Genomic DNA, 55,561 nt, shown 5'->3' with positions numbered 1-55,561 from the left:
GCACTGTAAACGGACCCGGGCGGGCATGGGATCCGTCACCGTAGACGTTGTACCCGGCGATGCAACCGATTCCCACCGGAATCGCGTCGCCACCGCGCGTCACGACGCGCACCAGCACCAACGGCGCACAGAGGAGGCCACACGATGGCGGATCGCAGTCTGCGCGGGATGCGACTCGGAGCTCAGAGCATGCAGAGCGAAGAGGGAGTCGAATTCTCGCCCCGCACGAGGGCGGTGTACCGCACCGACGACGGCTCGACCTTCGAGGTCGTGTTCGCCGCCGAGGCGGAGATCCCGGAGCTGTGGGAGTCCCCCCGCACCGGGCAGGAGGGCCGCCTGGTCGGCGACGACGGCGAGCTCGTGGAGTCGGAGGCCGTCGACGTGAAGGCGCCCCGCACCCACTGGGACATGCTGCTCGAGCGACGCACGCGCGCCGAGTTGGAGGAGTTGCTGCAGGAGCGGCTCGAGTTCCTCCGCGCCCGTCGCGGCGAGGCCGCGAAGAGCAGCAAGACCGCTTAGGAGGCTCGTCTCCGCCCGCCGATCGCGGCGCCGATGAGGGCGCCCAGCGCGATGGCGGCGACGCCCCACTCGACCCCCCGGCCGATCACGACCGCGGGGGTCGTCGTCGTGCTGAGCGGCACGTCCACGACCATCGCGCCCGCGGTGTAGCGCGGCAGCCGGTCGGCGATCGTGCCGTCGGGAAGGATCACGGCGCTCGTGCCGACGGTCGAGATGTTCACGACGGAACGTCCCAGCTCGACGGCGCGGATGCGGGCGATCGCGAGCTGCTGCAGGCTCTCGTCGGTCTGCCCGAAGTCGGCGTTGTTGGTCTGGGCGAGCACGAGCTGACCGCCCTCCTCGACGCCCTCCCGCATGAGCGCGTCGTCGACGATGTCGAAGCAGATCGCGAAGCTCGCGAGCACGCTGCGCCCGCCGGATCCGACGTCCATCACGGCGTCCGTCGTGCCCGGGGTGTACTCGCGCCCGATGAGGTCGATGAGGTCGGGGGCGAACTGCCGCCACACGGCGCGGTCGGGCACGTACTCGCCGAACGGGACGGGCCGGCGCTTGTCGTAGTGGTCGACGGCGCCCTCGCCCGCGCGCCAGAGCAGCGAGGTGTTGAAGTACCGGTCTCCCACCTGGGTGACCGCCCAGCCGACGAGCGGCGCATCGGCGGTGCGCGACACGTCGTCGAACACCCGGGCGGCGAACGGCACCCGCAGCGGGTCCATATCGGTGGCGCCCTCCGGCCACACCACGACATCGACGTCCTGGTCGTAGACCGGCTCGGTGGCCGCGTATTGCGCCAGGAGGTTGTCCTCCGGGTGATCCGCGTGGTCGAAGTACCCGGTCCTGCCGTTGCCCTGCACCGCACCGACGCGCAGCGTGCCGTCGGTGTGCACCGGGAAGGCGGGGAACGCCACCAGGATCGCGGCGAGGGCCGTGACGAGCATGGCCCGCATCAGCGGGGGCGTCGCGGTCTCGCGGACCGTCGCGACGGCGACCGCCACGAGGAAGACCATGACGAAACCGACGCCGCCGATGCCGAGCCAGGCGAACAGCGGGGTGAGCGGGCTGTCCGACTGCGACTCGGCGATCCGTCCCCACGCGAATCCGCCGTAGGGCCACACGCTCGCGATCGCCTCACGGGCGATCCACAGCCCGGCGATCACGAGCGGCACGAACAGCAGCCGTCCGAGCGCTCCCCCGACGGCGCGCGGCACCACCCGCGTCGCGATCGCGACGAGCATCGTGCCGAGCCCGCACCACAGCGCCATCACGAAGCTCAGGGCGAACCAGGGCACGGCGCGCACGATCCAGAGCTCGTCGGGTCCGAGGAACTCCGTCATCCAGGGGATGTGGATCAGGTAGAAGCCCAGCCCGAAGACGAAGCCGACCAGGAATCCCGAGCCCGCCCGGCGTCCCTGGGCGGCCACGAGCACCATCGCCACCCCGACGAACGCGAGCGGCCACCAGCCGATGTCGGGGAACGCGGCGTCGGTGATCGGACCGGCGGCGGCCGCGAGCAGCACCGCGCCCCACAGCGGCACGAAGGGTCGAGACGTCACCGTCACCCCACGCTCGAATAGGCGACGATCCCGCGGCGCACGGCGTCGATGGCGGTGCGGGCGGTGCGGCCGAGCTCGCCGTCGGCGACGAGCGAGAGCTGGTCGAGCAGATCGATCACCTGCTTCATCCAGCGCACGAAGTCGCCCGCGGCGAGGTCGGTGTCGCGCAGCACGTGGTCGAGACGCCCGCCCTGCGCCCACCGGGAGGTGGCCGATGCGAGCGCCGCCGAGAGCGGCTCGGTCTCGGGCAGACGGCGCTCCTCCTCGAGCACGCTGAGCTCCGCCCAGCGCTGTTCCGTCGCCTCGTATGCGGCGCGGAAGCGCCCCTTCGGGTACTCGCGCACGATTCCCGCGTCTTCGCGCCGGGGTTCGTACACGAGCGCGCTCGCGAGCGCGGCGAGGGTGGGCGCATCCACGCCGTTCCAGACCCCGGTGCGGAGGCACTCGGCGACGAGCAGGTCGCGTTCCCCGTAGATGCGCCGCAGACCGCGGCCGGAGGCGGCGACCACCAGACGCCCGTGCTCGTCGTGCTCGAGGTAGCGGAGCTCGAGCAGCAGCTCGGTGATGCGGTCGAACACCTGCGCGACGGCGCCCGTGCGCCCGCGCACCTGGCTCGCGAGACGATCGGTGTCGCGCTTCAGCCGGAACCAGCGCTCGGCCCAGCGGGCGTGGGCCTCGCGGTCGTTGCACGCGTGGCAGGGATGCTGCTTCATCCGGCGCCGCAGCTCGGCGATGCGGCGCTCGCGGCGGTCGCGCTCGGAACGGGAGCCCTCGTGCCCGCGCGACTGCTTGCGCTCGAGATCGCTCACCTCGCGCCGGATGCCGGCGTACTCGGCGAAGTCGCCCAGGTGGCAGCGCATCGCCTCGGCGTAGCCGGCGAGCGACTTCTCCTGCTCCCGGATCTTGCGCGCCAGGTCGACGACCGCCCGATCGGCCTGGAACTGCGCGAACGAGCTCTCGAGGATCTCGCGCGTGCGATCCCGCCCGAACTGCTCGATGAGGTTCACGGCCATGTTGTAGGTGGGCCGGAAGCTCGAGTTGAGCGGATAGCTGCGGCGGGATGCGAGCTGCGCCACCGCCTGCGGGTCGAGCCCGGCGGCCCACTGGATGACGGAATGCCCCTCGACGTCGATCCCCCGCCGCCCCGCGCGGCCGGTGAGCTGGGTGTACTCCCCCGGCGTGATCGGCACCCGCGCCTCGCCGTTGAACTTCTCGAGCTTCTCGAGCACGACGGTGCGGGCGGGCATGTTGACCCCGAGCGCGAGGGTCTCCGTCGCGAACACCACCTTCAGGAGCTTGCGCTGGAACAGCTCCTCGACGACCTCCTTGAAGGTCGGGATGAGGCCCGCGTGGTGGGCGGCGATACCGCGCTCGAGCCCCTCGAGCCACGAGAAGTAGCCCAGCACGCCGAGGTCCTCGTCGCGCAGGCCCGCGCAGCGCTCCTCGACGAGATGACGGATCTCGTCGCGCTCCCACCGCTCGGTGAGGCGCACGTCCGAGCGCAGCACCTGCTGCACCGCCTGATCGCAGCCGTTGCGGCTGAACACGAAGAAGATCGCCGGCAGCAGGTGCCGGTCGTCGAGCAGCCGCACGACGTCGGGGCGGTCGATCCGGTCGCGCAGCACCTCGCCCTTGCGCTGATGGCGCCCCGGATGCGGCCCCCGGTAGGTGCCCGCGCCGCGGCCGCCCGCGATCGCGAGGCGGGCGAGCTCGGGGTTGACCCGCGGGGGCGCGTCGGGCGACTGCGCGCCGTCGAACAGCTCGGTGAGCTTGCCGCGCACCAGCACGTGCTGTTCGAGCGGCACCGGCCGGCGCTCCGACACCACCACATCCGTGTCGCCGCGCACCGCCTGCAGCCAGTCGCCGAACTCCTCCGCGTTCGACACCGTTGCCGAGAGCGACACCATCCGCACCTCACGCGGGAGGTGGATGATGACCTCCTCCCAGACGGCGCCGCGGAAGCGGTCGGCGAGGTAGTGCACCTCGTCCATCACGACGTAGGCCAGGTCGCGCAGCAGCGGCGAGTCCGCGTACAGCATGTTGCGCAGCACCTCCGTCGTCATCACGACGACGCGGGCGCTCGAGTTGATGTTGGTGTCCCCCGTGAGCAGCCCCACGTTCTCGGAGCCGTGCTCGGCGGCGAGCTCGGAGTACTTCTGGTTGCTGAGCGCCTTCATGGGGGTCGTGTAGAACACCTTGTCGCGTGCCGTCGCGAGCGCGAGATGCACCGCGAACTCGGCCACGATCGTCTTGCCGGCACCCGTCGGGGCCGCGACGAGCACGCTGCGCCCCTCTTCGAGCACGCGGCACGACTCCACCTGGAAGTCGTCGAGGTCGACGGGCAGCCGCTCGCGGAATCGGGTGAGCTGCGGGGTGCGCGCGCGAGCGCGCGACGCCGCGTACCGCTCGGCCGGCGAGAGCTCGGTCTCGCTCATGCGCCGCTCAGGCCGGCCTCGAACGCCGCCTGGCGCCTCGCCACGGTGCGGTCGTGCCAGAGTGCGACCCCGACGGCGGCGAAGTACAGCGCGACCATCGGCAGGGCGAGCAGCAGCATGGAGATCGGGTCGGTCGCCGGGGTGGCGAGCGCCGTGAACACGACGATCACGAGCACCGCCCACCGCCATCCCTTCAGCACCGTCGCACCGGCGAGCACGCCGGCGAAGTTCAGCAGCACGAGGAAGACCGGCATGACGAACGCGACGCCCAGGGCGAGCAGCAGCTTCAGGATGAAGTCGACGTAGGTCTTGGTGTCGTACAGCTGCGACGCACCCGGCGGCACGAAGGTGAACATGAACTCGACGATGCGCGGCAGCACGAGCCACCCCGTGGCGCAGCCGAGCAGGAACAGCGGCACCGCCGAGAAGAAGAAGCCGAAGACGTAGCGGCGCTCCTTCTTCGTCAGCCCCGGCACGAAGAACGCGAAGATCTGGTAGAGCCAGATCGGGCTCGACAGGATGATGCCCACCACGAGCGAGACCTGGAACTGGATGTCGAGGGCGCCGGTGAGGCTCGAGAAGTTGAGGGTGATCTTCTCCGGATCCAGCCCCAGCTGGTCGGCGATGTGGAACACCGGACCCGAGATCGCCGACCAGGTGCCGCGGCCCTCGAGGGCGTCCGCCGCGCCCGGCACGACCGGGTCGAGCAGATCGCCGAGCCAGCTCAGGTCGTAGACCATCCAGCCGATGATCGTGCCCCCGACCACGGCGAACGCCGCACGGGTGAGCCGCTTGCGCAACTCGATGAGGTGCTCGCCGAGCGACATCCGCCGCTCGGGATTGTTCTTGCGGGGATTCGACCGGGCCGTGTCGCCGGCCACGACGCCTAGGACTTGTCGGTGGGCGCCGAGCTCGAGTCGGCCGGCGTCGTCGGCTCGGCGGACTCTGACTTCGCCTCGCCCGCCGGCTCGTCCGTCTTGACCTCGTTGCGGAAGATCTTCACCGACTGGCCGAGGCTCTTCGACAGCGCGGGGAGGCGGGTGGCTCCGAACAGCACGAGCACGACGAGCAGGATGACCACCCAGGCCCAGGGCTGGTTCCAGAAGAGGGGGTGGATGAACATGAGCACGTCCTCGCGTCGGCTACGGGTTTGACCCAGTCTACGCGTAGCGGGCGAGACCCGCCGTCGCCCACTCGGAGACCGCGCGGCGCGCCTGCTCGGGGGCCACCACCTGCACGGTGCCCGGCATCCCCGCGATGAGGCGCTTGAGCCCGTGGTAGTGCGAGACGCGCAGGGTCGTGCGGATGCGGTCGCCGACCTGCGTGGTGAGGGCGCCGTCCGGGATGTAGTCGGCGAGCAGGCCGATCACCTCCGGCGCCGCCTCGATCGTCACCTCGAGGTCCGAGGACGTCGGCTCGAAGAGCGTGTCGGGGAGCCTCACCTCGGAGGCGTCGTGCTCGATCGGCGCGTCGGTCACGACCATGTCGCTCATCCGGTCGAAACGGAAGGTGCGCAGCGCCTGGCGCAGGTGGCACCAGCCGCGCAGGTACCAGTCGGCGTCGATCGACTCGACGCGCAGCGGGTCGACCTCGCGCTCCTCGCGCTCGCCGCGCGAGTTGAGGTAGGCGAACCGCACCCGGCGGCCGTCCGCGACGGCGCGACGCACGAGGCCCAGCACCTCGCTCTCCGGCCCGCCCGCGACGGCGAGCTGGCTCGGAGCGGCCGAGGCGCCGCGGGAGAGCTTCTCGACGAGGGCGCGGATGGCGGTGCGGTCGGCGTTCTCGGGGAGAGCCTGCAGGTACTGGAGCCCCGCGATGAGCGCGGCCGCCTCGCGCGCGGAGAGACGCGGGGCGTCGTCGATCGCGACGTGCTGGGTGATCGCGATCTCGTCGTCGTCCTCGAAGGCCGTCCAGTCGATGTCGAACAGGTCCTCGTGCTGGTAGGTGGAGGTCGACCCCGGCACCCCGCTCATGGCGACGAGCGACACCGAGGCGCGGATCTCCTCCTCGGACACCCCGAAGTAGGCCGCCGCCTCCGCGACGCTCACCCGGTCGTGCTCGAGCAGCCACGGCACGAGGGCGAGCAGGAAGGCGAGCTTGTCGCGCGCCTGCGGCGGCGGCACGGAACGCGCGGGTGCGCGGTGGCGCTTGTCAGGCATGGTCGGCCACCGTCCTCTCGAGCCGTTCGCGCACCGCGTCCCGGAGCTCGGGCGGCGAGACGACGAGCACCTCGGGCCCGAAGCCGGCGAGCTCGTCGGCCAGGATCGCGAGGTCCACGTGGTGCACGCGCAGGATGCCGGGGGCGACCTCCTCGGTACCCCGCCGGTGCGCGAGACGCAGCGCGGCATCCGAGCCGGCGCGCACCTCGAGCTCGGCGACACCGCGTTCCCAGACCGCCTCGAGGCCGGCGAGGGCGCGCGCCGTGTGATCGCCGGCGCGGTCCGGTGCCGGTCGTCCCGATGTCACCTTGCCGACGATGCGCCGCAGCAGGAAGGTCTTGATCTCGCCGGTCGCGACCTCCTCGGCCGACAGATGCCAGCGGCCGTCGTACTGCACGAGCGCGAGCGGGATGACCTGGCGCTCGCGGGCGCGGGCCTCCCCCGGCTTCAAGTAGTCGAAGCGCACGAGCTGGCGGCGGTCGATGGCCTGGGTGAGCGGTTCGAACGCCGAGTCGCGCAGCCGCAGCCGCGGCGCGTACCCGAGCACCGGCTCGTCCGCCGAGATGCCGAGCGCGCGCAGCTTGACGAGGGCGCGGCGGGACTCCGCCGAGAGCGACCCCTCCCGCCAGGCCATCGCGGCGAGGCCGAGCAGCGCGACCTCCTCGGACGAGAACCGCACGTCCTCGGGAAGGTCGTAGGCGCCCTTCGGGATGCGGTAGCGCAGATTGTGGTTGTCGCCCGGCTCGCCGAGCGGCTCGATCGTCTCGAGCGGCACGCCGAGCTCGCGGATGTCGTCCTTGTCGCGTTCGAACTGGCGCTCCAGGTTGGCGTTGTCGCCGCCCGGCGCGTAACGCTGCGCGTACCCGCGGACGCTCGAGAGGATCTCGGCCTTGGTGAGCCCGGACTCGGTCGCCAGCAGCGCCAGGACGAGGCTGAAGAGCCGATCCTCGACGGGAACCGGCGCGGGGGCGGGGTTCGCGCTCGTGGGGGCCTACTTCGTGTCGTCTGCGGAGGACTGGATGCCGAGCACGTCGATCACGTAGATCGTGGCGTCGCCCGTCGACGAGTCGGCGGTGGGGGCGATCACGATCAGCACCTGCGATCCGACCGGGGTGCCCTCGAGCGCCTCGAAGAAGGTCGCGGGCAGGCCCTGTTCGGTGTCGCCCTCCTTCGTGAGGGTGATCGTCTGCGGGGTCTTGCCGACCTCCCAGGTCGAGGACTTGAGCGTGACCTCGCCGTCGGAGGGCCAGGTCCAGTTGGCGACCTGCAGCACTGCCGCGTCGCCCTCCGCGAGCTTCGGGCCGGAGCCGAGCTTCACGGTCTCGGTGCGGTCCTCGCTCGGAACGTCGATCCCGGAGGGGACGGTCACGCCGACGGTGCCGTCGGGGGCCGTCACGACGACGGGCATGCCGTCCTGCGGCAGCTGGTTCACGCCGTCGGACTTGCCCGGGTACACGCGCTGCACGTCGATCACGAGCACGACCGTGTGCTTCTCGTCGGTGATGCCGACGCTCGAGAAGTCGATGCCGGCGTCGCCCGCGGTGGTGACCAGCACGGTGCGCTGCCCGGCCTGCGCGCACACGAGCGACGCCGCGAGCGACGGCACCGTCTCCTGCGTGTCGGCGGTCTTCAGCCCGGCGCGGAACCGCGGGCCCTGCGAGCCGTCGAACTTGGTGGCCAGCACCTCGGAGCCCGTGGCGCCGTCGTAGATGGCCGCATCGAAGTCGACGATCGAACCGGCCCGGGCGACGAGGCCCGTGCCGTCCTCCAGCACCGTGCGCTCGGGGGCCGTCACCACCAGAGGCGCGGGGACCTCCACGGTCGGGGCGCTCCCCACCTCGCCGCTGGCCGTCACGATCGCCGCGGTGTCACCATCGGCGACCAGCGGCGTGCACGCGCTGACGTCGTCGGGCGATGCGGCGCATCCCGCGAGCGTGGCGGAGAGCACGGCCACGACGGCGACGGAGCTGAGCAGCGCGGAGGAACGGCGCACGATGCCTACTTTCCTGACGGGAGGCGGTGGGGATGCACGAAGCGGGTTCGAGTCTACTGTTCCGTCGCCGCCGGTCCGGACGGCGTGGCGTCGGCGGCACGGGTGGCGCGATCGGCGAGCTGCTGCGCGTCGCGGACCACCCGGCGGATGCGCTTGTCGGTCTTGTCGCGCACCCCGAGCGCCCCGGGGGTCCAGAGCTCGACGTCCTCGTCGCCGTAGTCGCTCTTCGACGCACGCCGCGCGGGTTTCGGCAGCACGGCGCCCGGGGCGAGCCGCCGCGCCGCGATCAGGAACGCTGTGTGCGCGACCATCCGATGGTCGGGGCGCACCGCGAGCCCCTCGACGTGCCAGCCGCGCACGAGGGTCTCGGTCGAGCTCGGCTCGGTGTAGGACCCGGTGTCGCGGATCGCCTCGGCGACCCGCGAGAGCTGGGTGGCGGTCGCGACGTAGCAGATCAGCACTCCCCCGGGCGCGAGGGCGTCGGACACGACGTCGAGGCACTCCCAGGGGGCGAGCATGTCGAGCACGACGCGGTCGACGGTGCCGGGCTCCGTGGCGCCGGGGAGCTCCTCGGCGAGGTCGCCGATCCCGATCGACCAGTTCTCGGGCACCCGGCCCTCGAACGCGGTGACGTTCGCCCGCGCAACCTCGGCGAACTCCTCGCGGCGTTCGAACGAGAGCAGTCGGCCCTCGGCGCCGATGGCCCGCAGCAGCCAGAGCGAGAGCGCGCCGGACCCGACGCCCGCCTCCACGACGGTCGCCCCCGGGAAGATGTCGGCGACGGCGAGGATCTGCGCGGCGTCCTTCGGGTACACGATCGCGGCGCCGCGCGGCATCGACATCACGAAGTCGGAGAGCAGGGGGCGAAGAGCCAGGTAGGCGTCGCCGTTGGAGGCCTCGACGACCGATCCGTCGGGCAGGCCGATGATCGCGTCGTGGGCGAGCATCCCGCGGTGGGTGTGGAAGACCTTGCCCGGCTCGAGCGTGATGGTGTGCAGCCGGTTCTTCGGACCCGTCAGCTGCACGCGGTCGCCCGCCGAGAAGGCGCTCATCGGACGGCCTCCGCCGCGCTGCGCGCGTGGGCCGCGACGAGCTGCGGGAGGTGCACGTCGGCGAGGCCGTCGGCGAGCAGCGTGTAGGCGGGGCTCGCCGGCAGCGGCACGTGGAAGGGCACCGCGAAGGTGGTCGCGCCGGAAGCGACCGCGGCGGCGACGCCCGGCTCGGAGTCCTCGATGGCGACGCAGTCCCGGATCGGGACCGCGAGCAGCTCCGCGGCGCGCAGGTAGGCATCCGGGTAGGGCTTCGGGTGCTCGACCTCGTCGCCCGCGACGACGACCTCGAAGGCCGCTCCCCCGAGCTCGTGCTCGAGCGCCGCGGCGATCCGGTCGGCCATCCGGCGGATCGACATCGTGACGAGCGCGGTGGGGATGCCCGCGTCGCGCACCTCGGCGAGCAGTTCGCGCGCGCCCGGCCGCCACGGCACGTGCACGGCGATCTGGGTGAGCACCCGGTCGGTGAGCTGGTCGATGATCTGCTGCGGCTCGAGGCCCACCCCGCGCGACTGGAAGACGAGCGCCGAGCTCCACAGGCCCTGGCCCACCAGCTGCAACCCGTCCTCGTGGGTCCAGGTGCCGCCCCACTCGGCGACGAGCTCGTGCTCGGCCACCATCCAGTAGGGCTCCGTGTCGACGAGGGTGCCGTCCATGTCCCACAGGACGGCGGCGGGAGCGGATGCGGGGGCGGGAGTGCTCACGACCGGCAAGTCTACGGGCGCGGGCCTATCCTGAGACGGACGCCCGAGCCGGGGCGGAGAGGCGGAGCGGTGCAGGCAGCGGACGACTGGGGGCAGGACGGCTCGACGCTCGTCGTGGCCTTCGAGGGCTGGAACGACGCGGGTGAGGCGGCGTCCACCGCCGTGCGCGCCCTGCGCGACCAGCTGGGACTGTCGTCGCTCGTCGAGGTCGAGCCCGAGGACTACTTCGATTACCAGTTCAACCGCCCCGTGACCACGTTCGACGACAAGGGCGATCGCGTGATCGCCTGGCCGAACGTCGTGCTGTCCGGCCCGATCGACGGCGGCGCCGGCGTGCACGTGCTGCTCGGAACCGAGCCGTCCCGCGGCTGGAAGACCTTCGCCGAGGAGGTGCTCGACGCGATCTCGGTCGCGGGCATCGAGCGGATCGTGTTCCTCGGCGCGATGCTCGCGGACGTGCCGCACACGCGGCCCATCGCGGTGTTCGCGTCGAGCGAGAACTCCTCGGTGCGCGAGCGCTTCGACCTCGAGCGATCGAGCTACGAGGGACCGGTGGGCATCGTCTCCGTGCTCGCGGATGCCGCCGAGAACGCCGGAATCCCCACCGTGTCGATCTGGGCGTCGGTGCCGCACTACGTGCACAACGCGCCCTCCCCGAAGGCGACGCTCGCGCTCATCGAGCGGCTCGAGGAATTCGTCGACGTCACGATCGACCGGGGCTCGCTCGCGGAGGACGCGGAGGCCTGGGAGCGCGGCATCGACGAGCTCGCGAGCGACGACGACGACATGACGGCCTACATCGAGCAGCTCGAGCAGGCCCGCGACACGGTGGACTCCCCCGAGGCCTCCGGCGACGCGATCGCCGAGGAGTTCGAGCGCTACCTGCGCAAGCGCGACGGCGACCAGCCTCCCGCGCCGTAGACGGCGGACCCTACGGCTGCAGGACGCCCGCCGAGAGCAGGGCGATGAGGGTTCCGCCGAGCAGCACGCGGTAGATCACGAACGGCAGGAACGAGCCCTTCTCGAGGTAGCGCATGAGGAAGGCGATCACCGCGAGGCCGACCGCGAACGCGACCACGGTCGCGGCGATCGTCGGCCCGAGCCCGTAGCCCTCGCCGCACGCCTCGTCGACGCCGGGCGTGCAGGTGAGGGCGGTGTAGGTCTCGTACAGGCCCGAGCCGAACACGGCCGGCACCGCGAGCAGGAACGAGAACCGCGCCGCCGCGGGACGCGTGTAGCCGAGGGCGAGGCCCGCGCTCGTCGACGCTCCCGAGCGGCTGACACCCGGGATCAGGGCGAGCATCTGGGCGAAGCCGATCAGGATGCCGTCCCGGTAGCCGAGGGACTCGATCGGCTTGGTGCGGCGCCCGAGCCGGTCGGCGAGGCCGAGCAGCAGGCCGAAGACGATGAGCACGATCGCCACGATCCAGAGCGAACGGAAGGCGGTGCGGATCGAGTCCTGGAGCAGGAACCCGACGATCACGATCGGGATCGTGCCGATGATGATCAGCCAGCCGAGACGCACATCCGGGTCGCCCTTCTGCACGCCGGTCGAGCGCTTGCCGCCCCCGCCGCCGAAGGAGCGGAACCACTTGCCGATGATCCGGGTGATGTCCTTCCAGAAGTAGATGAGCACGGCGGTCTCGGTGCCGAGCTGGGTGATGGCGGTGAAGGTCGCGCCCGGGTCGCCCCAGCCGGCCACGTCGCCGAAGATGCGCAGGTGCGCGCTCGACGAGATCGGCAGGAACTCGGTGAGGCCCTGGAGGATGCCGAGGATGATCGCCTGGAGGAAGTCCACCGGCTGATTCTGTCAGTCGGACGCCCGGATGCCGTCCACCGTCGGTATGAGAGAACTCTCAGGCCTCGAGCAGCAGGTCGGTCAGCACGGCGCGTCCGAAGGCGAGCGCGTCGAGCGGCACCCGCTCGTCGACGCCGTGGAACATCGCGGGGAAGTCGAGCCCCGGGCCGAGGCGCAGCGGTGCGAAGCCGTAGCCGGTGATGCCGAGCTCGCTGAGCGCCTTGTTGTCTGTGCCGCCCGACAGCAGGTAGGGCAGCACCTCCGCCTCGGGGTCGTGCCGGCGCAGCGCGCCGACCATCTTCTCGACGAGAGCGCCCTCGAACGGGTTCTCGAGCCCCACGTCGTGGTGCACGATCTCGACCTCGACCTCGGGCCCCGCGAGCTCCCGCAGTTCGGCGAGCACCGCCTCCTCCTGCCCCGCGAACGGGCGCACGTCGACGAGCGCCTCAGCCCGGTCGGGGATCACGTTGTGCTTGTAGCCCGCCTCGAGCACGGTCGGGTTCGAGGTGGTGCGCACGGTCGACCGCAGGAAGCCGGCGGCGACACCGGTGCGCTCGATGAGGGCCACCGGATCCTCGTCCGGTGCGGCGTCGAGCAGCCGTCGCACGCCGTCGAGCATGGCGCTCGTCGTGGCCCCCAGCTGCACGGGCCACTCGTGGCGGCCGATGCGGGCGATCGCCTCCGACAGCTTCGTGATGGCGTTGTCGCGGATGACGCGCGAGCCGTGGGCGGCGACGCCGCGCGCGACGAGGCGCACCCAGACGAGCGCCTTCTCCCCCGTCTGCAGCAGGTAGGCGCGACGCCCCGCCAGGTCGACCGAGTAGCCGCCCACCTCGCTGATCGCCTCGGTGGCGCCGGCGAAGACCTCCGGATGGTGGGTGACGAGGTGGTGGGAGCCGAAGACGCCGCCGTTCTCCTCGTCGCTGAAGAACACCACCACGAGATCGCGGGCGGGCCGCCTGCCCGAACGCAGGATGTCGCCGAGGCTCGTCAGGATCATGGCGTCCATGTCCTTCATGTCGACGGCACCCCGGCCCCACAGCAGCCCGTCGCGGATCTCGCCCGCGAACGGGTCGACGCTCCAGTTCGCGGGGTCGGCCGGCACCACGTCGAGGTGCCCGTGCACGACGAGGGCGGGGCGCGTCGGATCCGCCCCCTCGACGCGTGCGACCACGCTCGTGCGCCGCGGGGCCGCGTCGTAGAGCCGTGGCCCGAGCCCGAGCGAGAGGAGTTCGGCCTCGACGTACTCGGCCGCCTCCGTCTCGCCGTTCGCGCGGCCGCCGCCCCAGTTCGTGGTGTCGAAGCGGATGAGGTCGCGTGCGATCCGGGCGGTGTCCTCGAGTGGGCCGTCCATGACCCCACGCTACCCGGCTGCGGCGGCGGTCAGTCGCGCAGGTACGCGGGATGCCCCGCGACGTAGGTGGCGGCCGTCGCCCGGTCGTCGGCGAGGGTGCCGAGCACGAACAGCAGCTCCTCGAGCGAGGAGGTTCGCGCGCTGCGGTACGCGAGCAGCTCGGTGGCCTCGGGGTCGAGCACGGCGAGGTCGGCCTCCTTGCCGACCTCGAGCGAGCCGATGCGGTCGCCGAGCCCCAGGGCGCGCCCTCCGCCGAGGGTGGCGAGGTAGAGCAGCCGCGGGGCGTCGAGCGAGACGCCGTCGAGCTGTGCGATCTCGTAGGCGGCGCCCATGGTGCGCAGCATCGAGAAGCTGGTGCCGCCGCCGATGTCGGTGCCGAGCGCGACCCGCACCCCCGCATCCGCGGCGCGCCGCAGCGAGAACAGTCCGCTGCCGAGGAACAGGTTCGAGGTCGGGCAGTGGGCGATCGCGGCGCCGGCGTGCGACATCCGGGCGAGCTCCGCATCCGTCAGATGCACGCCGTGCGCGAAGACCGAGCGGTCGCCGACGAGGCCCGCGCGGTCGTACACGTCGAGGTAGCCGTCGGAGTCGGGGAACAGCTCGCGGACCCACGCGATCTCGGCGAGGTTCTCGGAGAGGTGGGTGTGCAGCAGCACCCCCGGATGCCGGGCGAGCAGCTCCCCCGCAACCGCGAGCTGCGCCGGGGTGCTCGTCGGGGCGAAACGGGGGGTGACGGCGTATCCGTTACGCCCGACGCCGTGCCAGCGCGCGATGAGCGCCTCGGTGTCGGCCGCCCCGCTCTCGGCCGTGTCGAGCAGCCCCGCCGGCGCGTGGCGGTCCATCAGCACCTTGCCCGCGATCATCCGCGTTCCGCGGCGCAGCGACTCGGCGAAGAACGCGTCGACGGAGCTCGCCGAGCTCGTTCCGAAGCTGAGGGCGGTCGTCGTGCCGGCGCGCAGGATCGTGTCGAAGAACACCCGCGCGACGGCGGCGGCGTGCTCGGCGTCGGTGAAGGCGAGTTCGGCGGGGAACGCGTAGGTGTCGAGCCAGTCGATCAGCTGCGTGCCGTGCGCTCCGACGATGCCCGTCTGCGGGTAGTGCGTGTGGGTGTCGACGAATCCCGCCGACACGATGCGCCCGCGGTGGTCGTCGACCGGCGTGCCGGGCGGGATGCGGTCGGCGAGGGCGCCGTGGTCGCCGACCGCCGAGATCCGCCCGTGCTCGATGAGGATGACGCCGTCCGGATGCTCGACGAGCGCGCCCTCCCCCGCCGTGTCGGGGTCGTCGACGACCGTGACGAGATGGCCGCGGACCGCGCGGGCGGGCGACGGTTCGTCGGGTGCCGCGCTGTAGCTCATGCCTCCCATCATGGAGGTCGTGCGGGTGTCACGGGGCCCGTGTCGGGCGTGCTAAGGTCTTTCTTCGGTCCTCCTGGTGAGGATCGGACTCGCGCGGGTGGCGGAATTGGCAGACGCGCTAGCTTGAGGTGCTAGTGCCCGTATAGGGCGTGGGGGTTCAAGTCCCCCCTCGCGCACGAGTCGCAAGGCCCCGGATCGACACGGTCCGGGGCCTTCGTCGCGTTCCGGAACGATCGGCTCGTCAGGCTGCGGGGAACGCTGACGCCAGCATGCGGGCGATCGGCTCGGGATCCAGGAGCGGCTCCTGGCGCTTGAGCAGCGTGCGCGCGAGTTTCTTGGGCCAGCAGACGTAGACATCCCGCACCGAGAAGTCGGCCAGCAGCAGGGGCCACTCGGCATCGACGAAGCACAGACAACCGTTCACGTCGATCCCGGCCCCGAGCGCTTCCTTGACCTTCGCGACCTGCCGCTCGACGCCATCGACCAGCGAGGTCTTGTCGCGCCGATTCACGAGAAGTCGCTTGCGCCCCCCGAACCCGAAGAGACTGTCGACGACGTCGAAGTCCACCTTGCCTCGATATCGCTTGGCGTCGACCACCCACACTCCCCAGGGCGTGACGACGAGATGGTCGATGTTCGCCTTGGTGCCTGGGATGCGACGATCATGCAGAGCGATGACGCCGACCTCGCCGAGCGCGTCGAGTCGCTCCGCAACCCGTTCCTCGCCGACGGCTCCCGTCTCCCACGCGCGGGTCGATTGACGCGGACGCGCGGGACCGTCATCGACAGCGAGGAAGGTCGCGACGCGCCCGACGAACCCCGTGCCGAAGACGGCCTGGACATTCGCCTTCGACTGGGCCACTCGGGCCTCGTGCCGAGCGGTGTCTCTGGCTTCGCGACGTTCGTACTCCCGCCGAGCAGACGCTCCAGCCGTTCCCCGGTCGATGGCTTCGACCGGCTGAGCGCACACGAGGTGTCGGACGTTCCGGGCGTTCTGGTTGTAGATCGCACGTGTCCCCCGGGGGATCTCCATCGCGCACTCGGCGCAGTTTCCCGCAAAGCGGAGATTCATCTCCTTGTCACCGTCGGCCACAGACCCTCCCGGGATCATCATGGCGAGGACGGACGCGATGCTCTCGCCCCCAGTCGGGTGCCGCCGCCCGTCAGCGACCCGCGGGCTGCAGCTCGGCGAGGCGGGGTGCCACCCTCTCGCCGAACTCGGCGATGAAGCCGGCGGGATCGGGAGCGACGTTGCGCAGCTGCACGTGCTCGACGCCGAGGGCGGCGAGCTGCTCCATGCGGCGCAGGAAGCCGTCCGGATCGCCGAGCGGGTCGAGCTGGCCGCCCTGCACGGTCTTCTCGATCGCCGCGTAGTCGCGTCCCAGGCGGTCGCAGTGCGCGCGCAGCACCTCGAGCTTGTGCGCCACCTCGTCGGGGTCGTTGACGGTGAAGTTGGCGATGTCGGCGTACTGGGCCACCATCCGCAGCGTCTTCTGCTCGCCGTTGCCGCCGATCATGATCGGGGGGTGCGGGCTCGACAGGGGCGCCGGCACGCAGATGGTCTCGGCCAGGTGGTAGTGCGCACCGTCGAACGGTCCCACCTCCGCGGGATCCCACATCTGCAGGGCGATGCGCAGGGTCTCCTCGAGGCGCTCGAACCGCTCGGCGAGCGGCGGATAGGGCACCCCGAGCGCCTGGTGCTCGCGTTCGTACCAGGCGGCACCCACCCCGAGGATCGCGCGCCCCTCGGAGAGCACGTCGAGGGTCGTCGCGATCTTCGCGAGCAACCCCGGATGCCGGTAGGTGACGCCGGTGACGAGCGTTCCGAGCCTCACCCGCGAGGTGTGGGCGGCCGCGAAGCCGAGCACGGTGTAGCCCTCGAGCATCTCGTCGTGGGCGGTGCGGAACCGCTCCATCTGGAAGTAGTGGTCCATCGCGGTGAACCACGAGCCTCCCGCATCCTCGGTCGCCCGGGCGGTGCGGGCGATCGTGGCGGCGATGCTCGCGGGCGCGCCGGGCAGGGTGAAGTCCATGAAGTGGAGTCCGAATCGCATGGGCGCGACGCTACGCCCCTCCCGGGGCGTCCGCCGGATGCGGTGTCCCGCCTCCGAGGGGAGGGCGATGGGTCTGCCCCCGGAGACGGGTCGTGCGCCACGCCGGACGGTGCTCCCGTCTCGCGGATGCGCGACGTAGCATCCCCAGCAAGATGAAACCCGGTCCCGTGCGCATGTCAGGTGTGCTGACGGCCTGGAACGACGAACGCGGCTTCGGCTTCGTCACCCCGGCCGTCGGCGGTCCGGACGTGTTCGTGCACATCACGGCGTTCGCAGACGGCGCGCCCCGACCGATCCAGGGTGACGGCGTCGACTACGAGCTCGAGTTCTCGCCCGAGGGCAAGCCCCGCGCGGGCCGGGCGACCATCACGACCCCCGCGCTCGGCCATCGAGCGGTCGCGCCGGCGGTGCCCCTCCCGCGTCTCGTCCCCACCGGACGGGCGAGTCGACTCGGCTACCTGGCGGTGCTGGGGTTCTTCGGGATCGCGTTCGTCGTGGCGCTCATCCGGCCGATCCCCTACTGGGTGTGGATCCTCTACGTCGGGATGTCGTTCGCGACGTTCGTGGCCTACGCCCTCGACAAGCGGGCGGCGTCCTCGTCGGGGTGGCGGCTGAGCGAGGGATCGCTCCTGGCGATGGGACTCGCCTGCGGCTGGCCGGGCGCGATCGTGGCGCAGCAGGTGCTGCGGCACAAGACGGTCAAGATGAGCTTCCAGATCGTGTTCTGGGTGACGGTCGTGGTGAACGTGGTCGCCTTCGTGGTGTTCAGCTGGGTGGCGACGATCGAGCTCAGCTGATCCCGCGTCGCGGGCTCGGCCGGCGTCGGTCGGGGAGCGTATCATCGAACACATGTTCGAGATGGCGCGCGCCGACGAGATCCGTGCGCTGCAGGAACGCATCCACGGCATGCAGCGCACCCGGCTCGCCGACCGCACCCTGCCGACCTCGGCGGCGCTCGCCGAACTGCTCCCCGGGGGCGCGCTCGCGGCGGGGGCGAGCTACGTCGTCGACGGCTCCACCGCGCTCGCGCTCGAGCTGCTGCGGGAGCCGAGCAGGGCGGGGTCGTGGTGCGCGGTCGTGGGCATGCCGGATCTGGGCATCGAGGCGGCGGCCGCCGCCGGGCTCGACCTCGAGCGACTCGTGCTCGTGCCGCATCCGGGAGAGCAGTGGTTCGCGGTGGTGTCGGCGCTCGTCGACGCGGTGGCGGTCGTGCTCGTGCAGCCGCCCGCCCCCGCCCGGGTGGGCGAGTCGCCCGCGGCACGGCTCGCGGCGCGCCTGCGGCGCCGGGAGGCGGTGCTCGTGGCGATGCGCGAGTGGCCGCGCGCCGAGGCGCGGCTCGCGATCGCCGAGAGCGATTGGGCGGGTGCGGGCGCAGGGTTCGGGCATCTCCGCGCCCGACAGGTGACGGTGGCATCCCGGTCGCCCGCCTGGCAGGGGCGCACGCGTTCCCGGCGCCTCTGGCTGCCCGACGCCTCGGGGGCTGTCTCCCCCGTCGTCGCGCGTGTGCTCGACGAGCGCGAGCCGGATGGGCGGGCGCGGCCGCGGATGGCGACCGTAGGCTGACGCCATGCGGTACCGCTTCGAATCCGAGCTGCGGCGCTGGGAGGCGCGGCTGCGCGACGACTGGTACTTCGTCGACCTGCCGCCCGAGGCGTCCGCCGAGATCCACGAGTGGGCCGACGCGCTCCCCCGCGCCGGCTTCGGTGCCGTCAAGGTCGTGGCCCGGGTGGGCGGGACGAGCTGGTCGACCTCGATCTTCCCCTCGGCGTCGGGCGTCTACAGTCTCGTGGTGGGCGCGCGCGTGCGCCGGGCGGAGGGTGTCGAGCCCGGTGAGGTGATCACGGCCGAGGTCGAGCTCGTCTGAACGCGAGTTGACTCGTTCGAACACATGTTCGACAATGGAGCATGGGTTCCATCCCCCGTCTGCTCGTGCTGCACGTGCCCGATTGGGCCGTGCGGGCGCAGGCGCGCGAGCACCGCGCGGAGGGGGCGCCGATGGCGCTCATCGCCGCGGGCGTCGTGGTGGCCTGCAGCTCCTCCGCCCGGGCGCAGGGGGTGCGTCTCGGCATGCGGCAGCGCGAGGCACAGGGGCGCTGTCCCGGGCTGCGCGTCGAGCGCGAGCAGCCCGCGATCGCGGCGCGCTCCTTCGAGCCCGTGCTCGCCGCCCTCGAGCAGGCGCTGCCGGGCTGGCATCCGCTGAGCCCCGGCACCGCGGCGATCCGCGCCCGCGGCCCGGCCCGCTACTACGGGGGCGAGACCGCCGCCGCCCGCACGGTGACGGGCATCGTCGCGGCCGCGGGGGCGGAGGGGGCGCGCGTCGGCATCGCCGACGGCCTGTTCGCAGCCGAGCTCGCCGCCCGCGCCCCGGCCGCGGGTCCGGCACCCGGCGGTCGAGCGGATGCCGCGCGGATCGTGCCCGCCGGCGGCACGCCGGCCTTCCTCGCGCCGCTGCCGGTCTCCGCCCTCGGCGACCCCGAGCTCGCCTCGCTGCTGCCGCGGCTCGGCATCCGCACCCTCGGGGCGTTCACGGCGCTTTCCGAGACGGATGTCGCGGCCCGGTTCGGTCCGCTCGGCGCGCGGCTGCACGCCCTCGCACGCGGCAGCGATGCGCGGCCGGCGACCCCGCGCATCCCGCCGCGCGACATCGACGCCGTCGTCGACTTCGAGCCGGGCCTCACCCGCGTCGACGAGGTGGCCTTCGGGGTGCGGGCGGCCTGCGACGACTTCGTGCGCGCCCTGCTCGGCGAGCGGCTCGTCTGCACGGCGCTGCGCGTCGAGTTCACGGCCGAGGGAGGCGAGCACGACGAGCGGGTGTGGCTGCATCCGCGGTCGTTCACCGCGGCCGAGGTGGTCGACCGGGTGCGCTGGCAGCTGCAGGCGGTCGAGACGCTGCGCTCCCCCGTCGTCCGGGTGCGGGTGAGTCCCGAGGCCGTCGACCCGGTGTCCACCCACGAGGCGGGACTGTGGGGCACCGGGCCCGACGAGCGCGTGCACTCGGTGCTCTCGCGTGTGCAGGGCATGGTGGGGCACCGCGGGGTGCTCACCCCGCAGCTCGCCGGCGGCCGGCGGCCGGCCGACCGGCAGACGCTCGTGCCGTGGGGCGACCGCGCCGTCGTCGCCCGGCAGCGCGCCCACCCGTGGCCGGGGGCGCTGCCCGACCCGCCGCCCACGACCGTCTACGAGATGCCGCGACCGCTGCGCGTCGAGGATGCGCGGGGTCGCCCCGTCACGATCGACGACCGGGGCCGGGTCAGCGCCGCGCCGGCCGTCATCGTGTCGCAGGGCGGTACACGCCGCGATCTCACCGCCTGGGCGGGTCCGTGGCCCCTCGAGGAGCGCTGGTGGGACCCGGCGACCGCGCGCGCCGCGCATCGCGTGCAGGCCGTCGACGCGAGCGGATGCGCGTGGCTGCTCGTGCTCGACGGCGAGGGCTGGTGGGCCGAGGGGCGGTACGACTGATGGGCTGGAGCAACCCGCCCGTTCCCTGGGGCGAGTTCGAGCGCACCCTCTCGGGGCGCCGCCCCGCGCAGGACGACACCCGCGACGGCGGCGACGGGCCGGCGTTCTCGCGCAAGCGCGGGCCGTACCTGCCCCCACCGGGCGTCGTGCGCGATCCGGAGGCGCTGCCCTACGCCGAGCTGCACGCCCACTCGAGCTTCAGCTTCCTCGACGGCGCCTCCTCCCCCGAGCAGCTGCTCGAGGAGGCGGAGCGGCTCGGGCTCAGCGCCCTCGCGCTCGTCGACCACGACACCTTCGCCGGGCTCGTGCGCTTCGCCGAGGCCGCCGAGACCTCGCAGGTGGCGACGGTGTTCGGGGCCGAGCTCTCGCTCGGGCTGCCCGGCCCGCAGAACGGCGAACCCGACCCGGAGGGCGAGCATCTCGTGGTGCTCGCCCGGGGCACCGAGGGCTACCACCGGCTCGCCCAGGCGCTCACCGAGGCGAACCTGCGCGGCGGCGAGAAGGGGCGCCCGGTCTACGACCTCGACGAGCTCGCGGCGGCGGGCGCGGGGAACTGGGCGGTGCTCACCGGCTGCCGCAAGGGCGGCGTGCGCCGGGCTCTCGAGAGGGGCGGTGCGGATGCGGCGGGCCGGGCCCTCGACGAGCTCGTCGCGCGGTTCGGGCGGGACGCCGTGCACGTCGAGCTCATCGACCACGGCGACCCCCTCGACACCGACCGCAACGACGTGCTCGCCGAGCTGTCATCCGCGCGCCGGCTGCCGGTGCTGGCGAGCGGCAACGTGCACTACGCCGCGCCCCGCGACCGGCACCTCGCCGCCGCCGTCGCGGCGGTGCGCGCCCGCCGCAGCCTCGACGAGCTCGACGGCTGGCTGCCGGCGACGGGCGGCGCGCATCTGCGGTCCGGGCGCGAGATGCGCGAGCGCTTCGCGCGCTACCCCGGCGCGATCGAGCACGGGCTCGAGCTCGCCGCCGAGCTCGCCTTCCCGCTGCGGCGCGCGAAGCCCGCCCTGCCGAAGCAGGAGGTGCCGCCGGGGCACACGCCCATGTCCTATCTGCGGGAGCTCGTCTGGGCGGGGGTGCCCGCCCGCTACCCCGAGCTCGACGAGGCGGGGCGCGCCCGCATCGAGGCCGAGCTCGCGGTCATCGAGCAGAAGGACTTCCCCGGCTACTTCCTCATCGTGCACGACATCGTCGCCTTCGCCCGGTCGCGCGGCATCCTGTGCCAGGGGCGCGGCTCGGCCGCCAACTCGGCGGTCTGCTACCTGCTCGGCATCACCGCGGTCGACGCGATCGCCTACCGGCTGCCCTTCGAGCGCTTCCTGTCGAGCCTGCGCGACGAGGAGCCCGACATCGACGTCGACTTCGACTCCGACCGCCGCGAGGAGGTCATCCAGTGGGTGTACGGGCGCTACGGGCGCCGCAACGCCGCGCAGGTCGCCAACGTCATCCAGTACCGGCCGAAGAACGCCGTGCGCGACATGGCCAAGGCGCTCGGCTACAGCCCCGGGCAGCAGGACGCCTGGTCGAAGCAGGTCGACGCGCACGCCTGGAACCTGGAGCCGGATGCCGTGGCCGACTCCGACATCCCGCGCCCCGTGCTCGAGCTGGCCTCCGAGCTGCTGAAGGCGCCGCGGCACCTCGGCATCCACTCGGGCGGCATGGTGCTCACCGATCGGCCCGTCGGCGAGGTCGTGCCGATCGAGCACGCCCGCATGGACGGCCGCACCGTCATCCAGTGGGACAAGGACGACGCGGCGTGGATGGGGCTCGTCAAGTTCGACCTGCTGGGGCTCGGCATGCTCGCGGCGCTGCAGCACAGCCTCGACCTCATCCGCGAGGCGACGGGCGAGGAGTGGGAGCTCGCGACGATCCCCAAGGAGGAGCCTGCCGTCTACGACATGCTGTGCCGGGCCGACTCGATCGGGGTGTTCCAGGTGGAGTCGCGCGCCCAGATGGGTCTGCTGCCGCGCCTGCAGCCGCGGGCGTTCTACGACCTCGTCGTGCAGATCGCGCTCGTGCGTCCCGGGCCGATCCAGGGCGGCGCCGTGCACCCCTTCGTGCGCCGCAAGCTCGGTCGCGAGCCGGTGGAGTACGCGCATCCGAAGCTCGAGCCGGTGCTCGAGCGCACCCTCGGCATCCCGGTGTTCCAGGAGCAGCTCATGCAGATGGCGATGGCCGTCGGCGAGTGCTCGGGCGAGGACGCCGACCTGCTGCGCCGTGCGATGGGTTCCAAGCGCGGGCTCGAACGCATCGAGCAGCTGCGCCGGAAGCTCTACGAGGGGATGGCCTCGAACGGACTGACGGGCGCCGCGGCCGACGACATCTACGCGAAGATCCAGGCCTTCGCGAACTTCGGCTTCGCCGAGAGCCACTCGCTGAGCTTCGCCCTGCTCGTCTACGCGAGCTCGTGGATCAAGCTGCACTACCCGGCGGCGTTCCTCGCGGGTCTCCTGCGGGCCCAGCCCATGGGGTTCTACTCCCCCGCCTCGCTCACCGCCGACGCGCGACGGCACGGCGTGCGGGTGCTGCGTCCCGACATCCTGCGCTCGGGAGCGGATGCGGGGCTCGAGCCGCTCGTCGACGGCGCGCCACCCCGGGCGACCGGCGCGGATTCATGCCGCGAAAGGCATCAACCGCATCCGGGCGACTTCGACCCCGCCGCGCCCGACCTCTCGCGGCAGCACCGTCGCGACGGGGGCTCGGCGGTGCGGCTGGGTCTCGCGGGCGTGCGGGGCATCGGCGCCGCCCTCGCGACCCGCATCGTGACCGAACGGGACGCGCGGGGCGCGTTCCGCGACATGGAGGATCTGGTGCGCCGGGTCGGGCTCACGACGGCGCAGCTCGAGGCGCTCGCGACGGCGGGGGCCTTCGAACCGTTCGGCCTCGCCACCCGCGAGGCGCTGTGGCGGGCGGGCTCGGCCGCCGAGGACCGCGCCGAATACCTCGCGGGCACGGTCGTCGCCGTGCAGCCGCCGCTGTTCACCGATCCGACCGCGTTCGAGACCCTCGCGGCCGACCTGTGGGCGACCGGCATCTCGCCCGACGACCACCCCGTGCGGCACCTGCGGGAGCGGCTCGACGCCCGCGGGGTGCTGAGCGCCGAGCGGCTGCGCACGGCCGAGCCGGGGCGGCGCATCGAGGTCGCCGGCCTCGTGACGCATCGTCAACGGCCGGCCACGGCCTCCGGCATCACCTTCATGAACCTCGAGGACGAGACGGGACTCGTGAACGTGATCTGCGGGGCGGGATTCTGGGCGCGGCACCGCCGCGTCGCACGCGACGAGCCCGCGGTGATCGTGCGCGGCATCCTCGAGCGCTCGGACGAGGGGGTCGTCAACGTGCTCGCCGACGCCATCGAGCCGCTGCGCGCGGGCGTCGCCCACCGCTCCCGCGACTTCCGATGAGCGGGGGTGTCAGGCGCCCAGCTCGGCCTCGGCGAGCAGCACGCACACGCACAGCGCCTCGATCGCCTGCGCGAGGTCGGCCTCCGGGGGCATCGACGGCGCGATCCGGATGACGCTGTCGTGCGGGTCGTCGTCGTAGGGGTACGCGGCGCCGGCGGGGGTCACCGCGACGCCGATCGACTTCGCGAGCTCGACCGCCCGGGTCGCGGTGCGCGCGGGGGCGTACACCGTCACGAAGTACCCGCCGGTCGGATGCGTCCAGGTGGCGTGCCCGGTGAGCCGCTCCCCCAGGATGCGCTCGACGAGGGCGAACTTCGGGGCCAGCAGTGCCCGGTGCGCGCGCATGTGCGCACGCACGCCCTCCGCGTCGCCGAAGAACCGGGCGTGCCGCAGCTGGTTGAGCTTGTCGGGTCCGATGGTCTGCACCGAGGTGTGGTGGCGGTACCAGTCGATGTTCGCCGGGCTGGAGGCGAAGAACGCCACGCCGGCGCCTGCCTGGGTGATCTTCGACGTCGAGGCGAACACGAAGAACCGGTCCGGGTGGCCCGCCTCGGCCGCGAGGCCGAGGATGTCGAGAGGCGCGGGCTCGTCGTCGGTCAGGTGGTGCACGGCGTAGGCGTTGTCCCAGAAGATCCGGAAGTCGTCGGCCGCGGCGGGCATCGCCGCGAGGGCGCGCGCGGTCGTCTCGTCGACGGAGGAGCCGGTCGGGTTCGCGTACTGCGGCACCAGCCACATCCCCTTCACGGCGGGGTCGGCGAGATGCCTCTCGATCGACGGCAGGTCGAGCGAGCCGTCGGCCAGGTACGGGATCGACACCATCCGGATGCCGAGCGCCTGCGTGATCGCGAAGTGGCGGTCGTAGCCGGGCGACGGGCACAGGAACACCGCGTCGCGCCCGACCCACGGCTCGCCGCCCGGCACACCGTGCAGCAGCGCGTGCACGACCACGTCGTGCATCATCTGGAGGCTCGCGTTGTTGCCGGCCAGCAGCTGCGCGACCGGGATGCCGAGCAGCTCGGCGAAGATCCGGCGCAGCTCGAGCAGGCCGTCGCCTCCGCCGTAGTTGCGCAGGTCGGTGCCGGCGGCGTCGCGATGGTCGGCGCCGAGGTCGAGGTCGAGCAGCGCGTTCGACAGATCCAGCTGCGCCGCAGAGGGCTTGCCGCGGGTGAGGTCGAGGGAGAGGCCGCGCTCGCGCAGCGCGACGTACTCGGCGCGCAGCGTCTCGAGCAGGGGGCTCTCGAGGGTGTGGGACATGGTGTCAACGGTACCCGCTGTGGATGCCGGATCGGCGATGCCGATCCGCTGCCGGCGGCCGTCGCCCGGGGGTCAGGCCGAACCGATGCGCCGCCGCAGCAGGTCGATGCGCGCCTGCAGCTGAGCGACCGTGCAGCGCGCCACCTCGGGCCCCCCGCACAGCCGCCGCACCTCGGCGTGCACCTGCGCGTGGGTCTGGCCGGTGCCCCGGGCGTGGATGCTCACGAGGCTGTTGAGCAGCTTGCGCTGCTCCGACAGGGTGCGGTGGAGGGGCTGCGGCTGGGTCTCGACCTCGCCGCGCTCCCGGCGGTCCTCGCCGCGTCGCGCCTGGCGCTGCTGGCGGTGCCGGAGCAGCTGCGACACCTCCTCCGGGTCGAGCAGGCCGGGGATGCCGATGAAGTCCCACTCCTCCGGGCTGCCGGGCGTCGCGAGGGCACCGTACTCGGCGCCGTCGAACATCGCCTTCTCGAAGATCGCGAGCGAGGCGAGCGCCTGCCACTCGAACTCGTCGGCGAGCTCGGCGGACGCCTCCTCCTGCCGGTTGGCGTCGTCGAGCAGCGCGTCCTCGAGCAGGGCGTCCTCGGGCGTCTCGCGGTCGAGCGCGTGGTCGCGTTCGCGCTCGAGCTCCGAGCCGAGACGCAGCAGCACCGGCACGCTCGGCAGGAAGACGGTGGCGAGCTCACCGCGCCGGCGGGCGCGCACGAAGCGGCCGATCGCCTGGGCGAAGTACAGCGGCGTCGAGGCGCTCGTCGCGTACACCCCGACGCAGAGCCGCGGCACGTCGACGCCCTCGGACACCATGCGCACGGCGACCATCCAGCGCTGGGTGCCCTCCGCGAACGCGGCGATCCGCTCGCCCGACCCGGCGTCGTCGGAGAGCACCACCACCGGGGGCGTGCCGGTCAGGTCGGTGAGGATCGCGGCGTAGGCGCGTGCCGCGGCCTGATCGGTGGCGATCACCAGGCCGCCCGCATCCGGGATGTGCTGGCGCACCTCGCGGAGGCGCCGATCGGCCGCCGAGAGCACGGCGGGCATCCAGTCGCCCCCCGGATCGAGCGCCGTACGCCAGGCCTGCGCCGTGACGTCCTGGGTGTCGTCCTGGCCGAGGCTCGCCTCCATCTCGTCGCCCGCGCGGGTGCGCCAGCGCATCGAGCCCGCGTAGCTGAGGAACACGACGGGGCGCACGACGCCGTCCGCGAGGGCGCGGCCGTAGCCGTAGGCGTAGTCGGTCTGCGAGAGCCGCACCCCGCGCTCGTCGCGGGCGTAGCGCACGAACGGGATGGGCGAGGTGTCGCTGCGGAACGGGGTTCCGGTGAGCGAGAGCCGGCGGGTGGCGCCCTCGAACGCCTCGCGCACCGCGTCGCCCCAGCTCAGGGCGTCGCCCGCGTGGTGCACCTCGTCGAGGATGACGAGTGTGCGCGCCGAGGTGGTGAGCTCGCGATGCAGGCTGGCGCGCACCGCGATCTGCGCGTAGGTCACCACGACGCCGTGGAACTGCCGGGCCTCCCGCCCGTGACGGTTGCTGAACCGCGGGTCGAGGCGGATGCCGGCGCGGTGCGCGGCGTCGGCCCACTGCACCTTGAGATGCTCCGTCGGGGCGACGACCGTGATGCGGTCCACGACCCGGCGCTGCAGGAGCTCGGACGCGAGCCGCAGCGCGAACGTCGTCTTACCGGCGCCCGGCGTCGCCGAGACGAGGAAGTCGCGTCGGCTCGCCTCGCTCGCGGCCGGGTCGAAGTAGCGGGTGAGCGCCTCCTCCTGCCAGGCGCGCAGCTTGCCGGCGGTGCCCCAGGCGGCCCGCTCCGGGAAGCTCGGCGAGAGGTGCTCGGCGGCGGAGGTCGCGCGGAACGCCCGCTCCCCCGACACCTCGCTCACTCGACCCAAGCGTAGTCGGCGACCACGACATCCTGAGGTGGTCGAGGAGCGCCGCGAAGCGACGCGTCTCGAGACCGTCCGCGCTCAGTCGTCGCCGTGGCCGAAGCGCCGCCGCACGGCGGGCTTCAGCAGCGCCGCCGGACGGACGGCGCCCGCGCCGAAGCGCTCGGCGATCGCGTCGACCGTCTGCTCCGCCTCGCGCCAGTCCTCGTCGTCGTCCCACAACCCGAGCGTGCTCGACCCGCCGCCCACGAGCTGCTCCGCGCGCACGCCGACGAGTCGCACGGGGCGGGCGGACGAGTTGGCCTGATCGTAGAGCTCGCGCGCGGCCTCGTAGATGCGTCGGGCGAGATCGGTCGGCTCGGCGAGCGTGCGCGACCGGGTGATGGTCGTGAAGTCGTCGAAGCGCAGCTTCAGCGCGACCGTTCGGCCCATGACCCCGGCGCGCCGCAGGCGCTGCCCGACCCCGTCGGCGAGCTGGAGCAGCACGCGGTGCAGTTCGACGGCATCCGTGCGGTCGGTCTCGAAGGTGGTCTCGTGGCCGATCGACTTCTCCTCGCGACCGGGGCTCACGGGCCGGGGGTCGCGCCCCCAGGAGAGCTCGTGCAGACGCTGAGCACCCGCCTCGCCGACCGCGTGCCGCAGCATGTCGACCGGAGCGTGGGCGACGTCGCCGATCGTGCGGAGGCCGAGGCGCACGAGAACCTCCTCGCTCTTGCCGCCGACACCCCAGAGCGCCGAGACCGGGAGCGGGTGCAGGAAGTCGAGGGTGCCCGCCTCCGGCACGACCAGCAGCCCGTCGGGCTTGGCGCGGCTGGAGGCGAGCTTCGCCACGAACTTGGTGGCGGCGGCGCCCGCGGAGCAGCGCAGCCCCGTCTCGGAGTAGACGCGCTCGCGCAACGCGGCGCCGATCCTCCACGAGTCGCCGAGCAGCCGCCGGGCTCCCGCGACGTCGAGGAAGGCCTCGTCGACGCTCAGCTGCTCGACGTGCGGCGTCACCTCGCCGAGCAGCTCCATGACGCGACGCGAGTAGTGCGCGTAGCGCTCGAAGTGCGGTTCGAGCACGATCGCCTGCGGGCAGCGCCGCAGCGCGACGGCCATCGGCATGGCGGAGTTGACGCCGTAGCGCCGGGCCTCGTAGGTCGCCGCGGTCACCACGGAGCGCGCCGAGGGGTGGCCGACGATGACCGGCTTGCCCACGAGCTCCGGATGCTCGAGCAGTTCCACCGAGGCGTAGAAGGCGTCCATGTCGACGTGCATGATGTGGGCGGCCGGATCGTCGACCGGGTCGGCGCTGACCTGCCGGCCCGAGCCGTCCTGCTTGCTCACGCGGCCATCCTGTCACCCGCCGCCGTCATCCGCCGGGCACGACGACGCCCGCCCCGGCGGATGCGGGGCGGGCGTCGTGATCGCGCGTTCAGGCCTTCTTGCGGCCGAACAGCAGCCCCCAGATCAGCAGCACGATGATGGCGCCGGCGATCGCGAGCAGCCAGGTCTGGATCGACCAGAAGTCCTGGAGCGGCACGTTGAACAGCACGGAGCCGAGCCATCCGCCCAGCAGGGCGCCCACGACGCCGAGCAGCAGCGTCACGATCCACCCGCCCCCCTGCCTGCCCGGCAGGATGAGCTTCGCGATGGCGCCGGCGATGAGGCCGAGCACGATCCAACCGAGGATTCCCATGGGATCTCTCCATTCCGTCGGCCCTCGTTCGGGGGGTGCCGACGTGCACACTCAACTCCTCCGAGCGTCACCGGGCAAGACCCTCGTGACGTGAGGCATCCTGGTGCTATGTCGGAGCAGCATCCCTGGCGTCGGTACGTCGCGATCGGCGACTCGTTCACGGAGGGCATCGGCGATCCCGAGCCCCGCCTGCCGGGCGGCCATCGCGGCTGGGCCGACCGCGTCGCCGAGGTGCTCGACGCGCAGAGCGACGACTTCGCCTACGCCAACCTCGCCATCCGCGGGCGCCTGCTGCAGCAGATCCTCGACGAGCAGGTGGACCCGGCCCTCGCGCTGCGGCCCGACCTCATCACGATCTCGGCCGGCGGCAACGACATCATCCGCCCCGGCACCGACCCCGACGAGGTCGCCGGCCGCCTCGAGGGCGGGATCGCGCGCCTGCGAGCCGATGGCGCCACCGTGGTGCTCTTCAACGGGCCCGACATCGGTCGCACGCCCGTGCTGGGACGCATCCGCGGCAAGGTCGCGATCTACAACGAGAACCTGCACTACATCGCGAAGAAGCACGACGCGATCGTCGCCGACATGTGGGCGCTGCGCGAGCTGACCGACCCGCGGATGTGGGCGCCCGATCGGCTGCACTTCTCCCCCACCGGTCATCACACCATCGCGCGCATGGTGCTCGATGCGCTCGGCGTCGAGAACGAGCTCGAGCCGTACCAGCCGGAGCCGCTGCCGGCGCGCCCGTGGCGGCTCGCGCGGATCGACGACATCGTGTGGGCTCGGGAGCACTTCGCGCCGTGGATCCTGCGGCGGCTGCGGGGCACCTCCTCGGGCGACGGCATCACCCCGAAGCGCCCGGTTCCCGAGCACCTGTCGCACGGCGAGTAGCGCCGTTCAGTCCATCCCGAAGATGAGCTCGGGATGCCCGAGGCGCCACCACGGGCCCGGATCCTCGACGTCGGTCGAGAGCTGGAGGGGCACGGTCACCGTGCGGTCGCCGGCCGTGAACACGACGGAGCCGACCTGCTCCCCCGCCGCGGCGAGGCGGATGCCGTCGGCGCTCACCGTGGCCGTGATGGGCGTCGCGCCCCACACCACGACCGAGGCGCTCTCGCCCGCCACCGCGTCCGCTTCCTCGTCCCACGGTGTCGTGTAGCTCGCGAGCGCGTCACCCGCGGTGACGAGCGGCACCTCGTGGAATCCCGCCTCGGCCTGCGCGATCATGCTCCGGATGGCGGCGTCGATCGTCGGATGGTCGGGGCCGCCGAGCACGACCCCGACGAGCTCGATCGACTCGGAGCCCACCTCGATGTCGGAGGAGAACAGCAGGTTCGCACCGAAGGAGTCGAGGGTGCCGGTCTTGATGCCGTCGATCCCGTCGTGGCCGATCATGCCGTTCGTGTTGACGACGGTGCCGATGTCGTGGATGTCGATCGTCTTCGTGTCGACGATCTCGGCCAGCACGGGGTTCTCGAGCGCGAGCTTGCCGAGTGCCACGAGGTCGGACGCCGTGCCCGTGCTCCGCGGATCGAGACCCGAGGTGTCGACGACGGTGATGCCGCCGAGCCCGTGCGCGTCGAGCCAGCCGCGGGCTGCGGTCAGGTAGGCGTCGACCGAGCCGAACGCCCAGGTGGCGACCGTCTTGGCGTAGTTGTTCGCCGAGTCGATGAGCATGATGTCGAGCAGCTCGCGCTCGGTGAAGACCCACCCGGCGGACACCGGGGCGACGGAGCCGTTCTGCGCGAGGTAGTCGCGGCGGTACCCGACGTCCGCCGAGGTCATCGTGATGGAGGGTCCGGGATCGTCGAGCGTGATCGGATGCGCATCCAGCACGGTGAGCGCCGTGACCATCTTGGTGATGCTCGCCATCGGCACCTGCTCGGTGGTGCCCGCCTGCGCGAGCAGACCGTCGTAGCCGACGGCGGCGATCGCCGATGCACCGTACGCCGGCAGCGAGGTCTCGGCGGCGGCGGGGGTCGCGATGCTCGGCGCGGAGATCTCGGCATCCGTCACCACCACCGGGGCGAGCAGCGTCATCGGCAGGTAGGCGATGCCCGCGAGCACGGCGAACAGGCCCCCGAAGACCACGATCCGGCGTCGCCGATAGATCTGGCTTCGGGTCAGGGGCACCGGAGAATCATGCCAGGCGCTCGCCGTGAGGACGCCCAGCCACGGCGGGGCGTCGGCTCAGCGGGTGCGCAGGGCCCAGAGCGCGACGGCGGATGCGGCGGCCACGTTGAGCGAGTCGATGCCCCGTTGCATGGGGATCGTCACCACGCGATCGGCGTTCCGCAGCGCCGCACGGCTGAGCCCGTCGCCCTCGGTCCCGAGCAGCAGGGCGACCCGCTCGGGCGCGCCCGCCGCATAGTCGTCGAGCGGCACCGCCGACTCGTCGAGCGCGAGAGCCGCGATCTCGAAGCCCGCCTCGTGCAGCTCCTCCGCGCCCTGCGGCCAGTCCGGCAGGCGCGTCCACGGGACCTGCAGCACCGCGGCCATGCTCACCCGCACCGAGCGCCGGTACAGCGGGTCGGCGCAGCGCGGCGTGACGAGCACCGCATCCGCGCCGAGTCCCGCGACCGCCCGGAAGATGGCTCCGACGTTGGTGTGGTCGACGATGTCCTCGAGCACCACGACGCGCCGCGCCTCACGCAACAGCTCGGCGACCGTGGGCAGCTCCGGGCGGTGCATCGACGCGAGCGCGCCGCGGTGCAGCACGAATCCGGTGATCTGCTCGAGCAGCGCCGGCGGGGCGACGTAGACGTCGACCTCGACGTCGGCGAGCAGGGGCTCGAGATCCGGGATCCACTTCTCCTGCAGCAGCACCGATCGCGGACGGTGACCCGCCTCGAGCGCGCGCTGGATGACCTTCGTCGACTCGGCGATGTAGAGCCCGCCCTCCGGCTCCGAGAGGCGGCGCAGCACGACGTCGGTCAGGCGCAGGTAGTCGGTGAGCCGGGGGTCGGCGGGGTCGTCGACCGGAACGAGCTGCATGCGGCGATTCTGCCAGCCCGCCGAAACATCCCCGAAAAAGAGCGGCCGTAGGCTGGAGGAGGCGGAAGGAGCTGCGGATGTCGATCTCCACGCTTCCCGCACCCGGCGAGGCCGCGGGAACGCTGGCCCCGGCACTCGACGCGGCCGAGCTGCTCCTCGCAGGGAAGCGCGTCGCCGTGCTCACCGGCGCGGGCATCTCGACCGACTCCGGCATCCCCGACTACCGCGGCACCGGCGCGCCGGTGAACCGCAAGCCGATGGACTTCTCGGCGTTCCTCGGCGACGAGCGGGCCCGCAAGCGCTACTGGGCGGGCAGCCACCTGGGCTGGAACCACTTCTCGACGGCCGAGCCCAACGCGGGTCACCGCGCGCTCGCGGAGCTCGAATCCCGCGGGCTCGTCGCCGGGGTCATCACCCAGAACGTCGACGGGCTGCACGCCCGCGCCGGCTCGCGGCGGGTCGTCGAGCTGCACGGCGCCATGCGCCGCGTGACGTGCGTCACCTGCGGCCAGACCTTCGCCCGCTCCGACATCGCCGAGCGGATGACCCGCGAGAACCCGTGGCTCGGGTATCCCGACGCCATCCAGACCGGGCCGGACGGCGACGTGCAGATCGACTACGTCGACCAGATGACCGTGCCCGACTGCACCGTCTGCGGCGGACTGCTGAAGCCCGACGTCGTGTTCTTCGGCGAGTTCATCCCGCAGACCGTCTTCGCCTCGGCGCGCGCGCTCGTGCGCGGCGCGGACGCCCTGCTCATCGCCGGATCGTCGCTCGTGGTGAACTCCGGCATCCGCCTGCTCGACCAGGCGGCGAAGCGGCGCATCCCCGTGGTGATCGTGAACCGCGGCGAGACCCGCGGCGATCGCCGGGCGAGTCTCAAGATCGACTCGGGCACCTCCGAGGTGCTGGCCTCGCTCGCCGCGCGGCTTCGGTAGTCTCGATTCTCCGGGCGCCCCGCCCGAGCGGAGGATCCATGACCGAGCTCTACCTCGTGCGCCACGGCGAGACGGACTGGAACGCGGCGCGCCGCATCCAGGGGCGCACCGACATCCCGCTGAACGCCACGGGGCGCTCGCAGGCGCGTCAGGCGGCGGAGCTGCTGGCCCGCCGCCGGTGGGACGGCGTGTACTCGAGCCCCCTCGGGCGGGCGCACGAGACGGCGCAGATCATCGCCGAGCGGCTGGGCACGGGCCCGGTCACCGATGTCGACGCCCTCGTCGAGCGCGACTACGGGGCGGCCGAGGGCATGGGGTTCGAGGAGATCGAGGCACTCTACCCGGAGGGCGTGCGTGCACCGGGTCAGGAGACGCGCGAGGAGGTCGCGGGCCGCGTGGTCCCCGCCCTGCTCGCGCTCGCGGAGCGGCACCCCGAGGAGCGGCTGGTCGTGGTGAGCCACGGCGGTGCGATCCGCTCGGTGCTGCAGACCGCGGAGCCGGGCACCCAGCATCCGCGGATCACGAACGCCTCCGTGCACAGCTTCCGCGTCGAGGACGGCGCGCTCAGGCTCATCGCCTTCGACGACCCGATCGAGGAGGAGTCGCTGCTTCCCGACTGCGAGGACCTCGACGCCCAGAACGCGATCGAGGCGCACGAGGACGGCGACCCGGTGCCGACGGGTCGCGCCTGATGGCCGTCGCCGACTACGTGGAGCGGCTGCGCGGCCTCGGGCTCGACGTCGAGGTGCGCGAGTTCCCGGAGGGCACCCACACCGCGCAGGATGCGGCGGATGCGATCGGCTGCCCGGTCGCGGCCATCGTGAAGAGCCTGGTGTTCGCGCTGGACGACGAGCCGCTGCTCGTGCTCGTGTCGGGAGCCAATCGCGTCGACACCGAGCTGCTGGGCGCACGACTCGGCGGTGTGCTCGGCAAGGCGGACGCCCGCACCGTGAAGGCGGCCACCGGCTACTCGATCGGCGGGGTGCCGCCGCTCGCGCATCCGACGCCCCTGCGGACGGTCGTCGACGAGGATCTGCTGCTGCTCGACACCGTGTGGGCCGCGGCGGGCAGCGCGTCGACGGTGTTCCCGCTCGACCCGGCAGAGCTCGTGCGGCTGTCCGCCGGCGAGGTGCTGCCGGTCGCCTAGCCGCGTCGGCCGACGCGCTCGAGCAGCTCGAGCAGCGCCCGCGCGGAGCGGTCCCAGTCGAACCGCGTCGCCTGCAGTCGGGAGGCGGCGGAACGGCGCCGCCACTCCCCCGCGTCGTCGAGGGCGCGGATCGCCGCCGCGACGCCGGTCACGTCCTGCGGGTCGGCGTACACCGCGGCGTCGCCGCCGATCTCCCGGAAGATCGGGATGTCGGACACCACGATCGGCGTGCCCCGCACCATCGCCTCGACGAGCGGCAGACCGAATCCCTCGTCGAGCGACATCGTGACGAGCGCGAGCGCCCCGTCGAGCAGTTCGCCGTACTCGGCGTCGGTGACGCCGTCGTGCACGACCAGCGCATCGGCGGGGGCGAGCGCCTCCAGGCGCGCGCGGTCGGCGTCGCCGATGCGGCTCAGCAGGTGCAGGCGGTAGCCGGGCAGCAGGTGCAGGGCCCGGGCCAGGGTCTCGACGTTCTTGTAGGGCATGAACGAGCCCATGTACACCAGCTCGCGTGACGGCGGCTGCGCGCGGTCCGGGTCCGCCTCGACGGCGTCCGCCGCGTTCGACACGACCGTGATCGCGCGATCCGTCAGGCGATGCGCGCGCATGAGCTCCCGCGTCGTCTCGGACACCGTCGCGACCTCGTCGGCGCGGTTCAGCAGCAGCCGCTGCGGCCACCACGCCAGGTGGTAGAGCCGCCACATCAGCCGGATGGGCCAGGCGAGATCGCGAGGAGGCGTGCGGTTGCGGTAGTAGATCAGGTCGTGCAGCGTCAGCACGAGACCGTAGCGCCGGCCCCAGGATCCGATCGTCTGCATCGGGCTGAACACGACGTCGGGGGCGAAGGCGTTCAGGCGGCGGGCGATCGTGAGCTCGCGGGGGCTCGTCGGGGCGGTCGCGAGCTCCCACGGCAGCTCGGGCAGCATGGCGAGCTGCGCCTCGTCGGAGACCAGCATGACGAGCTCATGCCCGGCCGCCTGGGCGAGCGGCGCGAGCGCCCGGGTCAGCTCGGCCGCGAACCGGCTGATCCCGTCGTGCCGGGGATAGCGCGTGTAGCGGCAGTCGACGAGGATCCTCACCGCGGCCCCGCGGGTGCGGGAAGCTGCGCGAGGAACGCGCGGATCGCCTCGGCCACGAGCGCCGGCGTCTCGTAGTGCGCGAGATGACCGGTTCCGGGCACCACCACGAGCCGGGCGTCGGGGAACAGGTCGACAGCCGTGCGCTGGCCGGCCAGCGGCGCGATCCGGTCGAGTTCGCCCGCGATCAGCACGGTGGGCACCTCGACGCGGGGTGCGGCGGCACGCACGTCGGTGCTCACCGATGCGCCGAACGCCTCCGCGACGGTGCGCGCATCCGAGAAGCCGTTGAAGTAGCGGTGGTGCTCCTCGTGGATCCACGTGCGCAGCTCGCGGTCGGGGGTCTTGACGAGGTTCATGCTCATGAACTGCACGATGACCCAGTTGCCGAGCCAGACGCGCGCGAGCCCCTCCGGCATCGCCCGCGTGACCCCGTAGAACGCGCGGGTCGCCGCCGTGATGCCGCGCCCGGCGGCGATCTTGGGGTCGGTCGTGATGGGGTTCACCAGGATGAGGGCGCGGGCCGGCATGCCCTCGGCGATGGCGTGCGAGGCGACCATCGACCCGAAGGAGTGCCCCAGCACGACGGGCGGCGTCGGCAGCTCGAGCGCCTCGATGAAGGCCGCGAGCCATCGGCCGTAGCCCGCGATCGAATGCGGGGCTTCGGAGAGCGCGGTCGAGTCGCCGAACCCCGGGAGGTCGGGGCTGATGATCCGCACGCCGTCGAGCTGCGCGATCACCGGCTCGAGCCCGTGGTGGTCGCCGCGGTAGCCGTGCGCGAGCACCACGACGTCCCGCGCGTCGGCGGGCCCGAAGTCCCAGAAGCGGGTGCGCGAGCCGAGGATCTCGAGCTCGCGCTCCTCGACGGGGATGCGGGCGAGGGCCTCGGCGTGCGGAGTCGGGACGGACATCCCTGCGATTCTAGGCGCGCGTCCAGGGCATCCGGTGCCAGACTCGGACGGTGACGTTCACGGCTCCCATCACGCTGCCCGGCCTCACCCTCGATCCGCACTGGTACCGCCGTGCGGTCTTCTACGAGGTGATGGTGCGGTCGTTCGTCGACTCCAACGGCGACGGATCGGGCGATCTCGGGGGTCTCATCTCCAAGCTCGACTACCTGCAGTGGCTCGGGGTGGACGCCCTGTGGATCCCGCCGATCTACCAGTCGCCCCTGCGCGACGGCGGCTACGACGTCGCCGACTACCGGCAGATCCTGCCCGAGTTCGGCACGCTCGAGGAGTTCCGGGAGCTCGTCACCAAGGCGCACGAGCGCAACATGCGCATCATCATCGACCTGCCGCTGAACCACACCTCCGACCAGCACGAGTGGTTCCAGCAGTCCCGGACCGACCCCGAGGGGCCGTTCGGCGACTTCTACGTGTGGAGCGACACCGACGGCGGGTTCCCGAACGTGCGCATCATCTTCACCGACTACGAGGACTCGAACTGGGCCTTCGACTCCGAGCGGCGCCAGTTCTACTTCCACCGCTTCTTCTCGCACCAGCCCGACCTCAACTACCGCAACCCCGCGGTGCACGAGGCGGTCTTCGAGATCATCCGCTTCTGGATGGACCTCGGCGTCGACGGCTTCCGTCTCGACGCGATCCCCTACCTCTACGAGTCGGAGGAGGGCACGGGCGAGGGCGAGCCGGAGACGCACGACTTCATCAAGGCCGTGCGCCGCATGATGGACGCCGAGTACCCGGGGCGCGTCATGATCGCCGAGGCCAACCAATGGCCGGCCGAGGTGGTCAACTTCATGGGCACCGACGAGGAGCCGCAGTGCCACATGGCCTTCGACTTCCCGGTCATGCCGCGCATCTTCTACGCGCTGCGCGCCCAGTCCGCACAGGAGCTGACGCGGGTGCTCTCCGAGACCACCGAGACGCCGACCGGGGCCGGCTGGGGCGTCTTCCTGCGCAACCACGACGAGCTCACCCTCGAGATGGTCTCGGAGGAGTACCGGCAGGCGATGTACGGCTGGTACGCCTACGACCCGCGGATGCGCGTCAACGTCGGCATCCGCCGTCGCCTCGCGCCGCTGCTCGACAACTCGCGCGCCGAGCTCGAGCTCGCGCATGCCCTGCTCTTCTCGCTGCCGGGGTCGCCGTTCCTGTACTACGGCGACGAGATCGGCATGGGCGACAACATCTGGCTGCCCGACCGCGACTCCTCGCGCACGCCGATGCAGTGGACACCCGACCGCAACGCCGGATTCTCGACCGCCGACCCCGGCAAGCTCTACCTGCCGGTCGTGCAGTCGCTCGTCTATAACTTCTCCCTCGTCAACGTCGAGTCGCAGCTCGCCCAGTCGCGTTCGCTGCTGCACTGGGTGCGCAACGTCATCCATGTGCGGAAGGCGCATCCGACCTTCGGGCTCGGCACCATCCGCGTGCTGCGCACCAACCACGAATCGGTGCTCGCCTTCGTGCGCGAATACGAGGGTTCGGGCACCCAGTTCGGCGACGCGCCCGAGCGCGTGCTGTGCGTGTTCTCGTTCTCGCACAACCCGGTCTCGGTGTCGATCGACCTGAGCGGCGACGAGGGGGTGCCCCTGTACGACCTCTTCGGCGGGGGTGAGTTCCCCGCGGCGGCCGACGACGGCATCCTCACCCTCACCCTGGCCACGCAGAGCTTCTACTGGCTGCACCTCGGAGAGCCGCGCGCCACGCTTCCGCGCGCCTTCTGAGCGCCGTCGGCCCCCGGCTCTAGGCTGCGGCCATGACCAGTTGGGCCGATCGCCTGGGCGTGTTCGACCTCGAGACCACGGGCGTCGACGTCGAGACCGCGCGCATCGTGACGGCCTGCATCGCCGTCGTCGACGCGGACGGTCACGTGGTCCAGCGCTGGGACTGGATCGCGGATCCCGGAGTCGAGATCCCGGAGGGCGCGGCAGAGGTGCACGGCATCACGACCGAGCGCGCCCGTGAGGAGGGTCGCCCGAGCGAGCTCGTGGTCGCCGAGATCACGCAGACGCTGCGCACGCTGTTCGGCGTCGGCGTGCCGGTGGTCGTCTACAACGCGCCGTACGACCTCTCGCTGCTCGATCGCGAGTGCCGACGCAACGAGCTCGATCCGCTCGTCGACCCGGCTCCCGTGGTCGATCCGCTCGTCCTCGACAAACAGGTCGACACCTACCGCAAGGGCAAGCGCACCCTCGAGGTGGCCGCCGAGCACTACGGCGTCACCCTCGACGACGCCCACGACGCGGGCGCGGACGCCATCGCGGCGGGCCGCGTCGCGCAGGCGATCCTCGCCGCGCACCCCGATGAGCTCGACATCCCGATCGCCGACCTGCACGGCCGTCAGGAGATCTGGTACGCGGAGCAGGCCCGGCGGTTCCAGGACTACATCCGGCGTCGCAAGGGCGACGAGACCTTCACCGCGTCGACGGCCTGGCCGGTCAAGTACCCCGCGCATCCGGGCGCGTACCGCGACACCCAGCCCATCCCGCCGCTCGAACCGCGTCTCGGGCGGGTGCCCGTGATCGACTTCAGCCGCCCGTTGGGTCTGCAGATCGCCGCGCCGCCGGAGGCTCCCCCGGCTCCGCACGCGATCGACGCCGCCCCGCCCGACCCTCGCGAGGCGTTCCCGGGGCTCGTACCGGAGTCCGAGCCGCCCGTGCCGCCTGCGGCGGCCGAGCTGGAGCCCGAGCCCGAGGTGGCGCCCGAGCCCGAGGTGGCGCCCGAGCCCGAGGTGGCGCCCGGGTCGGTCGCCTCGCTCGGATCGGTCGAGCCGGAGGTGAGCGAGCGCACGGGCTCCCGCCCGACGGTGCTGCGCATCGCCGCGGCGATCGTCACGGATGCCGACGGCCGGTCGCTGCTCGTCCGCAAGGCGGGCACGACCCACTTCATGCAGCCCGGAGGCAAGATCGAGGAGGGCGAGAGCGCGATCGAGACGCTCGCGCGCGAGCTCGCCGAGGAGATCGGCGTCCAGCTCGACATCACCACCGCCGAGTACCTGGGGCTGTTCCGCGCGGTCGCCGCCAACGAAGAGGACACGGTGGTGCTCGCCGCGGTGTTCGCCATGGCCGTCGACGGCGAGATCACGGCATCCGGCGAGATCGAGGAACTGCTCTGGGTCGACGACCCTGACCTCGACCTCGACGGCGTCGACGTCGCCCCGTTGACGCTCGACGAGCTGCTCCCACTGTGGGAGCGTCGGCGCGATCAGGCCTTCGGCTTCTGAGTCCGCACGTCCCCTGCACATGCAAGAGGGCCCCGTCCGAGGACGGGGCCCTGTCGCGCAGGTGAACCGGAGGCTTACTTGCCGAAGTTCTTGTAGCGCGTGTTGAACTTCTCGACGCGGCCGGCGCTGTCGAGGATGCGCTGCTTGCCCGTGTAGAACGGGTGCGAGGCGGACGAGATCTCGACGTCCACGACCGGGTAGGTCTCGCCGTCCAGCTCGATGGTCTTGTCGCTCGTGAGGGTCGAACGGGTGAGGAAGGTCTCGCCGCTCGCCAGGTCGCGGAAGACGATCGCCTGGTAGTCGGGGTGGATGTCGGTCTTCATGAGGTACCTCAGTCGGAGATGATTCGGAAAGGAAGTAGGCGGGCCCGATGGGCCGACTGTCGAGTCTATCAGACCCGGACTAGCTCCAGCGCGCTCTCGCCGCGAAGCGGCCGTCCTCGCTCGTCGAGACGACGAGGGGCAGCCCGAAGGCCTCCGAGAGCCGCTCCCCCGTCACCACCTCGTGCAGGGGGCCCGCGGCGTGGATGCGGCCGCCGGCGAGCAGCAGCGCGTGGGTGAACCCCGCGGGGATCTCCTCCACGTGATGCGTGACCATGATCATGGCCGGAGCGTCGGGCGTCTGGGCGTAGCCGCCGAGCAGCTGCACGAGCTCCTCGCGGGCACCCAGGTCGAGGCTCGCGGCCGGCTCGTCGAGCAGCAGCAGCTCCGGGTCGGTCATGACGGCGCGCCCGATCTGCACGCGCTTCTGCTCCCCGTCCGACAGCGTTCCGAAGCGGCGGTCGCGGAGGGCGTCGAGGTGCCACTCCCGCATGACGCGCTCGGCGCGACGGGTGTCGACGTCCTCGTACTCCTCGTTCCAGCGTCCGGTCACCGAGTAGGCGGCCGTGAGCACGACGTCGAAGACGGTCTCCTCGCGCGGGATGCGCCGGGCCAGCGGCGTGGAGGCGACGCCGATGCGGGGGCGCAGCTCGAACACGTCGACCTTGCCGAGCTGGTCGCCGAGCACCCGTGCGGTTCCCGCGCTCGGATGCATCTGGGCCGAGGCGAGGTTGAGGATCGTGGTCTTGCCGGCACCGTTCGGGCCCAGCACGACCCATCGCTCATCGGATTCGACCGTCCAGTTCAGACCGTCGAGGATCGTGTTCCCGTCTCGGACGACCGAGACGTCCTCGAGCTCCAGCACCCGCACCATGATGGGCCCAGCCTAGTCGTCCCTGTCTGCCCCCGCGGGGAGCAGCGCGTCGTACACGGCGCGGGTGCGGGCGGCGATGCTCGACCAGCTGAACTCCGACTCCGCGCGCAGCCGGCCGGCCTCGCCCATGAGACGCGCCGTCGCCGGGTCGGCGAGCACCTCGGAGAGTGCGGCTGCCAGATCCGCCACGAAGCGCTCGGGGTCGACGGGGGTGCCGGTGCCGTCGTCGAGCTGCTCGATGGGCACGAGGCGCCCCGTCAGGCCGTCGGCGATCACCTCCGGGATGCCGCCGGTGGCGGTTCCGACGACGGGGAGCCCGCACGCCATGGCCTCGAGGTTGACGATGCCGAGCGGCTCGTAGACCGACGGGCACACGAACACGGTGCCGGCGGTGAGCACCGCCGCGAGCTCGTGCTGGGGCAGCATCTCCTCGATCCAGACGACGCCGTCGCGCTCCTCCTGCAGCACGCGGACGCCCGCCTGCACCTCGGCCATGATCTCCGGGGTGTCGGGCGCCCCCGCGCACAGCACGAGCTGCACCTCGGGATCGAGGCGGCGGGCGGCGGCCAGCAGGTACGGCAGGCCCTTCTGCCGCGTGATGCGCCCGACGAACACCACGCTGCGCCGCTCCGGGTCGATGCCGAAGCGCTCGAGCACCGCCGCGTCCTCGGTCGGATGCCAGCGCTCCAGGTCGATGCCGTTGTGCACCACGTGCACGCGCTCGGGGTCGATGTCGGGGTAGCAGCGCAGGATGTCGGCGCGCATGCCGGCGCTCACCGCGATCACGGCATCCGCCCCCTCGAACGCGGTCTTCTCGATCCAGCTCGACACGCGGTAGCCGCCGCCCAGCTGCTCGGCCTTCCAGGGACGCAGCGGTTCGAGCGAGTGCGCCGTCACGACGTGCGGGATGCCGTGCAGCAGCTTCGCGAGGTGGCCCGCGGCGTTCGCGTACCAGGTGTGCGAGTGCACGAGATCCGCCCCGGCGACGTCCTCCGCCATCTGCAGGTCGACGCCGAGCGTCGCGAGCGCGGGGTTCGCGGCGGTGAGCTGCGGGGGCACGAGGTAGGCGTAGCTGTGCGGCTCGTCGCGCGGCAACCCGAAGCAGCGCACGACGACGTCGACGTCGCGGCGCAGGGCCGCCACGAGCTCGGCGACGTGCACCCCCGCTCCCCCGTAGACCTCCGGCGGATACTCGCGGCTCAGAACATCGACTCGCATGCCTGTCGACGCTAGTACACCCCCGGAGGCTGGCCTACTGTTGTGCCATGGCAGCACCGCCCAAGGTCTTCGGCATCGTCCTCGCCGGCGGGGAGGGCAAGCGGTTGATGCCGCTGACAGCCGACCGCGCCAAGCCCGCCGTCCCGTTCGCGGGCGGCTACCGCCTCATCGACTTCGCGCTGTCGAACCTCATCAACTCCGGCCTGCGGCAGATCGTCGTGCTCACGCAGTACAAGTCGCACTCGCTCGACCGGCACGTCTCGCAGACGTGGCGGCTGTCGGGCATGCTCGGCGCGTACGTCGCCTCGGTGCCGGCGCAGCAGCGGCTCGGCAAGCGCTGGTTCTCCGGCTCGGCCGACGCGATCCTGCAGAGCCTCAACCTCATCCGCGACGAGAAGCCCGACATCGTCGTCGTGGTCGGTGCGGACCACGTCTACCGCATGGACTTCAGCCAGATGATCCAGGCGCACATCGAGGCGGGTGCGGGCGTCACGGTCGCCGCCATCCGGCAGCCGATCGCGCTGGCCGACCAGTTCGGCGTGATCGAGCTCGACCCGAAGGACCCGAACCGGATCGCGGCGTTCCGCGAGAAGCCGAAGGATGCGGTGGGACTCGCCGACTCCCCCGGCGAGGTGCTCGCGTCGATGGGCAACTACGTCTTCGACGCCGACGTGCTGATCGACGCGGTGCAGCGCGACGGGGCCCGGGCCGACTCGAACCACGACATGGGCGGCGACATCGTGCCCGACTTCGTGGCGCGCAACGCCGCCGCCGTCTACGACCTCAACCGCAACGAGGTGCCCGGCGCCACCGATCGCGACCGCTTCTACTGGCGCGACGTGGGGACGATCGACTCCTTCTTCGAGGCCCACCAGGACCTGATCGCCGCGCTCCCGGTCTTCAACCTCTACAACCGCGCGTGGCCCATCTTCAGCCAGCAGTGGAACTCGCCTCCGGCGAAGTTCGTGCGCGACGGCAAGAACACGGTGGGCACCGCGATCGACTCCATCGTGTCGCTCGGCTGCGTCGTCTCGGGGGGCCACCTCGAGCGCGTCGTGCTCGGCCCATGGGTGACGATCGAGTCGGGTGCGAAGGTGACCGACTCGGTGGTCTTCGAGCGCGTCGAGATCGGACCGAACGCCACGGTGCAGCGCTGTATCCTCGACAAGGACGTCGTCGTCGAGGTGCAGCGCTGTATCCTCGACAAGGACGTCGTCGTCGCGGCGGGAGCCACCGTCGGCGTCGATCACGACGCCGATCGGAACCGCGGTTACACGGTGACCGAGTCGGGCATCACGGTCGTGGGCAAGGGCGTCGTCGTCGAGTGATCCGCTCGCGCCGCCCGCACCCCCACCGCTAAGGACCCGAACGCCAGATGGCCCGCTTCCTCGTCGTGCTCGATGTCGACTCCACCCTCATCGAGGACGAGGTGATCGAGCTGCTCGCGGATGCCGCGGGATCCGGCGAGGCGGTCGCCGAGGTGACGTTCCGCGCCATGAACGGCGAACTCGACTTCGCCGAGAGCCTGCGCGAGCGGGTGGCGACGCTCGCCGGGCTGCCGGAGTCGGTGTTCGCCGAGGTCGGCGAGCGGGTCACCGTGACCCGCGGGGTGCCCGAGATGATCGCCTCCGTGCATGCCGCGGGCGGCCAGGTCGCCGTCGTGTCGGGCGGCTTCCACGAGATCATCGACCCCCTCGCCGAGCGCCTCGGCCTCGATCATTGGCGGGCGAACCGCCTCGAGGTGGTCGACGGCGTCCTGACGGGGCGGGTCGTCCCCCCGATCGTCGACGCCGCCGCGAAGGCGGAGGCCCTGCAGGAGTGGGCGGATGCCGCGGGCATCCCGGTCGCGCAGACCCTCGCGGTCGGCGACGGAGCCAACGATCTGCCGATGATGGCCCTCGCGGGCCTCTCGGTCGGTTTCGACGCGAAGGCCCCCGTGCGCGACGTCGCCGACGTGCTGCTCGACGAGCGCGATCTCGCGATGCTGCTGACCCTGATCGGCCTGCGCTGATCAGTGCCCCATGCCGAGGCCGCCGTCGACGGGGATGACGGCGCCCGAGATGTAGCCGGCGTCGTCGGACGCGAGCCAGGTGATCACGCGCGCCACCTCGACGGGTGAGGCGAAGCGGCCGGCGGGGATCTGCGACAGGTACTGCTTCTGCTGGTCTTCGGGCAGCTCGGCGGTCATGTCGGTCTCGATGAAGCCCGGCGCGACGACGTTCGCCGTGATCCCGCGCGATCCCAGCTCGCGGGTGAGCGAGCGGGCGATGCCGACGAGGCCCGCCTTCGAGGCCGCGTAGTTGATCTGGCCCGCGCTGCCGAGCAGCCCGACGACGCTCGAGACGAGGATGACGCGGCCGAACCGTGCCTTCAGCATGCCCTTCGAGGCCCGCTTCACGACGCGGAAGGCGCCCGAGAGGTTGGTGTCGACGACCTGGGTGAAGTCCTCCTCGCTCATGCGCAGGAGCAGCGTGTCGCGGGTGATGCCCGCGTTGGCCACGACCACCTCCACCGGGCCGAGCTTCTCCTCGATCTCGGTGAAGGCGGCGTCGAGCGAGGCGGCGTCGGTGACGTCGGCGCGCACCGTGAGCGAGCCCTCCGGGCCGTCGCCCGAGCGTGCCGTGACGGCCACACGGTGGCCCTGGGCGAGGAACTCGGCCGCGATCGCGAAGCCGATGCCGCGATTGCCGCCGGTGACGAGGACGGTGCGAGAGGTCATGATCCAGGAGCCTAGCGGGCCGCCTCGGGCATCCCGACGTAGGCTGGAGGCATCGCCAGTCGCAGCAGTCATGTCGTCACCGAACTCCCCCGCTCGCCCGAGGACGAGCGGCGATCGCGCATGCTCAAGTACACGATCGCGATGAGCATCCGCGTCGTCTGCATCGCGCTGTGCCTCGTCGCACCGGGGTGGTGGCTGCTGCTGCCGGCGGCGGGCGCGATCCTGCTGCCGTACTTCGCGGTGATCATCGCAAACAACGTCGGCGGCGGGTCGACGGGCCGGGTGCGCCGTCCGGGCGCGCTCGTGCGCCGCGACCCCGAGGACCGGTCGTGATCGGCCTCGGCGACCCCGGCACGCGCTGCTCGGCGGCGGGTTGCACGGCGGCCGCGGTGTCGCGGGTCAACTGGCGCAACCCCCGCATCCACGGCCCGGAGCGGGTGAAGGTCTGGCTCGCCTGCGACGCGCATCGCGAGACCTTGCGCGATTATCTGGCGACCCGCGGCTTCCCCGTGCAGGTGACCGACCTCGACGTCGTCCTCGACGCGGTGACGGAACCGGCATGAGCGCATCCGACACCCGCCCCCCGGTCACCGGGTGGCGGCGGTGGAGCGCGTATCTGGCGCTCACCGTCGTGTTCGCCGTTGCCTGCGGGCTGCTGTCGTGGTGGCAGTGGGCCCGGCGCGCCGAGACCGCGGCCGAGAACCTGCGCGTCGCGCAGAACTACGACGCCGACCCGCGGGCGATCGACGACGTGCTCCCGGCCCTCGACGCCTGGGACGAGGGCGACGAGTGGACGCGGGTGGAGCTGCACGGCACCTACCTGACGGATGAGGCGCTGCTGGTGCGCAATCGGGTGCTGGGCGGGCAGCCCGGCTTCGAGCAGCTCGTGCCCCTGCAGCTCGAGGACGGGACCGTCGTCGTGATCGACCGCGGCTGGCTGCCGGTCGGCAACGGCGTCGACGCGCTGCCCGACGTCGTGCCGCAGCCCCCCGCCGGCCAGGTCGACGTGATCGCGCGACTCCGCGGTGCGGAGCCGGAGCTGCCCGGGCGCACGGCGCCCGCGGGGCAGATCTCGTCGATCGACGTCGCGACGATCGTCGACGACCTCGGCGTCGACGGCTACACGGGCGCCTACGGCGTCGTGGCGAGCGAGGATCCGGCGGTCGCCGAGATGCCGGCTGCGGCCCCGCGACCGGAGGAGGACGAGGGGATGCACCTCTCGTACGCGCTGCAGTGGATCGCGTTCGGCGTGCTCGCCTTCATCGGGCTGTTCTGGGCGTGGCGACGCGAGCGGCGCATCGCCGCGCTCCCCGTCGAGGAGCAGGCGGCCGCGCGCGCCCCCAAGCGACGCCACGACGACGCCGACGTCGAGGATGCGATCCTCGACCGCCTGGACGCCTAGAGCTCAGCTGACGCTGATCAGCTCCGCGTAGTCGGGGTTCCAGTGATCCTCGACGCCGTCGGGCAGGATGAGCACGCGCTCCGGGTTCAGGGCCTCGACCGCGCCCTCGTCGTGCGACACGAGCACGACCGCGCCGCTGTAGCCGGCGAGGGCGCCGAGGATCTCCTCGCGCGAGGCGGGGTCGAGGTTGTTGGTCGGTTCGTCGAGCAGCAGCACGTTCGCGCCCGACACCACGATCATGGCCAGCGCGAGTCGGGTCTTCTCGCCGCCCGAGAGCACGCCCGCGGGCTTGTGCCCGTCGTCGCCGGTGAACAGGAACGAGCCGAGCACCTTGCGGGCCTCGGTCTCGGTGAGGTTCGGCGAGGCGGCGACCATGTTCTGCAGCACGGTGCGGTTCACGTCGATCGTCTCGTGCTCCTGGGCGTAGTACCCGATCCGCAGGCCGTGGCCCGGCTCGACGTGGCCGGTGTCGGGCTGGTCGACGCCCGCGAGGATGCGCAGCAGCGTCGTCTTGCCCGCCCCGTTGAGCCCCAGCACGACCACCTTCGAGCCGCGATCGATCGCGAGGTCGACGGCGGTGAAGATCTCGAGCGATCCGTACGACTTCGAGAGGTCGGATGCGGTGATCGGCGTGCGGCCGCAGGGTGCCGGGTCGGGGAAGCGCAGCTTCGCGACCCGGTCGACGGCCCGCTCCTCCTCGAGGCCGGAGAGCATCTTCTCGGCGCGCGCGACCATCTGGTGGGCGGCGGCGGCCTTCGAGGCCTTGGCGCCGAAGCGCGCGGCCTGCAGCTGCAGGGCGGTCGCCTTCTTCTCGACGTTGACGCGCTCCTTCTTGCGGCGCTCCTGGTCGGCTTCGCGCTGGCGCAGGTAGTGCTTCCAGCCCATGTTGTAGATGTCGATGACCTGGCGGTTGGCGTCCAGGTAGAAGACCTTGTTGACGACCTCCTCGACCAGGTCGACGTCGTGGCTGATCACGATGACGCCTCCCTGGTAGGCCTTGAGGAACTCGCGCAGCCAGACGACCGAGTCGGCGTCGAGGTGGTTGGTGGGCTCGTCGAGGATCATCGTCTCGGCACCCGAGAACAGGATGCGCGCCAGCTCGATGCGGCGTCGCTGTCCGCCCGAGAGGGTCTTCAGCTGCTGGTCGAGGATGCGGTCGGGCAGAGCGAGGTTGGAGGCGATCGCCGCCGCCTCGGCTTCGGCCGCGTAGCCGCCGAGCGCGAGGAAGCGGTCTTCGAGGCGGCCGTAGCGGGCCATCGCGTCGTCGCTGACCTTCGGGTCGTCGCTCGCCATGTCGAGCGTCGCCTGCCGCAGCTCCTCGACGACGCGTCCGAGCCCGCGGGCGTCGAGGATGCGGGTGCGCGCGGTGTCCTCCGGGTCTCCGGAGCGCGGATCCTGCGGCAGGTAGCCGATCTCGCCGGTGCGGTCGATCTTGCCGGAGGTCGGCAGCGTCTCCCCCGCGAGCGTCTTGGTCAACGTCGTCTTGCCGGCGCCGTTGCGGCCGACGAGGCCCACCTTGTCGCCCTTGTCGACGCGGAACACCACCTCGGACATGAGCACGCGTGCGCCGACGCGGATCTCGAGGTCATGCACGGCGAGCACAGCGCGGATCCGTTTCTTCGGGAGGGAGTCGACAAGGGTGCGAGTGCACCAGCCCGCTAGTCTAACCGGAGGGCGGCACCGCCCATTCCCCCGACGGCCCCACCACGAAGGACCTCATGACCGCGATCAGCCCGTCCCCCCGTCTCGTGCTCGCCGACCGCGTGCTCCCCCGCGGACTCGTCACCGACCTCGCGCTCGTCGCGGGCGGGGCGCTCTTCACGGCGCTGCTCGCCCAGGTGACGATCCCGATGTTCCCGGTGCCGATCACCGGGCAGACGCTCGCGGTGCTGCTCGTCGGTGCGACCCTCGGCGCGGTCCGCGGCGGCGCCTCGCTGCTGCTCTACGCGCTGCTCGGCCTCGCCGGCCTCCCCTTCTACGCCCCCCAGGACGACGGCAGCCACCTGACGGGCCTCGCCGCCCTGGCGGCGCCCAGCTTCGGCTACATCATCGGCTTCATCCCGGCCGCGGCGATCGTGGGCTGGCTCTCGGAGCGCACCTGGGACCGCAAGTTCTTCAAGGCGCTCGCGACCTTCGCCGGCGGCTCGCTCGTCGTCTTCGCCTTCGGTCTGCCCTGGCTGGCGGTCGTCACCGGCGCCACCCTGCAGGAGACCCTCGAGTGGGGCCTCTACCCGTTCATCATCGGCGGCATCGTGAAGGCGATCATCGCCGCGATCCTGCTGCCCGCCGCCTGGTGGGGTGCCGACAAGCTCGCCGCCCGCCGCAACTAGCCCCACCCACGGACCACGACGACGCCCCGGAGGACACTCCGGGGCGTTTCGTCGTCGTCTCGAGGCGCGAGCGAAGCGGGGTGGCGATGTCGCTTTCGGGACGCTGGCATCGGGTCTGGCGGGAGCGCGCCGCCGTCAGGCGGCACGCGGGGGCATGCGTCGCGAAAGCGACATCGCCACTCCGCGAAGCGACCCGCTAGATCGAGAAGCCGATCGCGCGCATCATGTCGCGCCCGTCGTCGGTGATCCGCTCCGGACCCCACGGCGGCATCCACACCCAGTTGATGCGGAAGCGTTCGACGATCCCGTCGAGCGACTGGGCGGTCTGCTCCTCGATCACGTCGGTGAGGGGGCAGCCGGCGGAGGTCAGCGTCATGGAGATGATGAGCGCGTCGTTCTCGTCGTCCCAGGTGAGGTCGTAGACGAGACCGAGGTCGACGATATTGACCCCGAGTTCGGGGTCGATGACGTCCTTCAGCCCCTCTTCGACGCGGTCGAAGAGCGCGGGTTCGAGCGAGGTCGGCATGCTCTCAGGGTACGCGGGTTGCCGGGCTTACGCCTGGGCCACGAGGTAGCGGTCGTAGCCTTCGTCTTCGAGGCGCTCGGCGAGCTCGGGGCCGCCCTCCTCGGCGACCTTGCCGTCGACGAACACGTGCACGAAGTCGGGGGTGATGTAGCGCAGGATGCGCGTGTAGTGCGTGATGAGCAGCACGCCGAGGCCGGTCTCCTGGTGGGCGCGGTTGACGCCTTCGGAGACGATCTTGAGGGCGTCGACGTCGAGTCCGGAGTCGGTCTCGTCGAGGATCGCGAACTTCGGCTTCAGCAGCTCGAGCTGCAGGATCTCGTGGCGCTTCTTCTCGCCGCCCGAGAAGCCTTCGTTGACGTTGCGGGCCGCGAACGACGGGTCCATGCGCAGCTTGCCCATGGCCTCCTTGACGGTGCCGCCCCAATGGCGGATCGAGGGCTCTTCGCCGTCGATCGCGGTCTTGGCCGTGCGCAGGAAGTTGGTGACGGTGACGCCGGGGATCTCGACCGGGTACTGCATGGCGAGGAAGAGGCCGGCGCGGGCGCGCTCGTCGACGCTCATGGCGAGCACGTCCTGCCCGTCGAAGGTGATCGATCCGCCTTCGACGTTGTAGCGGGGGTGGCCGGCGATCGTGTACGCGAGGGTCGACTTGCCGGAGCCGTTGGGGCCCATGACGGCGTGGATCTCGCCCTCGTTGATGGTGAGGTCGACGCCCTTCAGGATGTGCTTGGTGCCCTGGTCGGTCTCGATCGAGACCTTGAGGTCCTTGATTTCGAGGGTGCTCATGAGTTGCCTTTCCTAGACCTCGAGCCGCACGGCCGGGTCGATGTACACGTCGCCGTCGACGATCTCGACGGCGAAGACGGGGACCGGCTCGTAGGCCGGGAGGTTCAGGGGCTTGCCGGTGGTGAGGGAGAACTTGGAGCCGTGCGCCCAGCACTCCAGCCCGTCGTCCTCCACGAAGCCCTCCGACAGGGAGATGTCGCCGTGGGTGCAGGTGTCGCCGATGGCGTGGACCGCGCCCGACGAGTCCCGCACCACCGCGATGGCGACGCCGTCGAGCACGACGCGTCGTGCGGCGTCGGGGGCCAGCTCGTCGAGCGGGCACACCTTCTGCGCGCTCATCGGGTGCCCGCCAGCTCGGCCTCGAGGGCTTCGTGCAGCCGCGCCTCGAGCGCGGGTTCGCCGATCTTCTGCACGATCTCGCTGAGGAAGCCCAGCACGACGAGACGACGTGCCTCGTCCTCCGGGATGCCGCGGGCCTGCAGGTAGAACAGCTGCTCGTCGTCGAAGCGCCCGGTGGCGGAGGCGTGACCGGCGCCCTCGATATCGCCCGTCTCGATCTCGAGGTTCGGGATCGAGTCGGCGCGGGTGCCGTCCGAGAGCACGAGGTTGCGGTTCTGCTCGTAGGTGTCGGTTCCGGTGGCGTCGCGTCCGATCAGCACGTCGCCGATCCACACGGTGTGCGCGCCTTCGCCGTTCAGCGCGCCCTTGTAGGTGACGCGGCTGCGGGTGTGCGCGGCTTCGTGGTGCACGTAGACCTGCTGCTCGAGGTGCTGTCCGGCATCTGCGAAGTAGACGCCGTAGAGCTCGGCGTCGGCGCCTTCGCCGGCGAGGTGGGCCGACGGGTTGACCCGCACGACCTCTCCCCCGAGCGAGACGACGATGTGGGTGAGGGTGGCGCCGTGCCCGATGCGGGCGAACTGGCTGGCGAGGTGCAGGGCGGTGTCGTCCCACTCCTGCACCGACACGACGGTGATGTTGGCGTCGTCCTCGAGCACGATCTCGAGGTTCTCGGTGAGCTTCGCGACACCTTGGCTGTCGAGCACGACGAGTCCCGTGGACCCCTTCGCGGCCGAGATGACGGTGTGCGCGGCGCGTGCGGTCGTGCCGAGGGCGGTGCGGGTGACGGTGAGGGTCTCCGCCTCGCCGTCGAGCCGGATGTGGAGCGCCTTCTCGAAGCTCGTCCAGGCGTTCGCGGCGGCGCGGTCCTCGGGGGTGCCGGCCGAGCCGACGAGCTCGTGCGTGCGGTCGATCCATTCGACGTCGGTGCCGGCCGCCTCGGGGTAGAGGATGGCGTACGGGCTGCCGTCGAGCTCGCCGTCGATCAGCTCGCGGAGCTTGTCGACGGGTGCGTACTTCCAGATCGCCTCGCGTCCGGTGACCTCGGGGAAGTCGTCGTGCGAGGTCGAGGCGAAGCGCTCCGAGCGGGTCTGGACGGGCACGGTGGCCCATCCCCCGTGGGAGTGCTCCGTCAGGCCGTGCTGCTCAGTCTGAACGGGGGTCGACACTTATCCGACGCTGCCTTCCATGCTCATCTCGATGAGCTTGTTGAGTTCGAGTGCGTACTCCATCGGCAGCTCGCGCGCGATCGGCTCGATGAAGCCGCGCACGATCATCGCCATCGCCTCGTCCTCGGGCATGCCGCGCGACTGCAGGTAGAACAGCTGCTCCTCGGAGACGCGCGAGACGGTGGCCTCGTGGCCGAGCTGCACGTCGTCGACGCGGATGTCGATGGCCGGGTAGGTGTCCGAGCGCGAGATCGTGTCGACGAGCAGCGCGTCGCAGCGCACCGTGTTGGCGGAGTGGTGGGCGTTGGCCTCGACCCGCACCTCGCCGCGGTATCCGGCGCGGCCGCCGCCGCGGGCGATCGACTTCGACACGATGGAGCTCGTCGTGTACGGCGCCATGTGGATCATCTTGGCGCCGGCGTCCTGGTGCTGGCCGGGGCCGGCGAACGCCACGGAGAGGGTCTCACCCTTGGCGTGCTCCCCCACCAGGAAGATCGAGGGGTACTTCATGGTCACCTTGGAGCCGATGTTGCCGTCGATCCACTCCATGGTCGCGCCCTCTTCGGCGCGCGCCCGCTTGGTGACGAGGTTGTAGACGTTGTTCGACCAGTTCTGGATGGTCGTGTAGCGCACCCGGGCGTTCTTCTTGACGATGATCTCGACGACCGCGGAGTGCAGCGAGTCGGACTTGTAGATCGGGGCCGTGCAGCCTTCGATGTAGTGCACGTAGGAGCCCTCGTCGGCGATGATGAGCGTGCGCTCGAACTGGCCCATGTTCTCGGTGTTGATGCGGAAGTAGGCCTGCAGCGGGATCTCCACGTGCACGCCCTTCGGCACGTAGACGAAGGATCCGCCCGACCACACCGCGGTGTTGAGCGCCGCGAACTTGTTGTCGCCCGAGGGGATCACCGTGCCGAAGTACTCCTGGAAGATCTCGGGGTGCTGCTTGAGGGCGGTGTCGGTGTCGAGGAAGATCACGCCCTGGGCCTCGAGGTCTTCGCGGATCTGGTGGTAGACCACCTCGGACTCGTACTGGGCGGCGACGCCGGCGACGAGCCGCTGGCGCTCCGCCTCGGGGATGCCGAGCTTCTCGTAGGTGTTCTTGATGTCCTCGGGAAGCTCCTCCCAGGTCTGGGCCTGCTTCTCGGTGGAGCGCACGAAGTACTTGATGTTGTCGAAGTCGATGCCCGTGAGGTCGGCGCCCCAGGTGGGCATGGGCTTCATGTCGAAGAGCTTGAGCGCCTTGAGGCGGTTCTTGAGCATCCACTCGGGTTCGCCCTTGAGGCGCGAGATGTCGGTGACGACCTCGTCGGAGATGCCGCGGCGGGCGGAGGCGCCTGCCGCATCCGAGTCGGACCAGCCGAATTCGTACTGGCCGAGGCTCGCGAGCTCCGGACGGTCGATGAGCACGTCTGACATGGGGCTACCTCTTTTCCGCCGAAGCGGACCATTCCGTCCGTGTCGGCATTGCGGGTGGCTGGGGCGGTACGAACAACCGCGCGCTCCAACCTCTCGAGTCTACAGGGTCGACCCGCTGAGAACCGGGTGCTGCAGCTGGGTCGCGCGCACCGCCCACAGCCGCGGGTCGGTGTCGAGCAGCACGCGCAGCGCACCCACCCAGACGAGCGCCGCGAGCACGACGTGCACGATCACCAGCAGTTCCGGCAGCCCGATGAGCGACTGGGTGAGGCCGACGACGAGCTGCACGAGCAGCACGATCAGGAACGTGCCGACGCGGCCGAGCGCGAGGCGCCCGCCGTCCTCGGCGCGCAACCGGAACGCCAGCGCGGTCGCGATGCCGAGCACGACGACCGCGGTGAGACCGTGCAACCACACCACGGCGGTCCAGTCGAAGCCCATCCGCGGCACGTCGCTCGAGTCGCCCGCGTGCGGCCCCGATCCCGTGACGAGGGTGCCGGCGAAGATCAGCAGCGCGGTGACGACGACGAGCGCCCAGGCGAGCCCGCGCGATCCGGCCGAGGGACGCGGCCCGTCTCCCCCGCGCCAGCGTGCGCGGTGCCAGGTGAAGGTGGCGCAGGCGAGCAGGCCGATGGCGAGCACGAAGTGCAGCGCGACCACCCAGGGGTTCAGCCCCATCCACACCGTCACCCCGCCGGCGAGGGCGTTCGCGACGACGAGCCAGAACATCGACCAGGCGAGGCGGGTCATCGTGCGGTCCCGGGGCTTCTGCAGGCGCGCGGCGATGATCGCCCAGCCGACCGCCGCGATGAGCAGCGTGGTGACCAGACGGTTGCCGAACTCGATCGCGCCGTGGATGCCGAGCTCGGGCGTCGCGGCGAGCGAGTCTTCCGTGCAGGTCGGCCAGGTGGGGCATCCGAGTCCGGAGCCGGTGACCCGCACCGTGACGCCGCCGAGCACGATCAGCACGCTGACGACGAGGGCCGCGGTCGTCGACCAGCGCAGCGCACGGTCGCCGAGCGTCCAGCGGTCGGCCGCCCATCCGAGCGGGGTGCGCAGTCTCACGGGAGCAGCGCGGGGATCGGCACGTACAGCAGCGGGTCGACGCCGACCGCGATGAACACGAGGGTCAGGTAGGTGATGCTCGCGTGGAACACCCGCATGGGTTTCACCTCGCCCGGACGGATCGCGGCCGCGTACAGGCGGTGCGACTCGATGAGGAACCAGGCGCCCGAGAGCACCGCGACCACGGTGTAGACGACCCCCATCGGCGCGAGCGGCACGAGCAGCAGCGAGCACACGACGGTGGCCCACGCGTAGAGCACCACCTGCAGGCCGACGGCGGTGCGGCCCCGCACCACGGCAAGCATCGGCACCGAGGCGGCGGCGTAGTCCTCCTTGTAGCGCATCGACAGCGGCCAGTAGTGCGGCGGCGTCCAGAGGAACACGATGCCGAACAGGATGACGGGAGCCCAGTCGAGCGTGCCGGTGACGGCCGCCCAGCCGATCAGCACCGGCATGCAGCCGGCGATGCCGCCCCAGACGATGTTCTGCGGGGTGCGGCGCTTGAGGATGAGCGTGTAGACGAGCACGTAGAAGGCGATCGCCACGGCCGAGAGCACGGCGGCGAGCCAGGTCGTGAACACCCAGAGCACGGCGATCGAGACGATGCCCGTGATCCACGAGAACGCGAGCGCCTCACGGGGGCTCAGCTCCCCCGTGACGAGCGGGCGGCCCTGCGTGCGCTTCATGAGCCGGTCGATGTCGCGATCGATGTAGCAGTTGAAGGCGTTGGCGCTGCCGGCCGAGAGCGCGCCGCCGACGAGCGTCGCGACGAGCAGGCCGACGAAGCGCCAGTCGAGGTGCCCGTGCGCCGCCAGCACCATCACGGGTGCGGTCGTGACGAGCAGCAGCTCGATCACGCGGGGCTTGGTGAGCGCCACGTAGGCGAGCGCCTTGCGCCGGAACCCGATGCGCCCCGGGCTCGCGTGATCGACGACGTCGACCGGGGTGCCGGGAGACGCCGACGCGGGGGCGCTCTGGGCGGACTGCTGCATGGCTCCTCGATCGACTGGGCTGCTTCGATTGTATGCGGCCCTCGTGACGGTCCGGCGCCCATCCGACGGTGGAATGGGCTTCTGGCTAGGATGGTCGTGCTCGCCGGCTGTGCGCGTCTCCCCCATCATCGACCCCGACGATGTGCGGCGCGCGCGGTGCGCCGTCGAAGTCCGATTCGGCGAGCGGACACCACACCGGGGCGCGAACGCTGCCCCGCCTGCGAAAGGTCATTCAGTGGCAGCACTCTCCTGGGACGAGCTCGACAAGAAGGCCGTGGACACCACGCGCATCCTCGCCGCCGACGCGGTGGAGAAGGTCGGCAACGGCCACCCGGGAACGGCGATGAGCCTCGCGCCCGCCGCCTACCTCCTCTTCCAGAAGGTCATGCGTCAGGACCCGTCCGACACCCTGTGGACGGGCCGCGACCGCTTCATCCTCTCGGCGGGCCACAGCTCGCTGACGCAGTACATCCAGCTCTACCTGGGCGGCTACGGCCTCGAGCTCGACGACCTGAAGGCGCTGCGCACCTGGGGTTCGAAGACCCCGGGCCACCCCGAGTACGGTCACACCGACGGCGTCGAGATCACGACCGGCCCGCTCGGCCAGGGCATCTCCTCCGCGGTGGGCTTCGCCTACTCGCAGCGCTTCGAGCGCGGACTCTTCGACCCGGACGCCGCCGACGGCGAGAGCCCGTTCGACCACTACACCTATGTGATCGCCGGCGACGGCGACCTGCAGGAGGGCGTGAGCGCCGAGGCCTCCTCGCTCGCCGGCCACCAGCAGCTCGGCAACCTCATCGCCATCTACGACTCGAACCAGATCTCGATCGAGGACGACACCAACATCGCCTTCACCGAGGACGTGGCGAAGCGCTACGAGGCGTACGGCTGGCAGGTGCAGACGGTCGACTGGAAGAAGACCGGCGAGTACGTCGAGGACGTGCAGGCGCTGTACGACGCCATCCTCGCCGCCCAGGGCGAGCGCGCGAAGCCGTCGCTCATCATCCTCAAGACCATCATCGGATGGCCGAGCCCCAAGAAGCAGAACACCGGCAAGATCCACGGTTCGGCGCTCGGCGCCGACGAGCTCGCCGGTGTCAAGGAGGTGCTCGGCTTCGACCCCGCCGAGACCTTCGCCGTCGCGGACGAGGTCATCGCCCACACGCGCGGCCTCGTCGAGCGCGGGCAGGCCGCGCACGCCGCCTGGCAGGAGTCGTTCGACGCCTGGGCCGCCGCGAACCCCGAGAAGAAGGCCCTCTTCGACCGCGTGACCTCGGGCAAGCTCCCGGAGGGCGTCGCCGACGCGCTCCCGGTGTTCGAGGCGGGCAAGGACCTGTCGACCCGCGCCGCGAGCGGCAAGGTGCTCGGCGCGCTCGGCGCCGTCATCCCGGAGCTCTGGGGCGGATCGGCCGACCT

The 55,561-nt window shown here is 71.7% G+C and carries 54 protein-coding genes and 1 tRNA gene (1 of these 55 cut by a window edge); 21 read left to right on the top strand and 34 right to left on the bottom strand.

All coding sequences use genetic code 11. From position 1 onward, the window contains the following. Positions 1–144: 144 nt before the first annotated feature. On the top strand, positions 145–519 hold the full coding sequence (locus NUH29_RS01965) for an RNA polymerase-binding protein RbpA (RefSeq protein WP_258797209.1): 375 nt from the start codon (positions 145–147) through the stop codon (positions 517–519). Here NUH29_RS01965 and lnt read toward each other — a convergent pair. From lnt to NUH29_RS01920, 9 genes are all read right to left on the bottom strand, one after another. Beyond that, a complete protein-coding gene (lnt, locus tag NUH29_RS01960; protein ID WP_258797207.1) occupies positions 516–2,069 on the bottom strand; it encodes an apolipoprotein N-acyltransferase in 1,554 nt (517 codons plus the stop codon). The genes NUH29_RS01965 and lnt overlap by 4 nt on opposite strands. A 2-nt stretch (positions 2,070–2,071) precedes the next feature. Beyond that, on the bottom strand, positions 2,072–4,504 hold the full coding sequence (locus tag NUH29_RS01955; RefSeq protein ID WP_258797205.1) for a DEAD/DEAH box helicase: 2,433 nt from the start codon (positions 4,502–4,504) through the stop codon (positions 2,072–2,074). Further along, positions 4,501–5,385 (bottom strand): twin-arginine translocase subunit TatC, encoded by an 885-nt coding sequence (gene tatC, locus NUH29_RS01950; protein WP_308445738.1) that lies wholly within the window; start codon positions 5,383–5,385, stop codon positions 4,501–4,503. The genes NUH29_RS01955 and tatC overlap by 4 nt, the downstream gene beginning before the upstream one ends. Positions 5,386–5,390: 5 nt before the next feature. Further along, positions 5,391–5,627, bottom strand: coding sequence for a twin-arginine translocase TatA/TatE family subunit (tatA, locus tag NUH29_RS01945; protein WP_258797204.1), 237 nt, complete (start codon positions 5,625–5,627; stop codon positions 5,391–5,393). A gap of 37 nt (positions 5,628–5,664) precedes the next feature. After that, positions 5,665–6,663: a helix-turn-helix transcriptional regulator gene (locus tag NUH29_RS01940; RefSeq protein WP_258797202.1), complete on the bottom strand. Its 999-nt coding sequence runs from the start codon at positions 6,661–6,663 to the stop codon at positions 5,665–5,667. Further along, positions 6,656–7,438 carry a helix-turn-helix transcriptional regulator gene (locus NUH29_RS01935; RefSeq protein ID WP_308445737.1) on the bottom strand — a complete coding sequence of 261 codons (783 nt, stop codon included), beginning with the start codon at positions 7,436–7,438 and terminating at the stop codon, positions 6,656–6,658. The genes NUH29_RS01940 and NUH29_RS01935 overlap by 8 nt, the downstream gene beginning before the upstream one ends. Positions 7,439–7,654: 216 nt before the next feature. Beyond that, entirely contained in the window at positions 7,655–8,656 is a 1,002-nt protein-coding gene (locus NUH29_RS01930; protein WP_258797200.1) for a hypothetical protein, read from the bottom strand. Between the two features lie 53 nt (positions 8,657–8,709). Continuing rightward, complete coding sequence (locus tag NUH29_RS01925; RefSeq protein ID WP_258797199.1) at positions 8,710–9,708, bottom strand: tRNA (adenine-N1)-methyltransferase; 999 nt, start codon at positions 9,706–9,708, stop codon at positions 8,710–8,712. Further along, the gene (locus NUH29_RS01920; RefSeq protein WP_373317427.1) at positions 9,705–10,361 is read right to left on the bottom strand and encodes an HAD family hydrolase; all 657 of its coding nucleotides are present in this window, start codon (positions 10,359–10,361) and stop codon (positions 9,705–9,707) included. Before NUH29_RS01920 ends, NUH29_RS01925 begins: the two co-directional genes overlap by 4 nt. Before the next feature lie 117 nt (positions 10,362–10,478). On the opposite strand from NUH29_RS01920, the gene NUH29_RS01915 reads away from it, so the two are divergent. Continuing rightward, positions 10,479–11,330: a proteasome assembly chaperone family protein gene (locus NUH29_RS01915; protein ID WP_258797197.1), complete on the top strand. Its 852-nt coding sequence runs from the start codon at positions 10,479–10,481 to the stop codon at positions 11,328–11,330. A gap of 10 nt (positions 11,331–11,340) precedes the next feature. On the opposite strand, the gene NUH29_RS01910 is transcribed toward NUH29_RS01915, so the two are convergent. Genes NUH29_RS01910 through guaD form a run of 3 tightly spaced genes read right to left on the bottom strand, consistent with a single transcriptional unit; the run spans position 11,341 to position 14,919 of the window. Next, positions 11,341–12,207 carry an undecaprenyl-diphosphate phosphatase gene (locus NUH29_RS01910; protein WP_258797196.1) on the bottom strand — a complete coding sequence of 289 codons (867 nt, stop codon included), beginning with the start codon at positions 12,205–12,207 and terminating at the stop codon, positions 11,341–11,343. A gap of 58 nt (positions 12,208–12,265) precedes the next feature. Continuing rightward, positions 12,266–13,561: a M20/M25/M40 family metallo-hydrolase gene (locus tag NUH29_RS01905; RefSeq protein WP_258797194.1), complete on the bottom strand. Its 1,296-nt coding sequence runs from the start codon at positions 13,559–13,561 to the stop codon at positions 12,266–12,268. Positions 13,562–13,590: 29 nt separating this feature from the next. Further along, positions 13,591–14,919: a guanine deaminase gene (guaD, locus tag NUH29_RS01900; protein ID WP_258797193.1), complete on the bottom strand. Its 1,329-nt coding sequence runs from the start codon at positions 14,917–14,919 to the stop codon at positions 13,591–13,593. Between the two features lie 91 nt (positions 14,920–15,010). Between guaD and NUH29_RS01895 the strand changes: the two genes are divergently transcribed. Further along, positions 15,011–15,095, top strand: a tRNA-Leu gene (locus NUH29_RS01895). Positions 15,096–15,160: 65 nt separating this feature from the next. Here NUH29_RS01895 and NUH29_RS01890 read toward each other — a convergent pair. Together NUH29_RS01890 and NUH29_RS01885 are read right to left on the bottom strand one after the other, a co-directional pair. Beyond that, positions 15,161–16,012 (bottom strand): nuclease-related domain-containing protein, encoded by an 852-nt coding sequence (locus tag NUH29_RS01890; protein ID WP_258797192.1) that lies wholly within the window; start codon positions 16,010–16,012, stop codon positions 15,161–15,163. 70 nt (positions 16,013–16,082) lie between these two features. Further along, entirely contained in the window at positions 16,083–16,973 is an 891-nt protein-coding gene (locus NUH29_RS01885; protein WP_258797191.1) for an LLM class F420-dependent oxidoreductase, read from the bottom strand. 152 nt (positions 16,974–17,125) lie between these two features. On the opposite strand from NUH29_RS01885, the gene NUH29_RS01880 reads away from it, so the two are divergent. Genes NUH29_RS01880 through NUH29_RS01860 form a run of 5 tightly spaced genes read left to right on the top strand, consistent with a single transcriptional unit; the run spans position 17,126 to position 23,836 of the window. Next, positions 17,126–17,770: a DUF1294 domain-containing protein gene (locus NUH29_RS01880; RefSeq protein WP_258797189.1), complete on the top strand. Its 645-nt coding sequence runs from the start codon at positions 17,126–17,128 to the stop codon at positions 17,768–17,770. A 52-nt stretch (positions 17,771–17,822) separates the two neighbouring features. Beyond that, positions 17,823–18,536, top strand: a complete 714-nt coding sequence (gene imuA' / locus NUH29_RS01875) for a DnaE2-dependent mutagenesis accessory factor ImuA' (protein ID WP_258797188.1) — start codon at positions 17,823–17,825, stop codon at positions 18,534–18,536. 4 nt (positions 18,537–18,540) lie between these two features. Beyond that, entirely contained in the window at positions 18,541–18,837 is a 297-nt protein-coding gene (locus tag NUH29_RS01870) for a DUF1905 domain-containing protein (protein ID WP_258797187.1), read from the top strand. Between the two features lie 41 nt (positions 18,838–18,878). Then, entirely contained in the window at positions 18,879–20,432 is a 1,554-nt protein-coding gene (locus tag NUH29_RS01865; RefSeq protein ID WP_258797186.1) for a DNA polymerase Y family protein, read from the top strand. After that, positions 20,432–23,836, top strand: coding sequence for an error-prone DNA polymerase (locus NUH29_RS01860; RefSeq protein WP_258797185.1), 3,405 nt, complete (start codon positions 20,432–20,434; stop codon positions 23,834–23,836). Before NUH29_RS01865 ends, NUH29_RS01860 begins: the two co-directional genes overlap by 1 nt. Before the next feature lie 9 nt (positions 23,837–23,845). Here the strand turns inward: NUH29_RS01860 and NUH29_RS01855 are convergent, their stop codons facing one another. From NUH29_RS01855 to NUH29_RS01840, 4 genes are all read right to left on the bottom strand, one after another. Beyond that, positions 23,846–25,090, bottom strand: coding sequence for an aspartate aminotransferase type Ic (locus tag NUH29_RS01855; protein WP_258797184.1), 1,245 nt, complete (start codon positions 25,088–25,090; stop codon positions 23,846–23,848). Positions 25,091–25,162: 72 nt separating this feature from the next. Further along, on the bottom strand, positions 25,163–26,965 hold the full coding sequence (locus tag NUH29_RS01850; protein WP_258797182.1) for a DEAD/DEAH box helicase: 1,803 nt from the start codon (positions 26,963–26,965) through the stop codon (positions 25,163–25,165). 84 nt (positions 26,966–27,049) lie between these two features. Further along, the gene (gene dinB / locus NUH29_RS01845; protein WP_258797180.1) at positions 27,050–28,294 is read right to left on the bottom strand and encodes a DNA polymerase IV; all 1,245 of its coding nucleotides are present in this window, start codon (positions 28,292–28,294) and stop codon (positions 27,050–27,052) included. A gap of 88 nt (positions 28,295–28,382) precedes the next feature. Beyond that, positions 28,383–28,646 (bottom strand): GlsB/YeaQ/YmgE family stress response membrane protein, encoded by a 264-nt coding sequence (locus NUH29_RS01840; RefSeq protein ID WP_258797179.1) that lies wholly within the window; start codon positions 28,644–28,646, stop codon positions 28,383–28,385. Positions 28,647–28,754: 108 nt separating this feature from the next. Here NUH29_RS01840 and NUH29_RS01835 point away from each other — a divergent pair, with 108 nt between their 5' ends. Then, positions 28,755–29,537: an SGNH/GDSL hydrolase family protein gene (locus tag NUH29_RS01835; RefSeq protein WP_258797178.1), complete on the top strand. Its 783-nt coding sequence runs from the start codon at positions 28,755–28,757 to the stop codon at positions 29,535–29,537. A 6-nt stretch (positions 29,538–29,543) separates the two neighbouring features. Here NUH29_RS01835 and NUH29_RS01830 read toward each other — a convergent pair whose 3' ends face one another. Further along, on the bottom strand, positions 29,544–30,779 hold the full coding sequence (locus NUH29_RS01830; RefSeq protein ID WP_258797176.1) for a D-alanyl-D-alanine carboxypeptidase family protein: 1,236 nt from the start codon (positions 30,777–30,779) through the stop codon (positions 29,544–29,546). 57 nt (positions 30,780–30,836) lie between these two features. Further along, entirely contained in the window at positions 30,837–31,640 is an 804-nt protein-coding gene (locus NUH29_RS01825; RefSeq protein ID WP_258797175.1) for a TrmH family RNA methyltransferase, read from the bottom strand. Positions 31,641–31,717: 77 nt separating this feature from the next. Between NUH29_RS01825 and NUH29_RS01820 the strand changes: the two genes are divergently transcribed. From NUH29_RS01820 to NUH29_RS01810, 3 genes are read left to right on the top strand one after another with little or no spacing between them, the layout of a single operon-like run. Continuing rightward, positions 31,718–32,578 carry an NAD-dependent protein deacetylase gene (locus NUH29_RS01820; RefSeq protein WP_258797174.1) on the top strand — a complete coding sequence of 287 codons (861 nt, stop codon included), beginning with the start codon at positions 31,718–31,720 and terminating at the stop codon, positions 32,576–32,578. Positions 32,579–32,616: 38 nt separating this feature from the next. Further along, positions 32,617–33,270 (top strand): histidine phosphatase family protein, encoded by a 654-nt coding sequence (locus tag NUH29_RS01815; protein ID WP_258797173.1) that lies wholly within the window; start codon positions 32,617–32,619, stop codon positions 33,268–33,270. Next, positions 33,270–33,725 (top strand): YbaK/EbsC family protein, encoded by a 456-nt coding sequence (locus NUH29_RS01810; protein WP_258797172.1) that lies wholly within the window; start codon positions 33,270–33,272, stop codon positions 33,723–33,725. The genes NUH29_RS01815 and NUH29_RS01810 overlap by 1 nt, the downstream gene beginning before the upstream one ends. Here NUH29_RS01810 and NUH29_RS01805 read toward each other — a convergent pair. Next, positions 33,722–34,804, bottom strand: coding sequence for a glycosyltransferase family 4 protein (locus NUH29_RS01805; RefSeq protein ID WP_258797171.1), 1,083 nt, complete (start codon positions 34,802–34,804; stop codon positions 33,722–33,724). The two genes, NUH29_RS01810 and NUH29_RS01805, sit on opposite strands and share 4 nt — an antisense overlap. Further along, positions 34,801–35,712, bottom strand: a complete 912-nt coding sequence (locus NUH29_RS01800) for an alpha/beta fold hydrolase (protein WP_258797170.1) — start codon at positions 35,710–35,712, stop codon at positions 34,801–34,803. Before NUH29_RS01800 ends, NUH29_RS01805 begins: the two co-directional genes overlap by 4 nt. Before the next feature lie 50 nt (positions 35,713–35,762). Here NUH29_RS01800 and treS point away from each other — a divergent pair, with 50 nt between their 5' ends. Next, positions 35,763–37,490, top strand: a complete 1,728-nt coding sequence (gene treS, locus NUH29_RS01795) for a maltose alpha-D-glucosyltransferase (RefSeq protein ID WP_258797169.1) — start codon at positions 35,763–35,765, stop codon at positions 37,488–37,490. Positions 37,491–37,522: 32 nt separating this feature from the next. Then, a complete protein-coding gene (locus NUH29_RS14580; protein ID WP_373317421.1) occupies positions 37,523–38,989 on the top strand; it encodes an exonuclease domain-containing protein in 1,467 nt (488 codons plus the stop codon). Positions 38,990–39,063: 74 nt separating this feature from the next. Here NUH29_RS14580 and NUH29_RS01780 read toward each other — a convergent pair whose 3' ends face one another. The 3 genes from NUH29_RS01780 to glgA all read right to left on the bottom strand — a co-directional run bounded on the left by NUH29_RS01780 (position 39,064) and on the right by glgA (position 41,401). Then, a complete protein-coding gene (locus NUH29_RS01780) occupies positions 39,064–39,312 on the bottom strand; it encodes a type B 50S ribosomal protein L31 (protein WP_120763407.1) in 249 nt (82 codons plus the stop codon). Positions 39,313–39,391: 79 nt separating this feature from the next. Then, positions 39,392–40,183 (bottom strand): ABC transporter ATP-binding protein, encoded by a 792-nt coding sequence (locus NUH29_RS01775; protein ID WP_258797166.1) that lies wholly within the window; start codon positions 40,181–40,183, stop codon positions 39,392–39,394. Positions 40,184–40,195: 12 nt separating this feature from the next. Further along, positions 40,196–41,401 carry a glycogen synthase gene (glgA, locus tag NUH29_RS01770; RefSeq protein ID WP_258797164.1) on the bottom strand — a complete coding sequence of 402 codons (1,206 nt, stop codon included), beginning with the start codon at positions 41,399–41,401 and terminating at the stop codon, positions 40,196–40,198. Between the two features lie 47 nt (positions 41,402–41,448). Here glgA and NUH29_RS01765 point away from each other — a divergent pair, with 47 nt between their 5' ends. Both NUH29_RS01765 and serB read left to right on the top strand, forming a co-directional pair. Then, positions 41,449–42,729, top strand: coding sequence for a glucose-1-phosphate adenylyltransferase (locus tag NUH29_RS01765; protein ID WP_258797163.1), 1,281 nt, complete (start codon positions 41,449–41,451; stop codon positions 42,727–42,729). 47 nt (positions 42,730–42,776) lie between these two features. Continuing rightward, entirely contained in the window at positions 42,777–43,412 is a 636-nt protein-coding gene (gene serB, locus NUH29_RS01760; RefSeq protein WP_258797162.1) for a phosphoserine phosphatase SerB, read from the top strand. On the opposite strand, the gene NUH29_RS01755 is transcribed toward serB, so the two are convergent. Beyond that, positions 43,413–44,123 carry a beta-ketoacyl-ACP reductase gene (locus NUH29_RS01755; protein ID WP_308445739.1) on the bottom strand — a complete coding sequence of 237 codons (711 nt, stop codon included), beginning with the start codon at positions 44,121–44,123 and terminating at the stop codon, positions 43,413–43,415. It lies immediately after the preceding gene. A gap of 48 nt (positions 44,124–44,171) precedes the next feature. Here NUH29_RS01755 and NUH29_RS01750 point away from each other — a divergent pair, with 48 nt between their 5' ends. From NUH29_RS01750 to NUH29_RS01740, 3 genes are read left to right on the top strand one after another with little or no spacing between them, the layout of a single operon-like run. Further along, positions 44,172–44,453 carry a DUF3099 domain-containing protein gene (locus tag NUH29_RS01750; RefSeq protein WP_258797261.1) on the top strand — a complete coding sequence of 94 codons (282 nt, stop codon included), beginning with the start codon at positions 44,172–44,174 and terminating at the stop codon, positions 44,451–44,453. Then, entirely contained in the window at positions 44,450–44,683 is a 234-nt protein-coding gene (locus NUH29_RS01745) for a hypothetical protein (protein WP_258797159.1), read from the top strand. The genes NUH29_RS01750 and NUH29_RS01745 overlap by 4 nt, the downstream gene beginning before the upstream one ends. After that, a complete protein-coding gene (locus NUH29_RS01740; protein WP_258797158.1) occupies positions 44,680–45,522 on the top strand; it encodes an SURF1 family cytochrome oxidase biogenesis protein in 843 nt (280 codons plus the stop codon). Before NUH29_RS01745 ends, NUH29_RS01740 begins: the two co-directional genes overlap by 4 nt. 3 nt (positions 45,523–45,525) lie before the next feature. Here the strand turns inward: NUH29_RS01740 and NUH29_RS01735 are convergent, their stop codons facing one another. Continuing rightward, positions 45,526–47,124 (bottom strand): ABC-F family ATP-binding cassette domain-containing protein, encoded by a 1,599-nt coding sequence (locus NUH29_RS01735; protein ID WP_258797157.1) that lies wholly within the window; start codon positions 47,122–47,124, stop codon positions 45,526–45,528. A 116-nt stretch (positions 47,125–47,240) separates the two neighbouring features. On the opposite strand from NUH29_RS01735, the gene NUH29_RS01730 reads away from it, so the two are divergent. Then, positions 47,241–47,852: a biotin transporter BioY gene (locus tag NUH29_RS01730; RefSeq protein ID WP_258797155.1), complete on the top strand. Its 612-nt coding sequence runs from the start codon at positions 47,241–47,243 to the stop codon at positions 47,850–47,852. Positions 47,853–48,048: 196 nt separating this feature from the next. Here NUH29_RS01730 and NUH29_RS01725 read toward each other — a convergent pair whose 3' ends face one another. The 7 genes from NUH29_RS01725 to NUH29_RS01695 all read right to left on the bottom strand — a co-directional run bounded on the left by NUH29_RS01725 (position 48,049) and on the right by NUH29_RS01695 (position 54,145). Next, the gene (locus NUH29_RS01725) at positions 48,049–48,378 is read right to left on the bottom strand and encodes a metal-sulfur cluster assembly factor (protein ID WP_258797154.1); all 330 of its coding nucleotides are present in this window, start codon (positions 48,376–48,378) and stop codon (positions 48,049–48,051) included. Between the two features lie 27 nt (positions 48,379–48,405). Further along, complete coding sequence (gene sufC / locus NUH29_RS01720; RefSeq protein WP_258797152.1) at positions 48,406–49,164, bottom strand: Fe-S cluster assembly ATPase SufC; 759 nt, start codon at positions 49,162–49,164, stop codon at positions 48,406–48,408. A gap of 12 nt (positions 49,165–49,176) precedes the next feature. Further along, positions 49,177–49,503 carry a non-heme iron oxygenase ferredoxin subunit gene (locus NUH29_RS01715; RefSeq protein ID WP_258797151.1) on the bottom strand — a complete coding sequence of 109 codons (327 nt, stop codon included), beginning with the start codon at positions 49,501–49,503 and terminating at the stop codon, positions 49,177–49,179. Further along, positions 49,500–50,669 carry a Fe-S cluster assembly protein SufD gene (sufD, locus tag NUH29_RS01710; RefSeq protein WP_373317420.1) on the bottom strand — a complete coding sequence of 390 codons (1,170 nt, stop codon included), beginning with the start codon at positions 50,667–50,669 and terminating at the stop codon, positions 49,500–49,502. The genes NUH29_RS01715 and sufD overlap by 4 nt, the downstream gene beginning before the upstream one ends. Continuing rightward, a complete protein-coding gene (gene sufB / locus NUH29_RS01705) occupies positions 50,670–52,088 on the bottom strand; it encodes a Fe-S cluster assembly protein SufB (RefSeq protein ID WP_258797149.1) in 1,419 nt (472 codons plus the stop codon). A 99-nt stretch (positions 52,089–52,187) separates the two neighbouring features. Beyond that, complete coding sequence (locus NUH29_RS01700) at positions 52,188–53,153, bottom strand: COX15/CtaA family protein (RefSeq protein WP_258797148.1); 966 nt, start codon at positions 53,151–53,153, stop codon at positions 52,188–52,190. Further along, entirely contained in the window at positions 53,150–54,145 is a 996-nt protein-coding gene (locus tag NUH29_RS01695) for a heme o synthase (protein WP_258797147.1), read from the bottom strand. The genes NUH29_RS01700 and NUH29_RS01695 overlap by 4 nt, the downstream gene beginning before the upstream one ends. Before the next feature lie 235 nt (positions 54,146–54,380). Between NUH29_RS01695 and tkt the strand changes: the two genes are divergently transcribed. Further along, positions 54,381–55,561: the 5' portion of a transketolase gene (tkt, locus tag NUH29_RS01690; protein WP_258797145.1), read on the top strand. The gene runs 919 nt beyond the window's last position; the window shows 1,181 of its 2,100 coding nt (coding positions 1–1,181); it begins with the start codon at positions 54,381–54,383; its stop codon lies beyond the right edge, outside the window.

It is taken from the genome of Protaetiibacter mangrovi (assembly GCF_024752305.1).
GTDB lineage: Bacteria > Actinomycetota > Actinomycetes > Actinomycetales > Microbacteriaceae > Homoserinibacter > Homoserinibacter mangrovi.
This window is presented reverse-complemented; position numbering and strand designations above follow the sequence as displayed.

What these genes read in the sequence shown, in the direction of transcription:
- NUH29_RS01965 (WP_258797209.1), top strand. Translation starts at nt 145, where the DNA reads ATGGCGGATCGCAGTCTGCGCGGGATGCGACTCGGAGCTCAGAGCATG.
- NUH29_RS01955 (WP_258797205.1), bottom strand. Translation starts at nt 4,504, where the DNA reads ATGAGCGAGACCGAGCTCTCGCCGGCCGAGCGGTACGCGGCGTCGCGC.
- tatA (WP_258797204.1), bottom strand. Translation starts at nt 5,627, where the DNA reads ATGTTCATCCACCCCCTCTTCTGGAACCAGCCCTGGGCCTGGGTGGTC.
- NUH29_RS01940 (WP_258797202.1), bottom strand. Translation starts at nt 6,663, where the DNA reads ATGCCTGACAAGCGCCACCGCGCACCCGCGCGTTCCGTGCCGCCGCCG.
- NUH29_RS01925 (WP_258797199.1), bottom strand. Translation starts at nt 9,708, where the DNA reads ATGAGCGCCTTCTCGGCGGGCGACCGCGTGCAGCTGACGGGTCCGAAG.
- NUH29_RS01920 (WP_373317427.1), bottom strand. Translation starts at nt 10,361, where the DNA reads ATGGACGGCACCCTCGTCGACACGGAGCCCTACTGGATGGTGGCCGAG.
- NUH29_RS01905 (WP_258797194.1), bottom strand. Translation starts at nt 13,561, where the DNA reads ATGGACGGCCCACTCGAGGACACCGCCCGGATCGCACGCGACCTCATC.
- guaD (WP_258797193.1), bottom strand. Translation starts at nt 14,919, where the DNA reads ATGAGCTACAGCGCGGCACCCGACGAACCGTCGCCCGCCCGCGCGGTC.
- NUH29_RS01885 (WP_258797191.1), bottom strand. Translation starts at nt 16,973, where the DNA reads ATGCGATTCGGACTCCACTTCATGGACTTCACCCTGCCCGGCGCGCCC.
- NUH29_RS01880 (WP_258797189.1), top strand. Translation starts at nt 17,126, where the DNA reads ATGAAACCCGGTCCCGTGCGCATGTCAGGTGTGCTGACGGCCTGGAAC.
- imuA' (WP_258797188.1), top strand. Translation starts at nt 17,823, where the DNA reads ATGTTCGAGATGGCGCGCGCCGACGAGATCCGTGCGCTGCAGGAACGC.
- NUH29_RS01870 (WP_258797187.1), top strand. Translation starts at nt 18,541, where the DNA reads ATGCGGTACCGCTTCGAATCCGAGCTGCGGCGCTGGGAGGCGCGGCTG.
- NUH29_RS01865 (WP_258797186.1), top strand. Translation starts at nt 18,879, where the DNA reads ATGGGTTCCATCCCCCGTCTGCTCGTGCTGCACGTGCCCGATTGGGCC.
- NUH29_RS01860 (WP_258797185.1), top strand. Translation starts at nt 20,432, where the DNA reads ATGGGCTGGAGCAACCCGCCCGTTCCCTGGGGCGAGTTCGAGCGCACC.
- NUH29_RS01855 (WP_258797184.1), bottom strand. Translation starts at nt 25,090, where the DNA reads ATGTCCCACACCCTCGAGAGCCCCCTGCTCGAGACGCTGCGCGCCGAG.
- NUH29_RS01840 (WP_258797179.1), bottom strand. Translation starts at nt 28,646, where the DNA reads ATGGGAATCCTCGGTTGGATCGTGCTCGGCCTCATCGCCGGCGCCATC.
- NUH29_RS01835 (WP_258797178.1), top strand. Translation starts at nt 28,755, where the DNA reads ATGTCGGAGCAGCATCCCTGGCGTCGGTACGTCGCGATCGGCGACTCG.
- NUH29_RS01825 (WP_258797175.1), bottom strand. Translation starts at nt 31,640, where the DNA reads ATGCAGCTCGTTCCGGTCGACGACCCCGCCGACCCCCGGCTCACCGAC.
- NUH29_RS01820 (WP_258797174.1), top strand. Translation starts at nt 31,718, where the DNA reads ATGTCGATCTCCACGCTTCCCGCACCCGGCGAGGCCGCGGGAACGCTG.
- NUH29_RS01815 (WP_258797173.1), top strand. Translation starts at nt 32,617, where the DNA reads ATGACCGAGCTCTACCTCGTGCGCCACGGCGAGACGGACTGGAACGCG.
- NUH29_RS01810 (WP_258797172.1), top strand. Translation starts at nt 33,270, where the DNA reads ATGGCCGTCGCCGACTACGTGGAGCGGCTGCGCGGCCTCGGGCTCGAC.
- NUH29_RS01800 (WP_258797170.1), bottom strand. Translation starts at nt 35,712, where the DNA reads ATGTCCGTCCCGACTCCGCACGCCGAGGCCCTCGCCCGCATCCCCGTC.
- NUH29_RS14580 (WP_373317421.1), top strand. Translation starts at nt 37,523, where the DNA reads ATGACCAGTTGGGCCGATCGCCTGGGCGTGTTCGACCTCGAGACCACG.
- NUH29_RS01780 (WP_120763407.1), bottom strand. Translation starts at nt 39,312, where the DNA reads ATGAAGACCGACATCCACCCCGACTACCAGGCGATCGTCTTCCGCGAC.
- NUH29_RS01775 (WP_258797166.1), bottom strand. Translation starts at nt 40,183, where the DNA reads ATGGTGCGGGTGCTGGAGCTCGAGGACGTCTCGGTCGTCCGAGACGGG.
- glgA (WP_258797164.1), bottom strand. Translation starts at nt 41,401, where the DNA reads ATGCGAGTCGATGTTCTGAGCCGCGAGTATCCGCCGGAGGTCTACGGG.
- NUH29_RS01765 (WP_258797163.1), top strand. Translation starts at nt 41,449, where the DNA reads ATGGCAGCACCGCCCAAGGTCTTCGGCATCGTCCTCGCCGGCGGGGAG.
- serB (WP_258797162.1), top strand. Translation starts at nt 42,777, where the DNA reads ATGGCCCGCTTCCTCGTCGTGCTCGATGTCGACTCCACCCTCATCGAG.
- NUH29_RS01740 (WP_258797158.1), top strand. Translation starts at nt 44,680, where the DNA reads ATGAGCGCATCCGACACCCGCCCCCCGGTCACCGGGTGGCGGCGGTGG.
- NUH29_RS01730 (WP_258797155.1), top strand. Translation starts at nt 47,241, where the DNA reads ATGACCGCGATCAGCCCGTCCCCCCGTCTCGTGCTCGCCGACCGCGTG.
- NUH29_RS01725 (WP_258797154.1), bottom strand. Translation starts at nt 48,378, where the DNA reads ATGCCGACCTCGCTCGAACCCGCGCTCTTCGACCGCGTCGAAGAGGGG.
- sufC (WP_258797152.1), bottom strand. Translation starts at nt 49,164, where the DNA reads ATGAGCACCCTCGAAATCAAGGACCTCAAGGTCTCGATCGAGACCGAC.
- NUH29_RS01715 (WP_258797151.1), bottom strand. Translation starts at nt 49,503, where the DNA reads ATGAGCGCGCAGAAGGTGTGCCCGCTCGACGAGCTGGCCCCCGACGCC.
- sufB (WP_258797149.1), bottom strand. Translation starts at nt 52,088, where the DNA reads ATGTCAGACGTGCTCATCGACCGTCCGGAGCTCGCGAGCCTCGGCCAG.
- NUH29_RS01695 (WP_258797147.1), bottom strand. Translation starts at nt 54,145, where the DNA reads ATGCAGCAGTCCGCCCAGAGCGCCCCCGCGTCGGCGTCTCCCGGCACC.